Raw genomic sequence first — 57,671 nt, forward strand, 5'->3', positions numbered from 1 at the left:
GCGCGGGCTGTTCGCCGGGGACATACGGCGTCAGGCGGTGAACGATGTCGCTCCAATAGCGGCTCAATTGGGCCTCCGTGCAAGTTACTGACTGTGTGTGTGACGCTCGCCGCGCACCCTGCCCGTACGCGCGGGGCACGTCGCGCCTGTCCCGCTCAAGGATTGCGATGCAACTGCATCATCGCCCGCTCGAGTTCCCCTTTGACGACCTGCGGCATCACCGCAAGCGCGCGCTCGACGGACGCATCGATCACATCCTGTTCTTCCTTGCGCGGCGGCTTCAGCACGAAGTTCGCGACATCGGGTTTCGCGCCGGCGCGCGCGCTTTCCGGAATCAGGTCGCGCGGATGCCCGATGCCGATGCGCAGCCGCCAGTATTGCGGCGTCGTCAGATGGGCGGAGATGTCCTTCAACCCATTGTGACCGCCGCTGCCGCCGCCGAGCTTGAGCTTGACGGTGCCAGGCGGCAGGTCGAGTTCGTCGTGCGCGACGAGAATCTGGTCCGGCAGGATCTTGAAGAAGTGCGCGAGTGCGACGACCGATTGACCGGAGCGGTTCATATACGTTTGCGGTTCGAGCAGATGTACTTCTTCGCCGTGCAGCCGTGCCTTCGCATAGAAGCCGTGAAAGCGCCGTTCGTCGCGCAACGTCGCGCCCGCTTCGCGCGCGAGTTGATCGACCAGCCAGAAGCCGGCGTTGTGACGCGTCGCGGAATATTCAGCGCCCGGATTACCGAGCCCGACGATCAGCTTGATCATGTTGTCGAGGATAAACGGCTACACGTACACGCCGGCAGCCTTGGGTGAGCCCGCTTACGAAGCTGTAACACGAACCGTCAACATCGCAGAAAAACGTGCGAAAAAAAACCCGCCGGGGCGAACCTCGGCGGGTCACGTCGTCCGTTCCATTGAAACGGATCGAGAGGATAGCTCGCGGAATGCGGCTCAGGTGGTGGCCTGACTAGCTGGCCACCTCAACTGGCCACATCAGCCGACCAACTCAGGCCGCCGGCGTGGCTTCGCCTTCGCCAGCCGCCGCCGGGGTTCCGGCCGCTTCGTCCGCAACCGCGCCAGCCGGAATCGTCGCAGACGCGATCACCGGGTTTTCCGATTCGACGTGCGCGGTCAGCGCTACGCCTGCCGGCAGCACGATGTCCTTCGCGTGCATCGTTTGACCCGCTTCGATCTTCGCCAGATCGACTTCGAGGAACTCCGGCAGCGCGCCCGGCAGACACTCGATTTCGATTTCGTTCAGAACGTGCGAGATCACTGCGCTCGACAGCTTCACGGCCGGATTGGATTCCTGGTTCATGAAGTGCAGCGGCACCTTCGTATGCAGCTTCTTGTTCGGGTCGACACGCTGGAAGTCCACGTGCAGCACGATCTGACGGAACGGGTGGTACTGCACGTCGCGCAGCAACACGGGTTGCGACTTGCCGGCCACCTCGAGGTCGAGAATCGACGAGTGGAACACTTCCTTCTTCAGCGCGTGCCACAGCGCGTTGTGATCGAGTTCGATCAGTTGCGGTTCGCTGCTTGCGCCATAAACGATACCCGGGGTCTTGCCCGAGTTGCGCAGGCGGCGGCTCGCACCCGTACCTTGCTGACTACGCTCGAAAGCGATGACTTTCATTTGCTTCTCCAATACCACTGCCCGCGACCAGGCAGTAAAAAGGACCTCATTGACGAGGCCCCAGACTCGACGGCATGAACCTTCGTTCGTTCATGCCGATTGTGCGAAGCGGCCGCGCTTTCAAACGCGCGGCCACTTCGCAAATTCGGTTCAGCTTTCCGCGAACAGCGACATCACCGAGTCGCCGCGGCGGATACGCGAGAACGTTTCGGCGAGCAGACCCGCGCTCGACAGCGAACGGATCTTCGCGCATGAGCGCGCTTCGTCGCCGAGCGGGATGGTGTCGGTGACGACCAGTTCGTCGAGCGCCGAAGCGGCAATACGCTCGCCCGCGCCGCCCGACAGCACCGGGTGCGTCGCATACGCGAACACCTTCTTCGCGCCGCGTTCCTTCAGTACCTGCGCGGCTTTGCACAGCGTGCCGGCCGTATCGACCATGTCGTCCATGATCACGCAGGTGCGGCCTTCGACTTCACCGATGATGTTCATCACTTCCGCGATGTTCGCCTTCGGACGGCGCTTGTCGATAATCGCGAGATCGCAGTTCAGCTGTTTCGCGAGCGCCCGTGCGCGCACCACACCGCCGACGTCCGGCGACACGACGAGCAGGTCCTCGTGATTCTGCTTGCGCAGATCGCCGAGCAGCACCGGCGTCGCGTAAATGTTGTCGACCGGAATGTCGAAGAAGCCCTGAATCTGGTCAGCGTGCAGATCCATCGTGATGATCCGCTCGACGCCGGCAATTTCCAGCATGTTCGCAACGACTTTCGCGGAGATCGCGACGCGTGCCGAACGCGGGCGCCGATCCTGGCGCGCATAGCCGAAATACGGAATCGCAGCGGTGATCCGGCCGGCGGAAGCGCGCTTCAACGCATCGACCATGATCATCAGTTCCATCAGATTGTCGTTCGCCGGCGCGCAGGTGGACTGCAGGACGAACACATCCTTGCCTCGCACGTTCTCCTGAATCTCGACCTGGATTTCGCCGTCCGAAAAACGGCTGACCATTGCTTTGCCGAGGGGAATACCGAGAATCTTGACGACTTCCTGTGCAAGCGCCGGATTCGCGTTGCCAGTAAAAACCATCAGGCCGTCATGGCTGCTCATCGTGCACCTGCTTCAGGCTGTGGGAGGCGAGGAACTGCGAGAATTTTTGGCAGGGGAGGAAGGACTCGAACCCTCGCATGCCGGAATCAAAATCCGGTGCCTTAACCAACTTGGCGACTCCCCTACGCTAACCTTGAACACCGCCGGATGCCGTAGGAACATCCGACGTTGCGAAACTCATGACGCGAAGCCGAAGAGGGGATGCGTATCCAGGCTTGCCGTTACTGCGCTGTTCCATCCGGCTGGCAACGCGGCTTGTGCCGCCTGTGCTTCACCGATACTGCGGAATGCTGCGAAAACGCTTGCGCCCGACCCGGTCATCCGCGCTGGCGCGATGCTGTCCGAAATGGTTTCGAACCACCGCAACACTTGCGCAACTTCCGCGTATTTTCCCACGACAACTTGCTGCATGTCATTGCGACCGAATCCATCCGGCCACGCTGCGCTGCGGCTGCGCTGTGTAAGAAAGTCCGTAATTGTGAGGGGTTCGGAATCCCTTGTCAACGATTTTTCAGAGAAAACCGCAGCGGTCGGGACATGCACTTCCGGCTTCACCACAAGGAAATAACGCGGCGGCAATTCTACCGTCTGCAGCGCTTCTCCGACACCTTCCGCGAACGCATTTTTGCCGAACACAAAGAACGGCACGTCCGCGCCGAGGCGCAGTGCGAGGGTCTGCAATTCGGCGCGCGGCAGATTCAGCTTCCACAGCCGGTTCAGCGCGAGCAGCGTGGTCGCCGCGTCGGAGCTGCCGCCGCCCAGACCCGCGCCCATCGGCAGACGTTTGTCGATCTCGATGTCGACGCCTTGCGCGATGCCGGTGTGCTCCTTGAGCAGCTTTGCCGCGCGCACGCTCAGGTCGTGATCGGCGGGCACGTCCGGCACGTCGGTGAGGCGCTCGATGCGGCCGTCCGCCCGACGCGTGAAGTGCAGACGGTCGCCCCAATCGAGCAGCTGGAAAACCGTCTGCAGCGAGTGGTAACCATCCGGCCGGCGGCCGGTGATGTGCAGGAAAAGATTGAGCTTCGCCGGAGCGAGGCAATCGCGCAGCGAATCGTTCGTGTCGGTCATGAGTCCGGAGTGTGAGGCGTGCCGTTCGGGTTGACGCGTATTTTATTGGTCAATCACGAGTTTGATGCTGAGCGGCGGCTCTTCGCGGGTCAAATTCACGCGCTTGACGCCGCTGGCCGGCGCCTCAGCGTACGCGAGATAGTCGATCGTCCAGCCGTCCTGGTCGATCTGCTTCGGCCGGGACGGCTCTTGCGGATCGGCAACCGTCCGTGCTTTCGACGTCGGCGCGACCGACGGCTGCAGCCAGTAGCGCAGCCCTTCGACCGGCAACGCAAAGCCGAGCGCGTTCTGCATCAGCGTCGACACGTTGTCGGCCGTGAGCGGCTGACGATTGGGCAATTCGAGCGTTGCCGAAGCCGGCGACGACGTGACGATCGCCATCGTCTGGCCAAGCGGATTGCGCATCTGCACCGTGACCGTGTCGCCGGTTTCGCGCCAGTCGAAGTTGCCGTACGCATTCTGCTCGCGGCCGTACGAGTCCGTGTACTGCACTGCGAAGCGGCCATGATAGGCGCGTGCGGTTTGTGCCGTGACGGCGGTGGCCGCGTTCGATGTCGACGGCCCCTGCGGTTTCACGCTCGCGCAACCTGCGAGCGTGACGAGCGCTGCCGTTGCCAAAGCCGGAAGCACGAGCGACGCACCGCGCGGCGCCCGGATGAGGTGGAAAAAACGGATGAGATGTCGATGAAAAGGCGCGAAAAAATGCATCAGAGGTCGTTCACCTGGAAGCGTTTGAGCGTCTTGAGCAGCGTATCGTTATCCGGCTCGAGCTTGCGGGCTTCGCGCCACGCGGCGCGTGCCTGTTCCTCGTCGCCGCTCTTCCACAGCACTTCGCCCAGGTGGGCGCCGATCTCCGCATTCGGCTGCAGATCGTAAGCCTTGCGCAGGATCTTGATCGCATCCGACGTGTCGCCGAGCCGATACTTGACCCAGCCGACGCTATCCATGATGAACGCGTCGTTAGGCGCGAGCGCCGATGCCTTTTCGACCAGCTTGTCCGCTTCCTGCAGCCGCTGATTACGATCTGCAAGCGAATAGCCCAGCGCGTTGTATGCCTGCGCGTTATCCGGCTGCGTGCGCATCAGCCTGCGCAGTTGCGCTTCCATCACGTCGTAGTGGCCGGTCTTCTCGGCGGCCATTGCATAGTCGTACGTGAGATCGGGGTCGTCGGGGAAATCGGCCACGGCCTGCTGCAGCCGCGCTTCGGCTTCCGGGTAGCGCTTCGCGTCGAACAGGATCGCGGCGTCGGTGCGAGCGAGCAGCGCCTGGTCGCGCGGGTCTATCGCATGGATGCCGGCCAGCACCTTGCGTGCTTCATCCGGCTTGCCCTGCTTTTCGAACAATTGCGCGCGCGTGACCTGTGCGGGGATGTATTGCTGGCTCGTCGGCGGAATCTTGTCGAGATAGCCGGCGGCCGCTGCTTCGTTTTTCTGCTCGAGCGAGAGTTGCGCGAGATAGATGTATGCCTGACCCGGATCGGCGCCTTGCGTCTTTTCGGCCTGTTGCGCGTACTGCGTCAGATACGTCTGCGCTTCGGGGAAGTTTTTCTGCTGGATCTTGATCAACGCGAGCGCGATGAGCGGCGTGAGGTCAGACGCGTTGTCCTTGTGCATGACTTCGAACTGCTTTTGCGCGTCGTCGAGACGGTCGCTCGCGAGATACATCTGTGCGAGTGCAAGGCGCGCGTCATGCGACTTGGGATTCTGCTGTACGTATTTTTCGAGCGACGCGATGCCTTCCTGACGCTCTTCCGGGCCCATCTGCGCGAGCGTCAGCGCGGCCGGCAAGTAGTCGGGCTTCAGTGCGAGCGCCTGTTCGAGCGACTTGCGCGCGCCGGGGGGATCGTCGGCGAGCAGTTGCTGGCGGGCGATCGCGAGCTGAGCCTCGGGCCGGTTCATGTCATTCTTCAGCAGGTCCTGAAGCACATGCAGGCCGCCCACGCGATTCGGTCCACGCGAGATCAACAGCTGTAGTGAAAGAATGCCGCTGCCGCGATTTTCCGGTTTGATTTTCGCAAGCTCGCTCGCAAGCAGCGGCGCCGCTTCGTCGGGCTTGCCGGACAGCACGAGCAGCGATGCGTCGAGCTGGGCGGCGCGCTCGGAGCCGGGCGCGTATTGCTGCCACAGCTGGGCGGCCGCGAGCGCGTCGGTCGGGCTTTGCGCGGCAAGTGCGATCTCGGTTGCGCGCTGCGCCATCCGCGGATCGTGCGTATCGCGCGCGAGCGACAGGTAGGTCTGGTAAGCGGGCGCCGGCTGATTGCGCTGCAACGCAACTTCAGCGGCTAGCACCTGGAACACGATCTGACTCGACAGCGGTACATCCGGAAGATTTTTTTGCTCATCCGCGTCCGGGCTGAATGCATCCTGCACCGAAACCGAATTGTCATCTGTATCGGGCGACGGGTCTTGCGCATGCGCGGGCAACGCGGCCAGGGTCCAGACAGCCAGCGCGGCGGCAGCGCAAAGCCGACGCGCGAACGCCCCGCGCGGCATCGGGTTCGCGTCGCCGTAGGGCTCACGGCCGGCCTTGGCCGGACGCTTCAGAAGCAGCTTTACGAAGGACAGGTTCATGGAAATCCGTTCAATGTTTCGGTCGATTGTAACGCGCTCGCTACAATACGCGCACAACCAACGATGCAAGTTGCAGACCCGTTAGATATGCCAGAGTTGCCAGAAGTTGAAGTCACCCGCCGTGGGATCGAGCCTTATGTGGCCGGGCGCCGCATCGAGCGGGTCGAGGTGCGCACGCCAGCGTTGCGCTGGCCGATTCCGGCCGAACTGCCGCGCGTGCTGCGCGGCCGGCTCGTGAAGAGCGTCGAGCGGCGCGGCAAGTATTTGCTGTTCGGGATGGACGAGGGCTGGTTCATCGTGCACCTCGGCATGACGGGCACATTGCGTGTGCTGCGCAATATGCCGCATCCGCCTGCGGCTGCGAAGCACGACCATGTCGACTGGATCTTCGACGAGTTCATCTTGCGGTTCCGCGATCCGCGCCGCTTCGGCGCGGTGCTCTGGCATGCGCGCGCGGACGGCGATGTGTACGACCATCCGCTGCTCGCCGGACTCGGCATCGAGCCGTTCGCGCCGGCCTTCTCGGGCGCGCTCTTGCACCGCAAGACACGCGGACGGACCGTGTCGGTGAAGCAGGCGCTGCTCGCCGGTGAGATCGTGGTCGGGGTGGGCAACATTTACGCTTCTGAAAGCCTTTTTCGCGCAGGCATCCGGCCGACCACGCAGGCCGGCCGTGTCTCGCTCGTGCGTTATGAGCTCCTCGCGGATGCCGTGCGCGTGACGCTTGCCGCCGCGATCGAAAAAGGCGGCAGCACATTGCGCGACTTCGTCGGCAGCGATGGTGAAAGCGGCTACTTCCAACTCGATTATTTCGTCTATGATCGCGCGGGGCTGCCGTGCCGCGTATGCGGAACGCCGATCAGGCAGATCGTGCAAGGGCAGCGTTCCACTTACTATTGTCCGACCTGCCAGCGCTGACTGTTCAGTTACCCCATGACCGTTGCGTCCACGATACCCGTTTTGAGCGATTTCTCTGTGCGTTTGATCGCATGGCAGCGCCAGCATGGCCGCCATGACCTGCCGTGGCAGAACACGCGCGACCCTTACCGCATCTGGCTGTCCGAGATCATGCTGCAGCAGACGCAGGTGTCGACGGTCATCCCGTACTACGCGCGCTTTCTCGCGCGTTTTCCGGACGTGGCATCGCTCGCGGCGGCGCCAGCCGACGACGTGATGGCGCTGTGGGCCGGGCTCGGCTACTACTCGCGCGCACGCAATCTGCACCGCTGCGCGCAGGTGGTCGTCGAGCAGCATGACGGCGCGTTTCCCGAGTCGGTCGAAGCGCTGGCGGAGTTGCCGGGCATCGGGCGGTCGACCGCGGCTGCAGTCGCATCGTTCGCTTTCGGCGCGCGCGCGACGATTCTTGACGGCAATGTAAAGCGCGTGCTCGCGCGCGTGTTCGGCGTCGAAGGCTTTCCAGGCGACAAGCGCGTTGAGAACGCGATGTGGGTGCTCGCGGAATCGCTGCTGCCGTCGAATGCGGCGAACGACGAAGTCAGCGCGTATACGCAGGGCTTGATGGATCTCGGCGCGACGCTATGCGTGCGCGGCAAACCCGATTGCATGCGCTGCCCGTTCGCGACGGATTGCGTCGCGAACGTGACCGGCCGCCAGCGCGAACTGCCGGCCGCGCGACCGAAGAAGGCGGTGCCGACGCGCCGCACGTGGATGCTGGTGCTGCGCGACGGCGATGCGGTGATGCTGGAGAAGCGCCCGCCGTCGGGTATCTGGGGCGGCTTGTGGAGCCTGCCGGAGGCGGCGGACGAAGCGGCGCTCTCGGCACGCGCGCGCGCGCTCGGCGCACATGAAGCGGTGTCTCCGCTCGCGCCGTTCACGCATACGTTCACGCACTTCCGGCTCGACATCGAGCCGCGTGTCGTCGAGTTGAATCGCGTGGCGGGTGCGAAGGTCGCGCTTGCGGATGGCGAAACCGCGTGGGTTTCACTGCGCGATATCGACGCGTACGGTGTGCCCGCGCCGGTGCGCAAGCTGCTCGATGGTTTGCAGGGTTCGCTGCTGTAGTGATGTGAATGCGCGAACACAAGTGCGAACACAAGCGTGAATGCGAGCGAGCGGTTGTTTTGCCCGCGCGCTGTCGTTGTCGCTGAAAGCTGAAGCAATAGCTAACGCTATAGCAACTGATGCTGCTGCATATAGTGATGCACGACATCGATGCGCGCACCGGCATCGAGCAGCTCCATCAGCTTTTGCCGCGCACGCAGCGCAATAGGCAGGACTTCCGATAATCGGTTCGATACCCACGTCGGGTCGTCGAGACGAAACGGTTCATTGAACGGCAGACTGTCCGGATCGCGCTCGCGAATGCTTGCGATAATCCGTTCGAGCACCTCCGCGCAGGCGCCGAACTTCGCGAGGTGAGTCGGCCCTTCGAGCGGCACATCTTCACCGAGCGGCTCGGCCATGCCGACCAGCAAGCCGTTCTGTTCGACGCGATGCGACAGCAGCCTGAAGCGCCGCGTGCCGCGTGCGCGAATCAGCAGCATGCCGAATTCGTCGACATCGCATTGATCGATTTCCGCGAGACATCCCACCGGCTCCGGCACCGACTGCTCATCGGGCTTCGCGACCTCACCGCCGCTTTTCAGCAGGCACACGCCGAACGGCGTCTTGTCCCGCAGACAGCCTCGCGCCATGTCGAGATAGCGCGCTTCGAAGATCTTGAGGGGCAGCAGCCCATCGGGAAACAGCACCGTATGCAGCGGAAAAAGCGGCACATCGGCAAGCACAGACGATGTAGAGGACATGGCGCAACGCTTCGGTTAAGACCGCGCACGCGCGGCCGGCTAAGCCACCAGCTTCGACGATTGATCGACGTCGATTGGTGCGTCTCGATGCCGCACGATTACGTTCGCTTGACCCTTCAGACGCGCGGCAAGCGTCTCTGCGATGAATACCGAGCGGTGCTGACCGCCGGTACAGCCGATGGCAACCGTCATATAGCTGCGATTGTCGTCGCGGAAGTGCGGCAGCCACTTGATGAGAAACGCCTCGATGTCGTCGATCATTTGATGCACGACGGGCAGCGCGTCGAGAAAATCGATGACGGGTTGATCGAGGCCGGTGAGCGGTCGCAACAGATGATCGTAATACGGGTTCGGCAGCGTGCGGACATCGAAGACGAAATCGGCATCGAGCGGCACGCCGCGCTTGAAGCCGAACGACTCGAACATCAGCGCGAGGCCGGTGTGTTCCTGTTCGATGAAACGTTTGACCCACGCGCGCAGCTTATTTGCGCGCAGATTGCTGGTGTCGATCTGGTGGCCGAATTCGGCGAGGCCGGCGACGAGTTCGCGTTCGCGCTCGATCGCTTCGGCAAGCGAGGTCAGCAGGCCGACGTCCGCGTCGTGCGCGGTCGACCCGGACAGCGGATGGCGCCGGCGTGTTTCCGAAAAGCGCTGGATCAGCGATTGCGTGCTCGCATTCAGAAACAGCACGCGTACATCGTGTTCGCGCGATAAGTCGCGAATCATCTCGGGCATCTCGTCGAGCGACGCGCTCGAACGGGCGTCGATTGCGACCGCGAGGCGGTCGTGGCCGTCGGCGGTGAGGTAGCTGGCGAGTTCGGGCAAAAAACGCGGCGGCAGGTTGTCGACGCAGTAGTAGCCAGCGTCTTCGAGCGCGTTCAACGCAACAGACTTGCCGGAGCCGGAGATGCCGGTGATCAGGACGATGCGCATGGGGAGGAAAGGTCGGTTGGTTTCATCATAGCATCAGGTGTTACCGCCCGCGCCCGCTTGCCCACGCGGTTACATCAAATGAGCTTGCCTGGGAACTGGCTGTCGGGGTCCTGCATCGCGAGGCGCTGGCGGTCCATGAAATCGCGCAGCGTGTCGATGCCGCGCAGCTGCAGGATCGTGTTGCGCACCGCGGCTTCGACCAGCACCGCGAGGTTGCGGCCGGCCGCCACCTGAATGGTCACCTTGCTGATCGGCAATCCGAGCACGTCGACGGTCTGGCTTTCGAGCGGTAGACGCTGGAATTCGCCGTCCGGGCGGCGCACCAGCTGGACGATCAGCTTCAGCTTCATTTTGCGGCGCACGGCTGTTTCACCGAAGATCGTCTTGATATCGAGCAGACCGAGGCCGCGCACTTCGAGCAGGTTCTGCAGCAAAGGCGGGCAGCGCCCTTCGACGAAATCCGGGCCGAGGCGCACGAAATCGACAGCGTCGTCGGCCACGAGGCCGTGGCCGCGGCTGATCAGCTCGAGGCCCAGTTCGCTCTTGCCGAGGCCCGAGTCGCCGGTGAGCAGCACGCCCATGCCGAGGATGTCGAGGAACACGCCATGCAGCGTGGCGCGCGGCGCGAGGATGCGCGACATATAGAGCCGCAGGCTGTCGATCACCGCCGCCGGCGACATCGGTGTGGTGAAGAGCGGCGTCGACGAGCGCGTGCAGCGCAGCACCAGTTCGGGCGGTGCGGCCACGCCGCCCGCCACGACGAGGAACGGCGGTTCGAGCGCGATCAGCTCGGCCATATGGCGCGAGCGGTCATCGTCGGATTGGCGCTGGTAATAGTTGGTTTCGGCTTCGCCGAGCACCTGGATCCGGTTCGGGTGAATCAGGTTCAAGTGGCCCACGAGGTCCGCACTGGACGTTGCGGTGGCAACCGTTTCCGCCGAGAAGCCGCGTTCCCAGCCTTCATGCCCGGTCAGCCAGCTGAGTTTCAGCGTGGCGGCATTGTCGTCAAAAATACTTTGGGCGTTGATGCTGGACGTATCCATGTGTCCATGACTCCGGTGTGCGCCGCTTGTACGTTAGTCGTCGCGACGCGCGCGCCGCGGGTTTGGCCCGGCGCGGGCCCCTTTATGATTGCGATTCCGCCGTTGCGTTTTCCGCTTGCCTTTATCTGGCCATTCGGTCCGTCGGCCCGGCGGATGCGGGCTTCGTCGATACCGCGGTAACCGGCGCACCCCCGCGATTCTTGTCGCGAACGGTCACCGCCGGGTGGTGACCGACCCGTCCGACCCGCGCGACCCGCGCGACCGGGTTGCCGGCCGCGGCGCCATCCGGGCGACGCCCCCGGTCGCGCATTGTGCCGCTATTCCGGTATCTGTCAAGGTTGCCACTGAGTGAGCAGGCGATGCAACGCTTCGCGATTTTCTTCCGTGTGCAGGCGCTCGCGGGTTTCGCGGTCGGACAGCAACTGGGCGATCTCCGACAGAATTTCGAGGTGCTGCTGGGTCGCCTGTTCCGGGACCAGCAGGAAGATCAGGAGCGATACCGGCTGGCCATCGGGCGACTCGAACGGAATCGCGTCCGCGAGACGCACGAATGCGGCGAGCGGCTGCTTCAGGCCTTTGATCCGGCCATGCGGGATAGCGACGCCTTCGCCGAGCCCAGTCGAGCCGAGACGCTCGCGGGCGAACAGATTGTCGGTGACGATGCTGCGGGCGATGCCGTTCTGGTTTTCGAAGATCAGGCCCGCTTGCTCGAATACGCGCTTCTTGCTGGTAACGGAAAGGCCGACGACGACGTTCTCGAGCGGAAGATATTTGGCTAAACGATTCATGTTGACAGGCGCGTTGATCGCCTGGGTTCTCCTCGCTGTGGCGTTTGAATAGCGTTCCATGCTCGGCAGTTGCTCACGGCGATGCGCAGTTGAGCCCAAAAAGCAGGACTCGGGCTGATTGACCCCGAAAGTGACCAAAACATTATAGAACAGCGTTGCAGCGGATGGTGCGCCGCGCCATGGTGGCCGGTTTCGCATCCGGAGCATGCACGTGCCTTCTCGAGCGAAAAATCGCGACGATTGGCGTATAGCGTTCGTCAAACGAAAAAACCGCCCTGAAAAGGGCGGTTTCGCGCGGGGGACTGGTGTGTGCCTATTGCGGCGGAATCTCCGCCTGGGACGGCACCGGTTGATATTTGATCGCTTCGTGCTGATGGCCTTGCAGGCGATCCTTGTGACGAATGACTTGCCTGTCAAGCTTGTCGATCATCAGGTCGATGGCCGCGTACAGGTCGCCGTCGCAGCTCTCGACAAAAATATCCTTGCCCTTCAGATGCAGGTTGATTTCAACCTTTTGCCTCTTTTCCTTTTCCTTGTGATTGTCGACCGAGAGGACCACACTGCCGTCGATCACCTGATCGAAGTGTCTTAGCACTCTATCCAGTTTGGTGATCACGTATTCTCGCAATGCCGGCGTAACTTCGAGATGGTGTCCACTGATCTTCAGATTCATAGTGCTTCTCCAAGCGAATGGCCGCCAGGATCCGCATGGATGCGTCAGCGCCGGTCGATCCGCCGGCCCGCCTTGCCGTCCCCCGGTAACAGCGCTGCAGGTCGTATCGGCCAGCCTGCTCCGCCAACCCGCGGTGCGGCCGGAAATTACCCGCCGCAGGAAGCAGCGAGCTACAGAGACTTGCGCAGATTGACTGCCGGAATTTTCAACGCTTCGCGGTATTTCGCTACGGTGCGCCGTGCGACTACGAAACCTTGTTCGGCCAGCAGTTCGGCAATGCGGCTGTCTGAAAGAGGAGATTTGGTGTCTTCTGCTCCTATCAGTTGCTTGATGAGCGCGCGAATGGCCGTGGAAGAGGCCGCGCCCCCGGTGTCGGTCGATACGTGCGATCCGAAGAAGTACTTAAATTCAAGCGTCCCGAACGGGGTGAGCATGTACTTCCCGGTTGTTACACGCGAGACCGTCGACTCGTGTAGACCCAGCGTATCAGCAATTTCCCGCAAAACCAAGGGGCGCATGGCAATTTCACCATGGGCAAAAAAATTCTTTTGACGCTCGACAATGGCCTGCGCAACGCGCAGGATCGTTTCGAATCGTTGCTGGATATTCTTGATCAGCCAGCGTGCTTCCTGCAATTGCTGGCGCAGCGATCCGCTGCCCGGGTCGCCGCGGTTGTTGCGCAGAATATTCGCGTACAGATGGTTGATGCGCAGCTTCGGCACCACTTCCGGATTCAGCTCGGCCTGCCAGCCCTGTGCCGTTTTGCGCACCATGATGTCCGGCACCACGTAGTCCGCTTCGGCCTTGCCGTAAGCGGCGCCTGGAAAGGGCTCGAGCGAGCGGATCAGCATATGCGCGTCGCGTAGGTCGTCGTCGCTCGCTTTCAGGTGTTTGCGCAGCCGCGTGAAGTCGCGTGCGGCAAGCAGTTCCAGATGGTGCGCGACGATATCGAGCGCAAGCGTGCGCGTGGGCGACGGTTCGAGCCGGCACAGCTGCAGTCTCAGGCATTCAGATGCGGAGCGTGCGCCGACACCGGCGGGATCGAAGCTGTGCAGCAACGCGAGCGCGGCATTCAGTTCGTCGAGATCGACCTCGAGCTCGTCGGGCAGATCGGCCATCACTTCTTCGAGCGTGGCGGTCAGGTAACCGTCTTCGTCGAGCGTTTCGATCAGGAATGTGATGAGCGCGCGATCGCGCGGACTTGCCTGCGTGACGCGCAATTGCGCGGTCAGGTGATCGCGCAGCGTCGTGGTGGATTCGTGGATTTGCAACGGCGGAAGGTCGTCGTCGTCAGATGCGTTCCCGGACCTGCCATAGTCGTCCAGATTCCACTGGTTCGCGTCCGTTGCGCTATCGGATGAGAGGCCGTTGTACTCGTCGACGCCCTGCGGCTCGCTGTTCTCCGAGCTTTCGCCCGATGCGGAAGAAGACGTGGTCGACGACGGCACGTTGGCCATCTGCTCCGGCGCATTGTTGGGGGACGTCTGCGCGATCACCGTGCCGTCCGCCGCGACGCGCAGCGGACTCGCGATCCAGTCGTCCTCGGTTTCGAGCAGCGGATTCTGCGCGATTGCCGTCGATACCTCCTGCTGGAGCTCAAGCGTAGACAGCTGCAACAGCCGGATGGACTGCTGCAGTTGGGGTGTCAGCGCAAGATGCTGCGACAGGCGAAGTTGGAGGCTGGCTTTCATGGCAATGTGAGATTCATTGTAGAGAGTTTGCCACGACCGCGAAACCTCGCGCCCCCGCATAAACGCGGGGGATCGAGATTTTTTTCGATGCGCATACGCGCATTCGACGCGAACCTTGAAGCCTATCTCGTCAAAATTACTGAAGCCACTGCCCGCGCGCTCGCGAACGGTACAACCTCGCAGGTCCGCGCGTTTCTTCGCTGGCTGGGGCTCGCAGCGGCAGGGGCGTTACATGCGGAAGTGTTCGCCCAGATAGACGCGGCGCACGCTCTCGTTTTCGATAATGTCGCCGGGCGCGCCGGCGGCGAGCACGCTGCCGTCGCTGATGATGTACGCGTGGTCGCAGATGCCGAGCGTTTCGCGCACGTTGTGGTCGGTGATCAGCACGCCGATGTTGCGCTGCTTCAGGAACTTGACGATCTTCTGGATTTCCAGCACCGCGATCGGATCGACGCCCGCAAACGGTTCGTCGAGCAGAATGAAGCTCGGATTGGTGGCGAGCGCACGCGCGATTTCGACGCGGCGCCGCTCGCCGCCTGACAGCGACAATGCGGGGTTCTCGCGCAGATGAGCAATCTGCAACTCGTCGAGCAACGCTTCGGTGCGTTGTGCAATCGCATCCTTCGACAGACGCCGGCCGTCTTCTCCGTACTGCAGTTCAAGCACCGCGCGGATGTTCTGTTCGACGGAGAGCTTGCGAAAAACCGATGCTTCCTGCGGCAGATACGACAGCCCGAGCGAGGCGCGCTTGTGAATCGGCAGCAGGCTGATCGAATTGCCGTCCAGATCGATTTCGCCGGCATCGAGCGGCACGAGGCCGACGATCATATAGAACGATGTCGTCTTGCCGGCGCCGTTCGGACCGAGCAGGCCGACCACTTCACCGCTCTTCACGTCGAGCGAGACGTCCTTGACGACCGTGCGCGAGCCGTAGCGCTTCTTCAGGTTGCGCACGGCAAGCGAACTGCTGGTGCCTGCCGGTTTGCGATGGGGGAGGGCAGGGGCGCTCACGGTTTCGTGGTTCCTTGTCCTTGGCTGTCGGTGGCAGACGGGGTGGACGGGTTGGCCGATGGGCTCGACGACGGGTTGGCGGACGGGGTGGCCGATGAAGCGGCAGACGGTCTTGCTGGACGGCCGCCCGCGGCGGGCGTCGGATTCGCGTTCTGACCTTGGAACTGCGTGGTCGGCTGCAGCGCGGCCGACGGGCCGCTTGCCGGCTGCGCGCCGCCGTTGCGCGGCGCGAGCATCGCGCGCACGCGGCCGGTCGGGTTACCGGGGCCGGCGACATCGGGGCCGGCTTTCGCCGTGTAGAAATCGTTCTGGCCGTCGTACGTAATCACGCTGCCGTGCACTTCGTCCATTATCGTGGACAGCCCTTGCAGGCGGCGCACCGTGGCGCGCGTGGTCAGCGTGGTGAGGTCCTGCTTGCCGTCGTAGTCGATGCGCTCGGCATCGCCATCGATATATTCGTCGAGGCCTTCACGCTTCTGGCGGAAATACGCGAGGTTCTTGCCGGTCGACGTGCCGGTCGCGTACTGATAGCCCTGCGGATCCTGCGTCACTTCGACACGATCGGCCTTGATCACGATCGTGCCTTTGGTCGCGACGACATGGCCGGTAAAGATATTGACCTGTTTCAGGTCGTCGTACGTCATATTGTCCGCTTCGATATTGAGCGGTTTGTCCTTGTCGGCGCGGTCCGCGTGCGCGAGCGGAGCGAAGCCCGCGAGCGGCAAGGCTGCGAGCAGCGCCGCCAGCTGGATGGCGAGCGGGGTGGCCCGCGCGGCGCGGCGCGTCGACGGCCGTGCGCGCTGCACGCGCAACACGTGCAGCATGCGCAGGCAGCCGGTCAGAAAACGGGGGAACGATTCGCTCATGCAGTCACGCTGGAAATGAAACACCCGGATCACCTGGAGATGCTGCCGGACGCGTCCGATGCGGCGATTGCGCCGCGCACGTTGCCGAACAGCTGCATGACCCGGGTCACATTGTTGTAATTCATGCCGTCGGCCGTCATGATCGAAAGGCCGCGCTGAAGTTTAACCGGCTTTTCGGTCTCGATCACATCGTCGTTCACCAGCACCCGAAAATGCTGCGAATCTGCTTGCATCTGCGGATCGCCGTCGCCGGCGGCGCGCAGGATGCGCGCGTGATCGTACAGATCGACGATCGACGCGTCGCCGTTGACCGTGCCCCATTCACCGGTCGCGGTGACGATCGGCTTGCCTGGCTGGAACGCGCGGATCGCGGGCATTGTCAGGTCGCTGGTTTCGGTGTCTTCGTAATGAATCAGTTTCTGCGCGGTGAGCCGGTATTGCGTCGTGCCGGACTGATCGAGCTCGGAAACCGAAAAATTATCGGCGAAGTAGTCCGGCGTGTGCGACTTCGGGCGGACCACGTCTTCGTTCTCGCGCGGCTTGGTCGCCTGCAGCAGCCAGTACGTGACGCCCGCGAGCAGCGCCATCACGAGCACCGGAATCAGCGAAGTCCAGCGAAACCTGTTCATCCGTTCGATCCGCTCATAAGCCGCACGCGGCGCGCAGCAGGTCGTCGTAGCGATTCTGCGCGCGCAGCAGCGTATCGCAGACTTCGCGTACCGCGCCGTGGCCGCCGCGCGCTTCGCTGACCCAGTGCGCGCGCGCGATCACTTCCGGATGCGAATTCGCCGGCGCCGCGGCGAAGCCGACCTGCAGCATCACTGCGAGGTCGGGCCAGTCGTCGCCCATGTAACCGCAGTCCTCGGCTTTCCTGCCGGTCTGGTTCAGCAGGTCCGCGAACGCGACGCGCTTGTCCTTCACACCCTGGTAGATATGCGTGATCTGCAGATTCTTCGCGCGCTCGACCACGATGCCCGACTCGCGTCCGGTGATGATCGCCGTATCGATGCCGGCTTCGCGCAACAGCGTCGCGCCGTGGCCGTCCATCGAGTTGAACGACTTCATCCAGTCGCCTTCGGCGGTGAACATCAGGCCACCGTCGGTCAACACGCCGTCGACGTCGAAAATCATCAGCTTCACGCGACTCGCGCGTTCGGTTGCGGTAAGGGAAGCAGCCATCAGATCACCTTATTCGAGAACAGGTCGTGCATGTTGAGTGCGCCGACGAGGCGTCCGGCCTCGTCGACGACGAGCAGCTGATTGATGCGATGGCGCTCCATCAGTTCCACCGCTTCGACCGCGAGCCGTTCCGGGCCGATCGTGCGCGGATGCGGCGTCATCACCGTGCTGATCGGCAGATTGCGGAAGTCGCCGTCGCGTTCGAGCACGCGGCGCAGGTCGCCGTCGGTGAAAATGCCTTTTACGCGCGAGTCTTCATCGACGACCGCGGTCATGCCCATGCGCTTCGCGGTCAACTGGAACAGCGCATCGCGCACCGTCTCGTCGGGCTTGACGCTCGGCAGCTGGTCGCCGGTGCGCATCACGTCGTGCACATACGTGAGCAGGCGCCGGCCGAGCGCGCCGCCCGGATGCGAGCGCGCGAAGTCGTCCGGGCCGAAGCCGCGCTCTTCGAGCACCGCGACCGCGAGCGCGTCGCCCAGCGCAAGCGCGGCGGTGGTGCTGGCGGTCGGCGCGAGATTCATCGGGCAGGCCTCTTTCGTCACGCCTGAATTCAGATGCACGTCGGCGATCTTCGCGAGGCTCGAGTCGGGGCGGCCCGTCATCGCGATCAGCTTCGCGCCGAGACGCTTGATGAGCGGGAGAATCGCAAGCAGCTCTTCGGATTCCCCGGAATTCGACATCGCGATAAACACGTCGTCGGCGGTGATCATGCCGAGGTCGCCATGGCTGGCCTCGGCCGGGTGTACGAAGAACGCCGGCGTGCCGGTGCTCGCGAAGGTCGCCGCGAGCTTGCGCGCGATATGGCCGGATTTGCCGATGCCGGAAACCACGACGCGGCCGCGGCAGCTAAGAATGAAGTCGATCGCTTCGACGAACCCGTCGTCGAGCTGATCGCGCAGTGCGCGCACGGCGTCGGCCTCGATGTCGAGCACGTCGCGAGCCAGAGCAAGCGCCCGGTCGCCATTGATTTTCGCTATCATTCGCGGAGTATAACAAAGGCGTAGGTTCGCCGCGCCGCACGGAGGTTGTCCGGACGTTGCGTTCGCGGGCCTCTGAACCTTGCTGCGCGGCCGTTTGCGCGCAGCGGCCGCTGACGAACGAGGACCCGCCCGCTGATGATTTCCCCGCTCGAAATGACGCTCTTCCTGCTGCTGGCTTCAGTGGTGGGCGTCGTCGTATTCCGGTATCTGAATCTGCCGCCGATGCTCGGCTACCTGTCGGTCGGCATTCTGGTTGGGCCGCATGCGTTCGGCGTCGTGCCGGACTCGAAGGGCGCGCAGAATCTGGCCGAGTTCGGCGTCGTATTCCTGATGTTCTCGATCGGCCTCGAGTTCTCGCTCGCGAAGCTGCGCGCGATGCGCCGGCTGGTGTTCGGCATGGGCCTGCTGCAGGTGCTCGGCACGATCGGCGCGGCGCTGCTGCTCGGTGTCGCGCTCGAGCACTGGGTGCATCTGTCGTGGCAAGGCTGCATTGCGCTCGGCGGCGCACTCGCGATGTCGTCGACCGCGATCGTCAGCAAGATGCTGGCGGAGCGGCTCGAGATCGAGACCGAGCACGGCCGCAATATCTTCGGCGTGCTGCTGTTTCAGGACCTCGCGGTCGTGCCGCTGCTGATCGTGATCGCCGCGCTTGCCGGCGGCGACACCCACGACGTGATGGCGGCGCTCGGCCTTGCGTTCGTGAAGATCGTCATCGCGCTGGCGCTGCTGCTGATCGTCGGGCAGCGCTTCATGACGCGCTGGTTCAACGTGGTTGCGCGGCGGCGCTCGCAGGAGCTGTTCGTGCTGAACCTGCTGCTCGTCACGCTCGGCGCCGCGTTCGTGACCGACAGGTTCGGCCTGTCGCTCGCGCTCGGCGCATTTATCGCCGGGATGCTGATTGCCGAGACGCCGTACCGGCATCAGGTGGAAGAAGACATCAAGCCGTTTCGCGACGTGCTGCTCGGTCTCTTCTTCGTGACCACCGGCATGCTGCTGAACCCGATGGTGATCTGGCAGCATCCGCTTATCGTGCTCGGCTTTCTGCTCGGGCCGATCCTGCTGAAGGCGGCGATGGTGACGGCGCTCGCGCGCCTGTTCGGCGCGACGCCCGGGGTCGCGATGCGTACCGGCATCGGCCTCGCGCAAGCCGGTGAATTCGGCTTCGTGCTGTTGAACCTGATTCTCGACAAGCACCTCGTGGACGCGACGCTGCTGCAGGCCATTCTCGCGGGCATGCTGCTGTCGATGCTCGCGGCGCCGTTCCTGATCCAGAACGCGGACCGGATCGTGCTGCGGCTGTCGTCGACGGAATGGATGCAGCAGTCGTTGCAGATGACGCGCATCGCGACGCAAAGCCTGAAGCAGAGCGGGCACGTGATTATCTGCGGCTACGGCCGCTCCGGGCAGAACCTCGCGCGCATGCTCGAACACGAAGGGCTCTCGTATGTCGCGCTCGACCTCGATCCGGACCGCGTGACGGCGGCCGCGGCGGCCGGCGAACAGGTGGTGTTCGGCGATGCGGGGCGGCGCGAGTCGCTGCTCGCGGCCGGTATTCACCGCGCGCGCACGGTGGCGATCACCTACGCGAATACGCCGTCCGCGCTGCGCGTGCTGTACAACATCCACGAACTCGAACCGACGCTGCCGGTGATCGTGCGCACGGTCGACGACAGCGACCTCGAAAAGCTGCTCGCGGCCGGCGCGACCGAAGTGATTCCGGAGATCGTCGAGGGCAGCCTGATGCTCGCATCGCATACGCTCGTCGTGATGGGCGTGCCGATGCGGCGCGTGCTGCGGCGAGTCGAGGAACTGCGCGACGAGCGCTACAGCCTGCTGCGCGGCTACTTTCACGGCGCCGATGACGTCGACGATGACGACGGCCACGAACAGGTGCGGCTACAATCGGTGCCGGTCGACGAAAAGGCCGACGCGGTCGGCCGCACGCTCGCCGAACTGGGACTGTATGAACTGGGCGTCGAAGTGACCGCGATCCGCCGTCACGGCATTCGCGGCGTCGAACCGGACCCGTCGACGAAGCTGCGCGCAAGCGACATCGTCGTGCTGCGCGGTTTGCCCGAAGCGCTTGCTGAAGCGGAAGAGCGTTTGTCGAAACACCGGCGGGCGAGCGCGGCAACAGCCTGAGCGCATGCTGGAGCTGGAGCGTGCCGGCGCTGGCGTCGCACACCACCCGAAACCGCAACTGAACCTCATGCGACGGCACGACGAGCAGCGCCGCAGCCGCATTGAAGCTTTCTCGAGTTTGATCCGGATCGTCGACGATCCTTCTGGAGCCATCATGTCCAACGCGCCTGCGAGCGTGCCGCTCGATGCGGCCGAATTCATCAAAAGCCAGATCCGCACGGTGCCCGACTGGCCGGTGCCCGGCGTGCAGTTTCGCGATATCACGACGCTTTTGCAGCATCCGAAAACGCTGCGCGTGCTGATCGACCTGTTTGTGCAGCGCTATATCGATGCGAAGCTCGATTACGTGGCGGGGCTCGACGCGCGCGGCTTTATCATCGCGCCGATTCTCGCGTATGAACTGAACCTCGGCTTTATTCCGATTCGCAAGGCCGGCAAGCTGCCGTACAAGCGCGTCTCGGAGTCGTATGACCTCGAGTACGGCTCGGCCACCGTCGAGATTCACGAAGACGCATGCAAGCCCGGCGATCGCATCGTGATCGTCGACGACCTGATCGCGACCGGCGGCACGATGCTCGCCGGCAAAAAGCTGCTCGAGCGTCTTGGCGCCGTGGTGGTCGAAGGCGCGGCGATCATCGATCTGCCCGAACTCGGCGGCTCGTCGCGGCTGCGTTCGGCCGGCTTGCCGCTTTACACGGTGACCGGCTTCAGCGGCCATTGAGGTTGCAGCGTATTACCCCGTCACGTCCACGTCGAGCTAACGTAAGAGGTCCGCGCGATGCCCAACTTGCTGCTGTTTCTTGCCACCTCGGTCGCGATCACGTTCGCGCCCGGTCCTGACAATCTGCAGGTGCTCGCGCGCGGCATCTCGCAAGGCCGTGCGGCGGGTTTTGTCGCCGCGCTCGGTTTTGCCGCCGGCATCACGTTTCACACCACGCTCGCCGCGCTCGGTGTGGCCGCCGTGCTTCGCTCGTCGCCGGTTGCGTTTCAGGTCATCAAATTCGCGGGCGCCGCGTATCTGATCTGGATCGGCATCAAGGCGTTGCGCAGCAAGGGACTGTCGAGCGCGCACGCGCGGCCGCCGCAGCCGCTGCTGTCGATCTTCCGGCAAAGCGTGCTCGGCAACATGCTGAACCCGAAGGTGACGTTGTTCTTCATCGTGTTTCTGCCGCAGTTTGTCGATCCGCGCGGCGCGCAGAGCGTCACTGTGCAGATGCTCGAACTGGGTGCGCTGTTCATGCTGCAAACCGTCGCGGTGTTTTCGCTGTTCGGCGTGTGCGCGGGCATGATCGGCAACGCATTGAAGCGCCGCCCGCGCGTCGGCGTGTGGCTCGACCGCATCGCCGGCGCAACGTTTATCGCGATCGGTCTGCGCGTTGCTTTGCGCGATTGATGTGCGTTTGCTTGACGTTCAATTGTGTTGCTCGTGTATGAACGTAGCGTCTGCGTTCGAACGTCTCGCACGCCACGACATGGGTGACGCCGACCTCGCCGGAGCTTGAATGACATTGCCTTGTATTCACGCCGCGCGCCGCTTCGATGCGCGCGCGCATCGTTCGTTCTGCATCGACGGGCAGCAGGTCGGCTGGATTCGCGCGTCCGATGCGCCGTTGCTCGCGCGCTGGCCGGACGTGTTCGAGATCGACGCGCAGCGCGTCGCGCTCGCGGCGCGCCTCGCCACGCCCGACATGCGCAGCGCGGCGCTCGGCGCGGTGATCGACGCACTGGCCTCCGACGGCCGCATTCCGGGCTGGCGCGATGAAACCTACGCGATCCGCAACGCGTTCGACGCGCCGCCGCTTGCGTATATCGAACGCGCGGCGTCGCGCTTCTTCGGCACGATGACCTACGCGGTGCACCTGAACGGCGTCGTAGAATACGCGCACGGCGCGCCGCGCTTGTGGATCGCCCGCCGCAGCGATACGAAGGCGACTGATCCCGGCATGCTGGATAACGTCGTCGCGGGCGGCATCGGCTGGGGTTTCAGCATCGAAACGACGATTATCAAGGAGTGCTGGGAAGAAGCCGGCATTCCGGAAGAGATTGCGGCGCGCGCGACGCCGGGGCGCGCGGTGCATGTGCTGCAGTCGTTGCCCGAAGGCACGCAGGCCGAGCAGATTTTTATCTACGACCTCGTATTGCCGGAAGACTTCGTGCCGCGCAATCAGGACGGCGAAGTGGGCGAGCACCGGCTGGCAAGCATCGACGAAGTGGCGCGCTCGATCGAAGCGGGCGCGATGACGGTCGATGCCAGTCTCGCGACGCTCGACTGCATGCTGCGCCGGCAGTGGATCGATAAAGACGCGTGCGCGGGCATCGATGCGCTATTCGCGCCGCCTGCGCCGTAATCCGGTTTTATCGCCGATTGAACGAACAAGGTTTTGCAGAAGGGAGTCACCGAGGTCATGTCGACCGATCACAGCTTTATCCTCAAACTGTCGTGCGCCGATCGGCCCGGCATTGTCCACGCGGTCTCGGGCTTTCTGTTCGAGCGTGGCAGCAATATTCTCGACTCCGCGCAATTCGGCGACAGCCATACCGGCGAGTTCTTCATGCGTGTGCATTTCCAGCAGGTCGGCGGCGATCCGGGCCTCGATGCGCTGCGCACCGCATTTGCCGCGCTCGCCGAACAGTTCGGCATGCGCTGGGAGCTGCATGACGCGACGGTGAAGCCGCGCGTCGTGATCATGGTGTCGAAGATCGGGCACTGCCTGAACGATTTGCTGTTCCGCTATCGCACCGGGCAACTGAACATCGAGATTCCGGCGATCATTTCGAACCACAAGGATTTTTATCAGCTCGCCGCGAGCTACGACATTCCGTTTCATCATTTTCCGCTTGCCGCGGCGAAGGGCGACGCGAGAGCCGATGCGAAAGCGGCGCAGGAAGCGCGCGTGCTGGAGGTGATCGACGAGCATCGGGCCGATCTGGTCGTGCTCGCGCGCTATATGCAGATTCTGTCGCCGCAGTTGTGCGACCGGCTCGCGGGACGCGCGATCAATATTCACCACTCGTTCCTGCCGAGCTTCAAGGGCGCGAAGCCGTATTACCAGGCGTTCGATCGCGGCGTGAAGCTGATCGGCGCAACCGCGCACTATGTGACGACCGATCTCGACGAAGGGCCGATCATCGAGCAGGAAGTGGAGCGCGTCGACCACAGCATGGCGCCGGAGCAGTTGACGGCGATCGGCCGCGATGTCGAATGCGTGACGCTCGCGCGTGCGGTGAGGTGGCATGTCGAGCACCGGATCGTGCTGAACGGCAGCAAGACGGTGGTGTTCCGCTAGGCGGATAAGGACGAGGGTGCACACGCGGCGCAAATGCGCGCCGCTGCTGTCATTGCGGCCGCGGCCGCAATGACGACGACCATTGCTCGGGCGGGATGCGTGACCGTACGGACCGCTCTGCGTGGAGGGCTGCTTCGCTTTGCGCATCGCTGCGCTCAAACGGCCCTGCCGTCGCGTAACTATTGCGGCGACGCGATGTGTTCGACGCTTTCCGCGCGCTTCGCGCGTTCCGACGGCGGCGCATCCGTCAATGCGTCATCCGGCATGATCTGCGCGGCGCGTGTCTGGCGCCGCCGCGCTTCGAGTTTCTTCAGCCAGATCATCAGGCCTGTCACGCTGAGCACGGCCACCACGAGGCCCAGCCCGCTCACGGCGATTCTGCCGGCCAACCCCGCGATGCGTCCCGAGTGCAACGGGAATTGCGCCTGCATGAATATATCGCCGGCAGAGCCTTGGCCGGGAATCGACGCGGCCACCGGCTGGCCGGTTTGCGCATTCAGATAGAGCCACGCATTGCCGAGCGGCCCGTCGCCGTGATCCTTGCCGGCCGCGAAGAAGCCCACCCCGTAGGTATGCAATGCGGGCACGTAGAACAGTGCACCGGGTGGCGCGCTGATGTGCCTGTCGGACGCGATCTTGCGAGCGGCTTCGAGAATCTGCTCGCGCGTCAGGTCCGCCTTGCCCGGCTGCGGCGTGCCGACGAGTGTCGGATCGTCGAATGGCGTCGAGCCAAGCGGCGACAGCAACGACACGATCGGCCGTACGACTTCCTTGCCAAGGTTCATCGATACCGACGTCACCGCCATCATCAGCAACAGGCCCCAGATCCAGACGCCGCCGGAGCGATGCAAGTCGAAAGTGAGCGGATAGCCGCCGCGCTTCACGCGAAACGCAAACGACTTGCGCCATGCCTTGAGGTTCGGGAACGACAGCACAAGCGCGATCATGCTGTCGAAGATCCACACGATGCCGACGATCCCCATCAGCCACGTGCCGGTGTCGATGCCGTGCGTAAACGGCAGATGCAGCGTGTAGTGCAACTTGTAGACAAACGGAATCAGATTGAGCCGCGCGAGCGATACCGCGCCCCATTCGCGGCGGCCTTGAATTTCGCCGGTTGCCGGATCGAGCGCGAGCTGGTTGAAATCGAGCGTGTACGGCGCTTTCGTGTGCGGATCGGTGCCCGGACGCACAAACAGCTGCAGCGTGTGCCCGGGTTCGATCCCGAGCGGCATGTAGGTCACGTGCAGTCGCGGATCCGCCGCTTCGACGCGCCGCACGAGTTCCAGCGGACGCAGCGCCGGGCCGTCGGTGCGCGCGTAGAAAAACATCGGGTTCAGCGCGGCGTCGAGTTCGTGGTCCCACGCGATGATCGCGCCGGTCAGACCGGCGATAAACAGGAACAGCGCGATCGCAATGCCGAACCAGCGATGCAGGCGGACGAGGATGGGCCTCATGCACGACCCGGTGCGAGCGGCAACGGCAGCGGCAACGACAGCGTGAACGATACGGCGCGCGCCGCGAGCGAAACGGAAGACATAAGCGACACCGGCCTGCATAAATGCGAATTATTCGCATCTTAAGGATTGTAGGCTGATGCCGCAAGGGGCACGTGCGCGGCTGGGTATGAAAGACTTCTGAAATGACGTCGCGCTTCGTAGGGGGCGCAAAGCCTTGTCTGCTATGGCGTCGCGGCGGTGTGCGGCAAAACGTCGCGAATCGTTCCTTGCAAATGGCAAACGAAATCAGGCGTTATGGCGGCTGCGTTAAAAAAGGGGCTCGATTGATCAAAAAGGGCGCGACGAGGGGTGACGTTGCAACGGACGGGTATGTGCGGCGGAGGACAAGCGGCGGCGCTCAAACCAGCCGCAGATAGATCAGCTCGCGCTTGATGTACGCATAGAAGACCGGCGCGGCGATCACGCCGGGAATGCCGAAGCCGGCTTCCATCACGAGCATCGCAATCAGCAGCTCCCACGCGCGCGCCTCGATCTGGCCGCCGACAATGCGCGCGTTCAGGAAGTATTCGAGCTTGTGAATGACGATCAGGAACACGAGCGATGTCACCGCCGCCGGAAAGCTGACCGAGAGCGCGACCGCGACGATCAGCGTGTTCGAGATCAGATTGCCGATCACCGGCAGCAAGCCGACGATAAACGTGACGATCACAAGCGTCTTCGCGAGCGGCAGAGGCGCGTGAAAGAGCGGTAGCAACAGCAGCAGGAAAATGCCGGTGAACACGGTGTTGATCGTGGAGATCTTCACCTGCGCGAAGACGATGCGCCGGAATGCGTCGGAAAAGCGCGACAGGCGCTGGATGAACGCCGTCGACAGCGGCAGCCGCTGCACATGCTTTTGCGCGCCCACCGCAACGATCGCACCGATGATCATGCCGATCAGCACATGCGTGAAGCCGCGCGCGACCATCTTGCCGCTTTGCTGCAGCATGCCCGCGTGCGTGTGCATCATCACGGCGGCTTTTTCCTTCATCTGATCGGCATCGACCGGCAGGTTGTCCGCGATGAATTGCGGCACGCGGCCGCGCGCCTGGTCGATCAGCTGCATCGCCTGGTCGAGCAGCTTCTGCACGCTCGGCACGTCGTGCTCGAAGTGCTCGATGATGCCGATCGTGAAGCCGGCCAGCACGCCGACAATGACGATGGACAGCCACACGACCGACAGCCAGCGCGCCCAATGGCTCGACATGTGCCGCTCGATGCGCGGCGCGATGGTATGCACGAGCTGGAACACCAGCATGCCGGCGAGCAGCGCGCCGAGCAGCTTCAGCTCGAGCACCGCCCACATCGCCAGCAGCGCGACGATATAGCTGCCGATTTCCACCACCGACAGTTTCGGCAGGCTCATATCGCTCGTCAGCCTGACCGGGCGAGGGCGCAGATCCTGTACCGGCTTGTCGTCGGTCGCCTCGTTACGCTTGGCCATGGCCTTGTCCAGTCTCCAACCTTCGGGTTATGCGCTTTGTTTAGCGGCACGCGCTGCCTTGTTTGCTGCGCTACTCGCCGCCTTGCCGCTGGGGCTGGCTGATTCCGCCGGCTGTGCACCGCGCTCGAGCAGCGGCGCCAGATAGCGGCCGGTAAAACTTGCCTTCGACTGCGCGACCTGCTCGGGTGTGCCCTGCGCGATGATCTGGCCGCCTCCTGCTCCGCCTTCCGGACCGAGATCGATCAGCCAGTCGGCGGTTTTGATCACGTCGAGATTATGCTCGATGATCACCACCGTATTGCCCTGATCGCGAAGCCGGTGAATCACTTCGAGCAGGAGCGCGATGTCGTGGAAGTGTAGCCCGGTGGTCGGCTCGTCCAGAATATACAGAGTGCGACCGGTGTCACGCTTGCTCAGTTCCAGCGAAAGCTTCACGCGCTGCGCTTCGCCGCCGGACAGCGTGGTAGCCGACTGGCCGAGCCGGATATACCCGAGGCCCACGTCGAGCAGCGTCTTCAGCTTGCGCGCAACGACCGGCACGGCCTTGAAGAACTCGTGCGCATGTTCGACGGTCATGTCGAGCACTTCGCTGATGTTCTTGCCTTTGTACAGCACTTCCAGCGTTTCGCGGTTATAACGTTTGCCATGGCAGACGTCGCACGGCACATAGACGTCCGGCAGGAAGTGCATCTCGACCTTCAGCACGCCGTCGCCCTGGCACGCCTCGCAGCGGCCGCCCTTCACGTTGAACGAGAAACGGCCCGGATCGTAGCCGCGCTCCTTCGCGCCCGGCACGCCCGCGAACAGTTCGCGGATCGGCGTGAAGAGGCCTGTGTAGGTGGCCGGGTTCGAACGCGGCGTGCGGCCGATCGGCGATTGATCGACGTTGATCACCTTGTCGAAATGCTCGAGGCCTTCGATCGCTTCGAACGGCGCCGGCTCGGTCGAGGAGCCGTACAGATGATGCGCGACCGCCTGATACAGCGTGTCGTTGATCAGCGTCGATTTGCCGGAGCCGGACACGCCGGTGATGCAGGTGAGCAGGCCCACCGGCAGATCGAGCGTCACGTGTTTCAGGTTGTTGCCGTACGCCTCGATGATGCGCAGGTGCCGTTCGTCCGGCTGCTTGCGGTCTTGCGGATACTCGATGCGCTTCGTGCCGTTCAGATACTGGCCGGTGAGCGACGCCGGATCGGCCTGCACCTGCTCCGGCGTGCCTTCGGCGATGATCATGCCGCCATGCTCGCCGGCGCCCGGACCCATGTCGACGATATAGTCGGCCATCCGGATCATGTCTTCGTCGTGCTCGACGACCACCACCGAATTGCCGAGATCGCGCAGGTGCTTGAGCGTCGAGATGAGCCGGTCGTTGTCGCGCTGATGCAGGCCGATCGACGGTTCGTCGAGCACGTACATCACGCCGGTCAGGCCGGAGCCGATTTGCGACGCGAGCCGGATGCGCTGCGCTTCGCCGCCCGACAGCGTTTCCGCGCTGCGCTCGAGCGACAGATAGTCGAGCCCGACATTATTGAGGAACATCAGGCGCGCGACGATTTCCTTGATCACCTTGTCGGCGATATCGCGTTTCGCGCCTTCGAGACGCAGCGTCTGGAAATAGCCGAGCGTGTCGCGCAGCGGCCAGCCGCTGATTTCATAGATGCCGCGCGCGTCGGCGTCCGCGCCGATCCGCACGAAACGCGCTTCGCGCCGCAGACGCGTGCCTTCGCACGCGGGGCACGCCTGGTTGTTCTGATACTTGGCGAGCTCTTCGCGCACCGCGACCGAATCGGTTTCGCGGTAACGCCGCTCGAGATTCGGAATGATGCCTTCGAACACATGCTCGCGCACCGACGTGCGGCCGCGCTCATTGATATACGAGAACGGAATGGTCTGCTTGCCCGAACCATACAGCAGCACCTTGCGGATTTTCTCCGGCAGTTCTTCGAACGCGGTGTCGATGTCGAACTCGTAGAACGCCGCGAGGCTCTGCAGCATCTGGAAGTAAAACTGATTGCGCCGGTCCCAGCCTTTCACCGCGCCCGCGGCGAGCGATAGCGACGGATGCGCGACCACCCGCTTCGGATCGAAGAACGTAATCTGACCCAGGCCGTCGCATTCCGGACACGCGCCCATCGGATTGTTGAACGAGAAGAGGCGCGGCTCGAGCTCCTGCAGCGAGTACGAGCAGATCGGGCAGGCGAACTTCGAGCTGAACAGATGCTCGTGCCCGGTGTCCATTTCGAGCGCGATCGCGCGGCCGTCGGCGAGCCGCAGCGCCGTTTCGAACGATTCGGCCAGACGCTGCTTCATGTCCGGACGCACCTTCAGACGGTCGACGACGACGTCGATCGAATGCTTGTCGTTCTTCTTGAGCGCCGGCAGCGAGTCGACTTCGTAGATTTTCGCGACGCCTTCATTCGCGGTGCCGCCGCCCGAGCGCACGCGAAAGCGGATAAAGCCCTGCGCCTGCATCTCTTCGAACAGTTCCGCGTGCTCGCCCTTGCGGTTCGCGACGACCGGAGCGAGGATCATCAGCTTCGTGTCTTCGGGCAGCGCGAGCGCCGCGTCGACCATCTGCGACACGCTTTGCGACTCGAGCGGAATGCCGTGGTCCGGGCAGTACGGCGTGCCGACGCGCGCGAACAGCAGCCGCAGATAGTCGTGAATTTCGGTCACGGTGCCGACGGTCGAGCGCGGATTGTGCGACGTCGCCTTCTGCTCGATCGAAATGGCGGGCGACAGCCCTTCGATCAGGTCGACGTCCGGCTTTTCCATCAGCTGTAGAAATTGCCGCGCGTACGCCGACAGGCTTTCGACATAGCGCCGTTGCCCTTCCGCGTAGAGCGTGTCGAACGCGAGCGACGACTTGCCCGACCCCGACAGGCCTGTGATCACGATCAATTTGTGACGTGGCAGGTCGAGATTGACGTTTTTCAGGTTGTGGGTGCGTGCCCCACGGATACGGATTTGTTCCATGAACCTGCGGGAAGAAGGGAAACTAAACCTGCTACTATAACGACTTTTCCAGACCGCCGTTATGGCGACCTGATCGTGCCCGAAAGCTTGTGCAAGCCGGGTGTTGGCGGCGAAAAGCGGCGGCGAGAGCGGTGGTGCGACGCGCGGTCGGTTCTGGAGCACGCCTCACGGCGCGCGTGACAAAAAAGCGCAACAGGAAGCGGCGCGGTGCGGCAACCCCACGGGGCCAAGCTACGCGGTTGTGCCCGCACCCGCACGTTCATCCGAAAATCTCCGTCGATGTCCAATCTGTCTGCCACTTCCACACGCATGAGCGCGTCCGAGCTGCGCGCGACCATGGCGCTTGCGTCGATCTTCGCGCTGCGCATGCTCGGCCTCTTCATGATCATGCCGGTGTTCTCGATCTACGCGAAAACCATTCCCGGCGGCGACAACGTGTTTCTGGTCGGTATTGCGCTCGGCGCCTACGGCGTCACGCAGTCGCTTCTGTATATCTTTTACGGCTGGGTGTCGGACAAGATCGGCCGCAAGCCGGTCATCGCGACCGGCCTGCTGGTTTTCGCGCTCGGCAGCTTCGTGGCCGCGCTCGCGCACGACATGACGTGGATTATCGTCGGCCGGGTGATCCAGGGGATGGGCGCGGTGTCGTCGGCGGTGATCGCGTTTATCGCGGACCTCACCTCGGAGGAACATCGCACGAAGGCGATGGCGATAGTGGGCGGCAGCATCGGCGCGTCGTTCGCGGTCGCGATTGTCGGTGCGCCGGTCGTGTTCCACTGGGTCGGCATGAGCGGGCTGTTCGCGCTGATCGGCATTTTTTCGATTCTGGCGGTGGGCGTCGTGCTGTGGCTCGTGCCCGATGCGCCAAAGCCGGTGCACGTGCGCGCGCCGTTCGCGGAGGTGCTGCACAACGTCGAACTGCTGCGGCTGAATTTCGGCGTGCTGGTGCTGCACGCGACGCAGACCGCGCTCTTTCTCGTCGTGCCGCGCATTCTCGAGGCGGACGGCCTGCCGGTTCGCTCGCACTGGATGATCTACCTGCCGGTGATGGGGCTGTCGTTTGTGATGATGGTGCCCGCCATCATTGCGGCGGAGAAGCGCGGCAAGATGAAAACGGTGCTGGTCAGTGCGATTGTGCTTATCCTGATTGGCCAATTACTGTTGGGCGCCGCAGCGCATACCATAGCTATTGTCGCGGCGATCCTGTTCATCTATTTTCTGGGCTTCAATATTCTCGAGGCGTCGCAGCCGTCGATGGTGTCGAAGCTTGCGCCCGGCACACGCAAGGGCGCGGCAGTGGGCGTCTACAACACCACGCAGTCGATCGGGCTGGCGCTTGGCGGCGTGATGGGCGGCTGGCTGCTGAAAATGGACGGATCGAGCGCGGTGTTCTATGCGTGCTCGGGGCTGGTTTTGTGCTGGCTTATAATCGCCGCAAACATGAAACAGCCGCCGCGCAAGGCTTGACGCCGCCCCCTCGCAACGCGCTGTACGCAACGCGCTGTACGCAACAACAGACAGGAGAAATTTATGGCATCCGTGAACAAGGTCATTCTGGTTGGCAATCTCGGCGCCGATCCGGAAGTCCGTTACCTTCCGAGCGGCGACGCAGTGGCGAACATTCGCCTTGCCACGACCGACCGCTATAAGGACAAGGCCTCGGGCGAAATGAAGGAAATGACCGAGTGGCATCGCGTTTCCTTCTTTGGGCGGCTTGCCGAAATCGTGAACGAATATCTGAAGAAGGGTTCGTCGGTGTATATCGAAGGGCGCATTCGCACGCGTAAGTGGCAGGCGCAGGACGGCACCGACCGGTATTCGACGGAAATCGTCGCGGACCAGATGCAGATGCTAGGCGGACGCGGTGGTGCGGGCGGCGGTGGCGATGACGGCGGTTATAGCCGCGAACCGGCTGAACGCAGCAGCGGTGGGCGGGGTGCTGGTGGTGGTGCGGGCGGTGGTGGCGGCGGTGGCGCGCGCAGCGGTGGCGCGGCGAGCCGTCCGAGTGCGCCGGCGGGCGGCGGGTTTGATGAGATGGATGACGATATTCCGTTCTAGCGAGCATACCCACGAGAGGAAGGAAGATTTCTTCACTAACTCTTTGACGGGTATAGAAAAATTGTGATTTTGGGCGCTCCTTTTGGGGTGCCCTTTTTCATTGCGCGCATTGGCGCAATGAAGGCGGAAGATTTCCTGGTGTGAATCGCGTATACCTCGTTGCTCGCGAACGAGAATTTCCGCTCATCGAACTATCCGATCCGCCCGTAAAATCGCTGTATCTTCCGCGTAGGCTGCAGTGGAGTTTGCGGGAGACTGCCGCCTGGTCTGGGTCGCAGGCCGCTGCGATTGAAGCAGGTTCGACGCAACGAGCTAGCTGTCCGTATGCTGTCGAGGAGAGCCACATGTCATCCGATATTCGTCCCGTACCTTGGCCGTGGGCGAGCATGTTATGGCCATTGCAATTCGCTGAGTCCCTTTACGCCGCGCCGGAGCGCCTTCAGCAGTCGATACTCCCCTGGACGTTCGCGGGTCTGGTAGTCAACGAGTCGAACTCGAGCAATCCCGTCGCGGAGCGGGCTATCGTCAGCAAGGAGAGTTACGGCAAGCAGCTTGGCCGCATCTCTGACGCTCTCGATTCGCTCATCAAGCAGACCAACGTCAAGCGGGACGATGCTATCAACGCGTTCCTTGAAATCAAGGCTCACATTGACGACATCAAGCACAGTACAGAAACGACGCGGTTTGAAGCAGTATTGGTCGACTTGAAGAAGCTGAGAGAGAGAAACGAAGCCCTTTTCGAGGATCGCCTGAAGCGCGTCGCCGAACTTGGCAACAAGTAAGCAATTGTCATTGGGGTCTACGCAGCAGCCGGGGCATCGGCTGCATCGGCGAGTGCGCGCGCCACGCAGGGCACACGCGCTTCGCACGAACCGTATCCCGGCTCGATGTGTTTTCTTCCAGGTTCGAAAACATTGCCAATGCTGGCGGTTATGCACCGGTCGACGACCGTCGACGACGACGGAGGATTGACGATTAGGCACTGTCGACCCTGGAAGTCATTTGCTGATTTCCCGGAAGCCAATCGAGTTCCTCTATCGCCGACGACGGACAAAGCGCTTTATACCGGTCCGGCGAATTAGCGTCGTGACTTGCTCGCCTTGAAAGCCGCCTTTACGATCGCCTCCGCTTGCGGTCCGACTGACTTCCGCAAATCGTCGGCCGCCCGATCAATGGACGGCAGCAAGAGTTTCTGCAGTTCCGGAGTGATTTCGGCGATGTGTTCGTAGAATTCCGGACCAGGGCCGGGATAGGGAACCGGACCTTCCACGTAGTACTTTTGGAGGATCGGCCAGAGAATCCAGCACCACCACCAGGCGAAAATGTACTGCTGTCCCAACGTGATATTGCCGCCCGCTACTGAACTTTCATTGAAATTTGGCGAGTCCGAAGGATTCTGTACGGAAAGCGCATAGCCGAAAGCTTCTCCCGCTTCGATGGTGCCATTTCCATTGGAGTCCGGATTAAACGCAAGCGCCGCACCATATGGATCGTGACCAATCTCGGCAGCGATCCAGTCGCGAGCAAACGAATCCCAGTTCAGGTCCGGTGTCGCGTACGAACTCTTCGTGGCAATCGCCGCCGACGCAATGCTGGAATGATCGGCGGTACTGGCGGAAAGTATCGGTGCATTGAAGCCGCCGGAATTGCACTGCTCCATCATCACGATCAACGACCGATAGTGCGGAAGACTACCCAGTTCCGCACAGAAGTCGCTTGCCATATACGATCCCCAGTTCGGGTATTCGCACAGGAATGAGCCTGCCCCGAAATTATCGCCGTGATTGTTTGTGTGGATAAATAGCAGATCGCGAGGTTTGAGCTTGCTCTTCAGATCGCTGACCGCTGCTTGAAATCCCGACCTGTTGCCCTCTCCCGTTACCTTGATGCGGTACGCCGTGGTGTCCCCGGGCCATTTGCTGGCGGCACCGTCTTGCGTATTCAACGAGCCGTCGTAGTTGAGAACATAAATATGCTTTGAATTGAAACCATAGCGGTCAATCAGCATCCGATAACAGAACTCCAGGTCGTTCAGGTGTCGCATGTTCGACATGCCGGAATACAGGATGGCGTACCGCGTGCCGTCCGGATAGATCACCGGGCAACGCAGGATCGGGCGGATCCGGTAAACATTTGGATTGGGCTGCAGCCGGACCGGTTCATGAAACGCACGCAGCGTCTCCGGGGGCTTCTTCAGCCACGGGGGGAATCGGGCCTGAATCTCGCTGTGCTGCTCTGCCGTCTTTGGGTCATAAAGCAGGTATCGGCAGTCGTGGCCGAAGTTGGCCAACGGATCGTCATCAGCGAATACGAGGATGCTTGGACGGGTGACCTCGATGCGCTGAAATTCGGGTCCCAGTTTGTCTCCCGCCTCATGAATCTTCAGATCGAGATACAGGTTGGTGCCTTGTCGCTTCCGCCAACCCATGCTGAGGAACGCGTGCTCGCGAATTCGAGTGGTGATCTCGCTTTCCTTGATGCGTGCCATTTTTGCCTCCATCAAACCATTTACGACCTACTTGTCGGGAATAGGTAAGATGCCGTCGGGTATCCCGGGAGCCCGATACGCGATCTGCCAGTCCGTCGCACCGCGCTGGAAGGGCGGAAAGCGTGCCTCTCGCGACAGCGTGTCGCCGGTCTCCGGGTTCAGGAGCACGTAGCGGCACGCATGACCCCAGTTCGCTGCTGGATCACCATCGATAAATGCGAGATATGCATCCCACGGGACGTCAATCTCCAGATGGGGAAACGAAATCGTCGTTCCTTTCACAAACATCGTGCTGCACACATAGGCGACGCCGTGTGCTTGCTCGGATGTCGTCAGTTGCGAAATCAGAATATCTGTGAGCTGTCTATCGCTTTTTGGCATTTCAATTGCATCCTTTGGCGAGCGGTGCGAAATCTGCATGTGACAAGCGTTCTTTGAGGGCACCCTGACTATCACCCTATCGAACCGGATCAAGCAAATTTCCACTCAATACGTAACCACGAACTCGCGACTTGTCGTCTCACTTCTCTTGAAAGACGAGTTCAATATCGGTAATTTCAAGCGCTTCCCCTCCGCCAGATTCAAGCAGAACGGCTGGTGCGCGTGTGCGATGCCGCAGCAGATGTGGCGGCCGAGTCCAACGCCGGACGAAGCGCGCTATCCTTCGGTGAGGGATTTGCGCGGACCAGGGGACCGATCGAAGGACATGGACAGTGCCCGTGCCAGTATGGGCGCATAAAACCGGCGGGCAATTTGCCGAGCTCACAATGGCATTACTTCTAGTTTGATTACCTATGGAAGCGGGGCGGCCGTATCGCCGACATACGTCATTCCATTCGCTAGAGATGTCGCCAATTTACCGGCTCGCATTTGTTGCGTCCGGTCCGTCCGGCCCGCATGTTCGTGTCGATCTGCTCTAGAAATCCGGGAAAGAAACGAGAGTTCGCCCACCCGCCCGCGTAATCTCCCCCACCGCCGGATGCCTTGCCCGTCCATCGAGCGAAATCGCATAGAACTCATGCCGCACCTCATCGATCTGCCCTAGCGGCAACAACGCATGTTGCGCGCGCAACGATGCCGCGAGCACCGACGGCGCGACGATCGCCCCCCTGCCTTCACCCGCGAACGCAACCATCAACGCGCCGTCGTCGAATTCACCGACGATGGGCGGCGCGAGACCGTTCGATACGAGCCACGCGTCGAAGTGCGCCTTCAACTCGCTATCCGAACCGGGCAACAGCATCGGCATGCGTGCGAGGCACGCCGGAAAGGCGTCGCTATGCATTTCCATCAAAGCGGCTGTAGCGAACACCGCCATGCTCGTCGAGCCCAATTTGTCGCTGCGCGCGCGCATCGGGCTTGAATCGAGCAACGGCGCATCGCACAGCACCACATCGAGTCGATGTTCAGCCAGCTCGCCGACCAGCGCCGTCTGCCTGCCTTCGCGACACACCACGCGCAAGCCGGCATGCGCCGTCACGGCGGGCTCGAGCAACCGGCATGCGATCGTCTTGTGAATCGAGTCCGCAATGCCGACGCGCAGCACATCGGCGTTGCGGCGCGGCGCGCGCAACTCGCGTTCAAGTTCGGCGCCTAATGCGAAAATCTTCCCCGCGTATTCCGCGGCGAGGCGTCCGGCGTCAGTCAATTCGACGAGGCGCCCGCGCCGTCGCAGCAACGCGCAGCCGAACCGCTCTTCGAGCGTCTTGATCTGGCTGCTCACGGTCTGCGGCGTCAGATGCAGCCGTTGCGCCGCGCCCACGATGCCGCCGTGTTTTGCCGCCATCCACAGGTAATGCAGATGCTTGTAGTTCATACGATTCACCGTTTCTCGATGCCATGCGATCAACGTGCATCAGACGTGACCTCATTCGTCGCGTCCCCCTCAGGCAAAACGCATCGCATAACAAGCCGCGACTTAAGCCACTAAGCGCTTAAACGGCGGCTGAACAAGGCCTCGATGCGTCAATGTCACGCATCGTAGCGAGCGAGAATGAGCAGGAAATTAGACTCGCCGGGCAATCCCGCCAGCCCGTTGCCGGCTTGAGTCGAGCACGCTTGCGAGCCCGACAGGCTTTGGCTTTTTCTTCGTATCGCAAAGTTTTTTCGAATATTCGAATTGCCGCTCGCCTCATACATTGCCGTCATAGGTCGTCGCGCAACCCGCGCGGCCCTCCACTCAGGAGTTCACACTATGGCAAACGCAAACGGCAAACTGATCCTGATCGTCGACGGTTATTCGACCGGGCGCGAACTGGTTCGCGAACTGAACCGGCGCGGCACGATCTGCATTCATCTGCGCTCGACGCCCGAGATCCCGACGCTCGCAGCCGCGAGCTTCGATCCAGCGCCGTACGCCGTCGACCTCGGCTATCTCGGCACGGTTCAGGAAGCGCGCGGGCGCATTCCGTCCGTTCGCCTCGACGCGGTTGTCGCGGGCTCCGAGTGGGGCGTGACGTTTGCCGAATCGCTTGCGCACGCGCTCGGTTTACCGACCAACCGGCCCGAGACGCTGAGCGCGCGGCGCGACAAGTTCGACATGATTCAACAGTTGCACGCGCATCGATTGCATGCCGCGCAGCAGGCAAAGATCATCTCCGCGGTCGAGGCGCACGCCTGGGCGCGATGGCACGACCACTGGCCGGTGGTCGTCAAGCCGCTGCTGAGCGCGGGCTCGGACGGCGTCGTGATTTGCCGCGATCACGCGGACATTCACCGTGCCGTCCATGCGGCGCTGTTTCACGACAATCTGCTCGGCGGATTCAACGATAGCCTGTTGATCCAGTCGTATCTGGAAGGGCCGCAGTTCATCGTCAACACGGTCAGCCAGCGCGGCACCCATCACATCACCGATGCCTGGCATGTCGACTACCGCATCGTGCGCGGCGGCTCGATGGCGATGGATTCGATGACGCTGCTCGATCCCGACACACCGCAAAGCCACGCGCTATTCGACTACACGCGACGCGCGATCAGCGCGCTCGGCATCGAGAACAGCGCGGCGCACAGCGAGTTGCGGCTCACCGCGCAGGGGCCGGCGCTGATCGAGACCGGGGCGCGGCTGATGGGCGGAATGATGGATGCGCCATCGTATGCGGTAGCCGGTCTGCCGACGCAGGCCAGTCGTTTTGCAGATCTGCTTGCCGAGCCTCGCGAGCCGATCGGCCCGCGCACTTATGAGCGGCGGCGACATCTGGCGAAAGTGTTCTTCGTGTTTGGCGAGAGCGGCCGCGTGACGTCGACGCAAGGGCTGCGCAAACTCGCGACCCTGCCATCGTTTCACGCGCACTATCGGCCGCTTGCCGCGGGTGCGAAGGTTTGGCGCACCTCCGATTCGCTGTTCTGCGGTGGCGTCGTGTATCTGGTTCACGACGATTCGATGCAGATCCGCGCCGATATCGCGCAGTTTCGTGCGTGGGAAGCCGCGCAGTCCTTGTATGCGGTCGAGGCCGCCGCGCCAGCTGAAGCCGGAGCCGGAGCCGGCGTCGCATCGGGTGCGCATACGGCGGCTGCCGCCGGTCGTCCGCGCACGGCGGATGCGCTGCTTCTCGCCGCTCCCGGCAGTTCGACGTGAACTCCGCCCATGCGCTGTCGTTCCTTGCCGTGTTGATGCAGTCGACCGGCAAGGTGATGTACGGCACGTTTCTCGAAGCGGTCGCGCCCGCGCAATTTTTGTTGATCAGCTTCTGTGTGGTCGCGGGCGTGTTTCTGATCATTGCACGCGGCCGGATGCCGGGCGGCGCACGCGGGGCGATCGTGGCGGTCAATCTGTGGACCGCGGTAGCGTTTGTCTGCTTCTTCCATGCATTGAAACATTTGTCGCCGGCCGCGGTTGGGGCGATCGAGATCGGCGTCGCTGTGCTGGTGGCGGTGGTGCTGGCGTCGTGGCGAAGTCGAGGCCGGCCGCACGCGGCGAAGTGGTGCGTTTGTGCGGCGATTGTCGGTGGCTGCGCGTTGCTGGTGCCGGTTGAACTGGAACGGGCGGCGGTGACGTCGTGGCATACGGTGTTCGCGATTGCGGCCAGCGCGCTTGCAGGCGCCGCATCGACGCTGATGGTCGGAGCGTTTCGACGCCTCGCCGACAGCGGCTGGGGGCCGGCCGCGATTCTGGCGCACCGTTTTTATTTGACGATCGCGGTGGCCCTCGTTTGGGTCGCGATGGAAGGCGGCGTTGCGGTTCCCGCCGTGGACGACGCTTTGCCCGTTGTTGCGGTTGCGGTGATCGGCGTGATGTTGCCGCTTCTGCTGGTGCAGTTCGCGGTGCGCAAGACCGATGGTTTGACGCTGATAATCTGCATGGCTCTGCAGCCGGTGATGTCGTTCGCGCTATCGATGATGTCGCCGGTTTATGAGTGGCAGCCGGTGACGTTGATCGGAACATTGGTGGTGGCGGGTGCGTTGGGATTTGATGTGTGGGTTGAGCGGCGTGGGCGGGCGGTGGTTGCGGTGCGGGCGGCTCAGGTCGCGGTTTGAGGTCGAACGCCGTCGCGGCGCGGCTCATGGCCATCGAGCCAGATGCCGCGCGCACCGGAGATGATTCTCCCGGCCGCGACGCCCGTCCACACCCGGGAAACGCGCCGGAAATGCACGGGAGGCGCACGGGAAGCGCCGAGGAAAACGCCCGGCCTGATGCGCATCTCGCGCACTCCTTCACAGCGGCCAGTGCGCCACCACTCCACCTTGATCGGGACAGGCTGCGAACCTTCGTTCCAGGCGCATCACTCCACGCATTGGCCATCGGCGCTGACAAGCATTCGAGCAAGCGCAGACGTCTGTCAACTTTTCTGAAAGCTGTGTTTTGCCCATCACAGGCCCCGGATAATCGCGCTATCTGCAAATATTGCTCGCGCAGGGGAATGCAAAAGAGCGTGAGGCACAAGCGCCGAGCATGAAAACAACGACGGACCGACCTGAAGCACGTCGCGCCGGCAACGCGGACAAAGACCGACGCGTTGCACCGCACCTTCCCACCCTGCAGCAGTTCGAGCCGATCGATCCAGCGCGCCATGTCCCTTTTGTTTGGGGCGGCGGCGCCGGCATTCGATACATGATCAGATTTCCAACAGAACGACGTTGCAGCGATGGGACAGGGGAACGGGGATATGACGGATGCGAAGGCGGAGCATGCACGGTGCGGGGATCGTGCGCGGCAGCTTGTCTTGTGTTGCCTGATCGCGCTGTCGGGTATAAAACCGGCGCTGGCCGATACCGTGCGCGTTACGCCCGTGCAGCAGACGGGGATGGTCACGTACATCACATACGTTACGCAAGCGGGCGACACGCTATACGACATCGCGGTCCGCTACCTGCGCGACGCAGACAGTTGGCGCCCGCTCGGCCGGCTCAATCAGGTAACGGCGCCGCGCCGCCTGCCTGCGGGTATCCATTTGCGCATACCCGCTGCGTTGCTCAGACAGGATCTGCTCTCGGCGCATGTGGCTGCCGTGCACGGCAACACCGAACATGCATTTCGCAACGGACCGTTTACACCGGTGGTTGCCAGTACAACGATCGGAGAGGGCGACCGGATTCGCACAGGATCAGACGGCTTTGTGACATTGGAACTGGCCGACGGATCGCATATCGGCTTGCCGCCGCAAACGCTGCTCGAAGTCGGCTCGCTACGCCAGACCGCGCTGACCGGCGCAACGGACCGCGTCTTCAACCTGCATCACGGCGAGGTGGACAGCGAGGTCACGCACGCAGCGAAGCGGGACGACCGCTTCCAGATTCGCTCGCCGTCAGCCGTGGCCGGCGTGCGCGGAACCCGTTTCCGGGTCGACTACGATGCAGATCGACGAGCGACCAAAGTCGAAGTGCTCGACGGCGCGGTAGGTGTGGACCCGGCTCATCAGCCGCCTGCGGCGCCCGGCGTTGCGCTGCAGATGGCTTCGCAATTGCTGCGTGCCCAGTTCGGCAATGTGACGCGCGATGACCAGCCGTCGGGCGAGCCGGTCGAACTGCTGCCGGCGCCGACTTTGCGCGATCCCGCGAAGTTGCAGGATGGCAACGACATCGTCTTCAACCTGGAGCCGCAGGCCGGCGCGCACGGTTGGCGTGTGCAGATCGCACGCGATGCAGATTTTCTCGAGCGCATCCGCGATGCGCGCACGAACGGCACGCAAGCCCGCTTCGACGACTTGCCGGACGGCAGCTATTTCGTCGGCGTGTCGGCGTTCGACGACGCGGGACTGGAGGGGGACACGCGGATCTACGGTTTCGAGCGGCGGCGGTTCGATCTCAATGCGTCGGCGCTGGCGCGTGCCGGCACGCGAGATTATGAATTTCGCTGGTATGCATCGGCGCAGGGCGGTGAGACCCGTTTCCGCTTCGTGCTCGCGAATCACCCGGACTTGCACGACCCGCTCATCGACCAGACCGATACCGCCGCTAACCAGCTGTTCGTCAAGGATCTGCCGCGCGGCGTCTACTACTGGACGGTGATCGCCGAACGCTTTGTGCAAGGCCGGCTGTACCGGACGAGCAGTCCGGTTCGTTCGTTCACGCTCGCCTACTGAAGCAGACGCGGCAATGAGCCTCTCGATCCGAGCGCTAGTCCGGCGGCCTGCCGGCAACCGCTTCCTGGCCGAGTGGCTGGCGGTCGGCTGCGTCGGCATGATGATCGTCATGTCGGCAGCGCTTCTACACACCACGTCGAGCATCGATCGCCTTATCTACGACTCGCTGCTGAATCTGCGCGACCTGCCGGTTGCGCCGCAGATCGCCGTGATCGAGATCGATGACGCAAGCATTGCCGAACTCGGCCGCTGGCCGTGGCCGCGCAGCCTGCATGCGCAATTGCTGGATCAACTGGCGCGTGCGCATGCCGCCGCGGTCGCCTACGACGTGCTGTTTACCGAGCAGACGCAGGACGATGCGCAACTCGCGCGGGCAATGAGCGCGACGCCGACCTACCTGCCGATTTTGCTCAGCAGGACAGGTGATGCGGATGAGCGCACTGCGCTTTTGCCGGTGGAGCCGCTCGCCGCATCGGCCGCCGGGCTGGGTCACATCAATCTGGAGGTGGACGGCGACGGCATCGTCAGAAGCGTCGCACTGTTCGAGGCCGACGTTCAACGGCGTTGGCCGGAACTGGTGGTGCCGTTGTATCGCGCAATGCACGGCCGTTCGCAGCAGCATGCTGCACGAGGCATCCCCGATCCGATGTATGCCCCAAACAACGACGACCACGACGGCAGCACCGGCGAGAACGACGTTGAACAGCGTTTTCTGATTCCGTTCAGCCAGAATTCCGAAGCTTACGCAAAGTACTCTTTTGCAAGCGTGCTGGCCGGCCGCATACCGCAGTCGTTGCTGCGCGACCGGATCGTGCTGGTCGGTGCGACGGCGTCCGGCGTATTCGACCGCTTCGCGACGCCGGTCTCAGGCAAGCTCGGACCCATGCCGGGTGCCTACATTCATGCGAATGTGCTCGACGCGCTGCTGAATGGACGCGCAATCATGCCCGTGAGCGCGGGAGCGACGCTCGCTTTCGCGCTGGGGTTTCTCGCGTTGCTCCTCGCCGGCCTTCTGGTGTTGTCGCCGAGGCCCGCGCTGTTGCTGGCAGCGGGTCTATGCGCATGCGCGGGTTTGCTGAGCGCCGTTTCGCTTTATGCGGCGCGACTCTGGGTCGCGCCGATGCCCGCGGTTGCCGGCATGAGCGCGGTCTACGCATTGTGGAACTGGCGGCGTCTGGAAATGACGCTCGCATACCTGCACGGCGAACTGCAACGCCTTTCACTGGAGCCCGACCTGTTGCCCGGCGCGCGCGGCATGCCGGCCGAGTTTGGCGGCGATGCACTGGCGCGCCATATGACATTGATGGCACAGGCCACGCAACGTGTTCGCGATATGAGGCAGTTTATCTGGGACTGCCTCGACAGCGTGCCCGAACCGATATGGGTGAGCGACGCGCAAGGCATCGTGCTGATCGCTAACCGGTCGGCTGCCGCGTACTGTGCGCACCGTGGCCAGCTCAAAGCGCAGGGGCGAGCGCTGCGCGACGTGCTGGGCGATCTCGTTTTTGTCAGAGTGACGCGTTCCGGGGAAACGGCCGACGACACGTCGTTACGCGCCAGATGGCCTGCGGTACTGGACGTCCGGTCGTCGCCCGAAAACGAAACCCATCTGCTCGAACAGGGCATCGAGGTGCGGGGCGCGAAGGACGGGGATTATCTGCTTCGCTATGCAAAGTGTTTTAACGTGGGCGGTGCGCTGACGGGCTGGATCGCGGGGCTCGTGGACGTGACCGACCTGCGCACAGCGGAACGCCAGCAGGAGGATGCGCTAAGAGTGCTGTCGCACGACATGCGCTCGCCTCAGGCTTCGATTCTGGCGCTCGTGCAGATGGAGCGGTCCCGGTTGCAGTTGCCGCGCCTGCAGCAAATGTTCGAAAGGATCGAGCGCTACGCGCGCCGCACGCTGACGCTAGCCGACAATTTCGTGCAACTCGCGCGCGCCGAGTCACGCGTGTGCGAGCTCTTACCGGTCAGCTTCGCGGAGCTTGTGATGGCCGCGAGCGACGAGATATTGCCGCAAGCGTTTGCGCGTCATATCCGCTTGCGCACGATTCTGGACGACGACGACGGTGGCGAAGGTCACTGGATCAGCGCGGAGCGTTCGATGCTGCTGCGCGCGTTGGTGAATATCCTGAACAACGCCGTCAAATACAGCCCTCCGCATACCGAGATTGTCTGCTCGCTTGCTCGCGAGTCCGGCGGACGCGTCAGGTGCGCGGTGCGCGATCAGGGTTACGGCATCCCGATCGAAAAACAGGCGATGCTTTTCGAGCGGTTCCAGCGTTTTCATGAACTGCAGTTGCCGGAAACCGAGGGAACGGGCCTGGGAATGGCATTCGTCAAAACGGTGATCACGCGCCATAACGGTTACGTCACCGTGGTCAGCGCGCCAGGTCAAGGCACAACGGTCACCGTTTCGTTGCCTGCGCTCGATTCCCATCGCAATGCCAAACCGGACCCATCTGGACAGAGAGAGTGAAAACCGTGAAACCCGTTACTTATGCAGCGCTTTTTGCCACGTTGCTTGCCGGATGCGCCGGGATGAAAGCCGATGTGCATGTATCGACGCAGCCCGCCGCGGCCTTCACGGCGTCGACCTATGAACTGGACCGGCCGGAGCATCTGATGCAGGACTCGCGGCGAGCAGATGACGAACGTGCGTTGCGTCGCGAACTGGATGCGCGGGGCTTCACCGACGGGCAGAGCGGGCATGCGCGATATATCGTATCGATGTCATATGACACACGTCCCGCCTCGATTTTGCTTCGATCCGGCGAAACAGGCGAAACAGGCGGGATTGGCGCGACGGCAACGAGCACAGCAGGAACGCAATCAGGCTGGTGTGCGGCGACGCGCTATCGCCATTCGCTGACGCTTCGCTTCTTCGATCGCGACAGCGGCATGGAAGCCTATAGCGTGACCGCGCTTGCATGGGATTGCCATGCCGATACGGTGTCGGCATGGCCCTACCTGGTAGAAAGTGCGCTGGGCAAGCTGCCCTATGCGGACGCGTCCGACTGGCAGGTCACCTTTGGACGCTCGCAAAATAGCGGCGATATGCCCCGCATCAGCTCGACGAAACGCGTCGAGCGTGTTGACGCGCAGTGAATGAAGGGCGGGTCGGTATCTGTGGTGCAGGTAAACGCGAGGTCCGCGCAAGTTTCACGGCGCATGTTCGGCGTCGCCCGCGTCGTCGGGGACGCGTTCAGCGGATAAGTGTGCGATGGCCGCTTTCAGGCTGATCTGCACATGCTCCCACGCGGGATTCGAAAAGTCCGGCTTGTCCGCTGCCCACGCGCGTGCTAGTGAAAAGACCCGCAGCACCGTCTGGCCACAGCGTGTGGCGCGATCGTCGGGTGCCGTGTGCGACGAGTGCGGTTGCGTCTGCAACCGAGTCCGCAGTTGCGTTTGCAGTTGCGTGCGCAGTTGGGCAGATAGCCAGGGCATGTCGTGCTCGCAGGCGTCGGCGTACGCTTCCACTGCCGATAGTGCATGACGGTCGCTTGAAAGGTCGAACTCGATGCGCTGGACGCAACCGGGAGGCGATTCGCCAGACTCCTGAAAATCAAATGGAATGGACATGGTTTTCGATTTGAATAACATGATTCGCCGTCGCAATTGCCAAAGCCTGAATGGGCAAAAACTGTCCGACGCACTTTAACGGAAAGAGCCGGCTTGCGGACACAGCAAACCCCGTTGTTGACAAAGGTTGACGCGGAGGCGCACGTACTTCCGTCTGGCAGCGCGGACGAAAACAGCTCGCACGGCAACACGATCGCACCAAAGTTTTTCTGTCACGATGCCGATATAGCATCGAGCGTGCGTTCTTCCGCTGACATGCTTTCCGGATTTTCAGGTTATGAACGAGTCCACCGCACAACGCAGTTCCCTTCGCATCGCGCGGTCTCCGCACGATTCGGTGCTGGCCGTTCTCACGCTGCTGCTGATCATCGGTTTCGTGACCACGTCTTTGGCGAGCTATTTTGCGTCGCGCAATGCGATTCGCCAGAGCATCATCGACACCGAATTGCCGCTCACGTCGGACAACGCGTATTCCGAGATCCAGCGCGATCTGATCCAGCCAATCGTCATCTCGACGATGATGGCGCACGACACCTTTCTGCGCGACTGGGTGCTAAGCGGAGAAGGGGATGTCCGGCAAGTGACGAACTACTTGCACGAGATCGGCCGGCAATACGGCACGGTGACCGCCTTTTTCATTTCGGACCGGACGCACCGCTATTACCAGACGAACGGCGTGCTGAAGACCGTTAGCACGGCGAGCGCCCACGACAAATGGTATTTCAGCATGCGCACGCTTGCCGAACCCTATACGGTGGAGGTGGACGCGGATGAGGCAAATCGGGGCGAACTGACTGTTTTTATCAATAGCCGTGTCTTCGACTATGAAGGCGCGTTAATCGGTGTGACTGGCGTCGGCATCAACGTGAAATCGATACGCGAGTTGATCGACACATACAAGCGGCGCTTTGACCGTAACGTTTATTTTGTCGGCGAAGACGGCCGCATCGTGCTTACCGGGTCCGCGGGCGGACCGTTAGGCGAGCATGCGGGCGACCGGCTTGCTAACAACACCGAGTTTGGGCATCTGTTCGCGGGCAGACGCCACACTCTGTCCGATAATTTCGAGTATCGCGCGAACGGCAGCAGCCACTTCGCCAACGTTCGGTATATCCCTGAACTGCGCTGGTACCTGGTGGTCGACAAGAGCGAAAGCGGCCCGCTTGCCGGCGTGCGCCAGGCGTTATACATGAATCTGCTCGTCTGCGGGCTGACCATCGTCGTTGCACTGTTTCTGATGACGCTGGTGCTGCGCCGCTATCGCAAGCAGATCCGCGTCGCCGAGAACGAGCGCTATGGCGCATTGTCGTCGCTCGCGCACGATATCCGGTCGCCGCATTCGTCGATTCTTGCGCTGATCGATCTGCAACGCGGCGCGACGAAGCGGCTGCCGGAGCCGGAGTTTTTCAGCCGGATCGAGAGCTACACGCGTCGTGCGTCCGAGCTTGCGGACGACTTCGTGCAGCTCGCGCGCGCCGAAACGCAGCGCTACTCGCTTGAACGCACCAACATCGGCGATGTGTTGCTGGAGGCGATGGATGAGATCGCGCCGCGCGCACAGCGCAAGCAGATTGCGGTGACGTTTGCGGCATCGGACGATATCTGTTTCGCACTCGCCGATCGCACCTTGCTGATGCGCACACTGATCAATCTGCTCGATAACGCGATCAAGTACAGTCCGGCAGGCAGCCGGGTCGATTGCGCGGTGAAACGCCTCGGAGCCCGTGTCGAATGCGCGGTGCGCGATTACGGCTACGGTATCGCGCCGGAAGCACAGTTGCGTCTTTTCCAGCGATTCGCGCGCTTTCGGGTTGAAGGGCAACCAGAGGAAGAGGGCGTCGGCCTCGGGCTCGTGTTCGTGAAGACCGTCGTTGCGCGGCACGGCGGGAGCGTTCGGGTCGACAGCGCGCCCGGCCGCGGCACGACGATGGAAATCGCGTTGCCCGCGGCCTGACGCCCGGGCGGCCACGATGGCCGGAAGCCGACCATCGTGGCCGCCGGTCGTTACCCGGAAACCCAATGTTCGAGGCGGTAGCCGTGTGTGTAGATCGTGCGCAGGCGCACGCCGTGCTCGAGTCCGAGCGAAAGCTTTTGCCTGACGCGATAGACGTAGGTATCGATGCTGCGCGATGCCTTCGCGAGGTCGCGTCCCCAGATCAGCTTGACGAGCAGGTCGCGCGGCATGATCTGCCCGATGTTGCGAAAGAGTACGGCGGCGATGTCGAATTCGCGCGGTGTCAACGTAACCGGGGTTCCGCATACGGTTACCGACCGCTTGTCGAGGTCGATCACATAATTGCCAATTTCGATGCGCGACTGTTCTGATACGGGCGGATACGCGCGCCGCAGCAACGCGGTGATGCGCGCGCTCAGTTCGAGTTCGCGCCACGGCTTGACCATGTAGTCGTCGGCGCCCGCATTCAACGCGTGCACGATTTCCTCTTCCAGGCTGGAACTCGTGAGAAAAAGAATGGGCAAGTCCGGCCCAAGGCGGGTTCTCGCCCAGTTGAGCACCTCGAGACCGGAAATGTCGGGAACGTGCCAGTCCAGCATCAGCAGATCCACTTTATCGGTTTCGAGAAAACGGATCAGCTTGCGCCCTTCGCTGAACGTTTGAACCTCGTGCCCCGCGGCGACGAGCAGCGCCTCGATCTGGCGCGCCTGGTCAAGGTCATCCTCGAGCGATGCCACCCTCACATTTACCTCGCCTGTTTGTTCGACTGCCTTATTGTCTGATAAAGCACCCGTTCGTCATATTCACCGAATGTCAACATTTCTCGACGAACGCGCGATGCACGCGTGTTGCACCCGTGCCAGCCAGATTTGTTCACAACTGCATTTCTGATTACATGGTTAGATAGCCGGCGAAAAACCCGGGGCCGGAGAGCAGCGCGACATCGACACACCACGCGATGCACGCATCGTTTCGGCGCTTAAGACAAGAAAGCATGCGCATCCGATTCAGCGCGCATGCATCGCCTGCGGTTACGTTCCGCAGCGTGGATCAGACCATGTACCCAAGCTTCCCCCAAACCGTGACATCGACAGCGGGGTCTGTCGAAACGGTAGACGACTTGTGGCCGGACGCCATTGCGAGCGAGACATTTGCGCGTGCCGCGTTGCGCCTCATGACGGAACTGTTCGACCTGCCCGCAGCCGTCATGCATATTACGAGCGGCGACCCTGGCTGGTATGAATACTGTGTGACAGAGCGCGCGCTTGGCAGCGCGTTTCTGCGGACGGTGTTTGATGAGTCTCCTTCGACGCGCAGGTTCGGCGAACGTCCGGTGTTCATCAACGACAGCGACGGCATCTGGCAAGCGCCGGCGGGCGTGCTGCCGGGCGCCGAGCGATGGATCCGTTTTTGCGCATGTGTGCCCCTTCGCATGTCCGGCGATGCGATGACCGGCTATCTGTGGCTGTTCGACAGCCGTTTGCGGGTGGACATCGAAGCGCTCGAAAACACGCGCCTGGCGGATGCGGCGACGTTGCTGGTCGCGCGCTTCCAGGCGCTGGATGCGTTCCGCTATCGCGACCGCCTGACCTTGCTGGGCAATCGGACCCAGTTCGTGCGCGACGTACGCGCCCGCATGCAGGGGCGCGATGCGTCGAACGGCGGCACTCACGCGGTCGTCGTGGACATCGGTTCATTGCCGATGGTGAGCCGCATGGTCGTCGCGTTAGGCCTCAGCAAGGTCGAGCACTCGATACAGTCGATGACGGCGCGGCTGACCGCGGCACTGCCGCCGGAAATCCGTCTCTACAAGATCGGTCACGCGCGTTTCGGCTTCCTGCACGCCGGCGGAATCGACATGGCGCGCAGGCTCGCGTTGCGCTGCACGACATGTTTCGAGCAGCCACTGGCGCTGCGCGATGAATTTCCGATCGCGCTGAGCGCGCACGCCGGCATTGTGAATATCGACGACGCCGGGTCGGCCGAGGATGTGGTGGCGGCATTGTTCGCCGTCTCGGAGCAGGCCCGTGCAGCGGGCAAAGCATGGCTGATGTACGACCGCAGCATCGTCGCCGCGCAGCAGCGGGCTTTCACGATCGTCAATTCGATGCGCGCGGCGTTGTGCTCGCCGGACCAGTTGCGTCTCGTCTATCAGCCGCGCGAGCGGTTGAGCGACGGCGCGTGGGTGGCGGCCGAAGCGTTGATTCGCTGGCGTCATCCGCAACTCGGCGATCTTTCGCCGAGCGAGATTCTGCCGCTGATCGAAGCGACCTCGTTGATGTCGATGCTGACCGACTGGGTGATCGACGCAGCCGCGCGCCAGCTCGCTCAATGGCATCGCATGGTGCCGAACTTCCAGATGTCGATCAACATCTCTCCGTCGGATTTCGGCAAGACAGCCTTTGTCGACGCGTTGTGCGCAGCGCTTGCGCGCCATGGCGCGAAGGGTGCCGGCATGGAGGTCGAGATTACCGAAACCGCGGTTGCGGCGGACCCGGAACACGCACAACGCATGCTTCAGCGCTTGAAGCAGGTCGGCATCTCCGTTGCGATCGACGATTTCGGTGTTGGGTACAGCAGTCTTTCGCGCTGGCAGACCTTTTCGTTCGGTATGTTGAAGGTCGACGGCGCGTTGACCCGCGATGCGGCCGAGAACGAGCGAGCCGAGGCAATCTTTCAGTGGGTGGTTGCGCTTGCCAAAAAGCTCGGTCAGAAAGTGGTTGCTGAAGGTATCGAAACAGAAGCGCAGCGGCTAGCAGCAGCCCGTTGGGGATGCGATGAGGCGCAAGGCTTCCTCATTTCGCGGCCGCTCGAAGCGTCTGTGCTGACGGCGCGGCTTGCCGCCGCCACGCATCGCTCGATGGACGGCTTGCCGGTCATGCGAAGCACGAGTCAAAGCCGCAGCGAGCGGCACGCTACGAGTGGCTTTGCAGACTTCATTCTGCTTGGACTGGCCCGCTTGCGCCATGCGATCGCTGCCTGCGTACGCTCGCGCTAAACAGTCGCAGCAGCAGTCTATTCCCGCCACACGCTGTCAACCTTTGTCACAGCCGTCAAAATAAGTAAAGGGTTGTGCTCAAATAGTAACCAGACTGAACGGAACGGCACGGCACGCACAGAATGAAGTGTCGCTTCCTCACGGTCGCTAAATCTCATTTATTTAGGATACTGAAATGAAACATAAAATGTCGATGGGTTTGATCTGCGCCGTCGCGGCCGGATCGATGGCGTTCCCGTTCGCGGCGAATGCGGCCGACGGCACGATTACCTTTAACGGCAGCATCACCGCACAGACCTGCACGGTGAGCGCGGCGAGCGCCAATCTGACGGTGACGCTGCCGACCGTTTCGGTCGGCTCGTTGACCCAGACCGGACAAACCGCCGGCAATACGCCGTTCAGCATTTCGCTGACGGGCTGCGCGCCCGCATCGGGCACGGTGCATACGTTCTTCGAGGCCGGTTCGACGACGTCGGCGGACGGTCATCTGAGCCTTACGGGGGGCGCGGGATCGGCCGGCAATGTGAAGATCGACTTGCGCAATTCGGACGGTTCGGAAATCGTCGCGGGCGCCGCTGACGCTTCGCAGAATTCACTGCCCGTGAATATCGCAGCCGACGGCACGGCCACGCTCAACTACACGGCTCAGTACGTCGCGACGGGCGCCGCCACGGCGGGTACGGCGAACTCGACCGTACAGTTCACGATGGTTTATCAATAAGCGGTGCAGTGCGGGGCGGGGTGCGGCGGGGCATCGACATGCTCCGCCGCCGTACAGGCAAATCTGTCGGAACGGTCATCATGTTTATCAAGCAGGCGTTCAAGGCCGCCATCGGTTTATCGCTGGGTCTTCTCCTCATGGCCGGTTCGTCCGGCGCGCGCGCAGGGGTCGTCATCTCGGCCACTCGTGTCATTTATGACGAGAAGGAACCCGAAGTAACGGTGAAGCTGACGAACGAAGGTTCCGTGCCGGCGCTGGTGCAGACATGGATCGACCATGGAGAGACCCGGCAGGCGCCTTCGGAGATCGACGTGCCGTTCGTCGTCACGCCGCCGATTTCGCGCATCGATCCCGCGAAGGGACAAACGCTGCGTATCGCCTACACCGGCGAGCCCTTGCCGCAAGACAAGGAGTCGGTGTTCTGGCTGAACGTGCTCGAGGTGCCGCCCAGGCCCAGCGCCGATGAAGCGGGCGCGAACAAGCTGCAACTCGCGTTTCACTCGCGCATCAAGCTGTTCTTTCGGCCACCGGATCTGAAGGGCGCATCGCGGGAGGCGCCTGCCGCCGTGACATGGCGTTTCGTCGACGCAGGCGGCAAGACGGCTGTCGAAGCCTACAACCCGAGCGCGTATCACGTGTCGTTCATCCAGGTGGACGTGACTGTGAACAACCGGTCTGCGACGTGCGAGGACGGCGGCATGGTCGGTCCCGGCGAGCGCCGGCTGTTTCCGGTGTCGGGCTGGAAGTCCGCGTCGGGCGCCGCGCAGGTGCACTACACGTCGCTCAACGATCTGGGCGGAAGTGAAGGCGGTGTCGCGCCGCTGCAGGCGGCCAGCCCAGGCGTATCTCCTTAACGTCGATCCAATCGTTGCCGAAGAAGCCTTGGCGTGCCGCCGGAGTGTTCCGGCCGGCACTGGCCACACGCGACCCTATTCATCGTCGAACAAGAATGAGACACCCCACCCCCAAGCATTTGCGATTGCGACCGTGCTGTGCTGTCGCGCTATCGCTGTGCGCGGCAACCTGTGCGGACGCGAGTGCGCCGGCGGGTGACGTGCAGGTGGGGGTGGTCCAGTTCAACGACCAGTTCTTCCAGCGACCAGGTGCGCCGAAAGTGGATGTGAGCCGCTTCGAGAAAGGCAATCCGTCTTTGCCGGGCACGTATCGGGTCGACCTGTACGTGAATCAGACATGGACCGGGCGCGTGCAGGTGACGCTCAGGCAGATCGGCGCCGATCCCGCGAACGTCGCGCCGTGTTTCGATCGCGAACTGCTGGAACAGGTAGGCGTGGATCTCGGCAAGCTTTCGGCACAGGCGACGGCGAGCCTGACGGCGCAGCAGGCGGATGCGAATGCATGCCTGATTTTCGCGGATCTCGTCGACGGCGGGCACGCTCATTTCGACAACGGCGAGCAACGCCTCGACGTCGAGTTACCGCAAGCGGCGATGCTGCGCCAGGTGCGCGGCTACGTCGACCCCCGCTATTGGGACGACGGCGTGCCGGCCGCGATGCTGCAATACAACGCCAACGTCTACCGGTTCGACTCGGGCAACCTCGCTTCGACGCGCGGCTATATCGGCCTGCTCGGCGGCGCGAATGTCGGGGCCTGGCGCTTGCGCCACAACGGCAACCTGACGACCGACACGGTCGGCGGCACGCATTACCAGAGTGTGCAGACGAGCCTCGAGCGCGCGATTGTGCCGCTGAAAAGCCGTCTTACGATAGGCGATGCGTTTACCGACGGTGCGCTGTTCGATAGCGTCGGCTTTCGCGGCGTACGGCTCGCGACCGACGATCAGATGTATCCGGAGTCGCAGCGCGGATATGCGCCGGTCGTGCGGGGTATCGCGAACAGCAATGCGCAAGTGCAGATCCGCCAGAACGGCAACATCATTTATACGGGCAATGTGCCGGCGGGGCCGTTCGAAATCTCCGATCTTTATCCGACCGGCTATGGCGGCGATCTGGAAGTTATCGTGACGGAGGCGGACGGCAGCGTGCACGTGTCACGCGTGCCCTATGCATCGGCGGTGAATGCGGTGCGTGCGGGCATCACGCGCTTTGGCGTGACGGCGGGCGAATACCGCGATCCCACCGTTCCGGACAAACCGTTGCTCGTGCAAGGAACGGTGCAGCACGGCTTCAGCAACCTGGTGACCGGTTACGCGGGCGTTACCCTTGCGCGAGGCTATCTGGCCGCTGTAACCGGGATGGCGCTGAACACACGCTTCGGCGCATTCGGCTTCGACATCACGCAGGCGGATACGCGTCTCGCGAACGGACAGTCCCGCAACGGGCAAAGCGTGCGGATTGCCTACAGCAAGCTGATCGACCCGACCGGCACGAACGTCAGCGTGGCCGCCTATCGCTATTCGAGCAGCGGCTATCTCGGGTTGCAGGATGCGATGCAGTTGCGTTCGTTGCAGGAGCGCGGGCAGGGCGATTCCCTCATGAGCGGCATTCCGCGTGGCCTGCTGCAGATCACGATCAACCAGAATCTGCCGGCCGGATTCGGCTCGTTCTATTTGACCGGCTCGTCTCAGGACTACTGGGACCGCGGCCGGCGCGATACGCAATTTCAGGCCGGTTATACCAACAACTTACGCCGCATCAACTACAGCATCTCACTGTCGCGGCAACTGGATCTGACGCTCGGCCGCTGGGACAACCGCGTGATGCTGACCGTGGGCATCCCGTTGGGCTTCGGCTCGCACGCGCCGTATCTGAGTTCGAGCGTGCAGCGGGACTCGCGTGACACAACGGATGCGCAGGCTTCGCTGACCGGCGCGCTCGGTGTCGACAACGCGGCGACCTATGGCGTCAATGTCGGGTATGACGCGGCGGGCGGCACTTCAGCGGCGACCAATGTCGGCGGCAACGCAACCTACGTCGCGCCGGTAGCGACGTTGACCGGCAGCGCGTCGAAGGGCACCGGTTATACGCAATACGGCGCCGGCATGTCGGGCGGCGTGGTCGCATATGGCGGTGGCGTCGCGTTTGCCCCGAGCATGGGCGACACGGTGGCGATCGTCGAAGCGAAGGGCGCCTCGGGTGCGCGCATCACGAACTCGAGCGGACTGCGCGTCGACCCCTGGGGACACGCAATCGTCTCGAATCTGCAGCCGTTCGAGAACAACGAGATCGACATCGATCCGAAGGGACTGCCGATGAGCGTCGAACTGAAATCGAGCACCGAGCGCGTCGCACCGACGCAAGGAGCGATCGTGCGCCTGACATTCGAAACGGAAGGAGGCGGTCGGTCGGTGCTGATGAGGGCGTCGTTTGCCGACGGGCGACCGCTGCCGTTCGGTGCGCAGGTCAGCGATGCGAGCGGGGCGAGCGTGGGCACGGTCGCGCAGGCGGGCCGGATCGTGTTGCGCGGGTTGCGGACGGACAGCGGTGAGCTGCGCGTGAAATGGGGTGATGCGGCCGATCAGCAGTGCAGGCTGCCGTACGCGTTGCCGCCCGCGGCAGGCGGTAAAACGAACTGGACGGCGGTCGATGCGGCTTGCAGCACAAATTGAGCGGACGTCTTGCGGGCTGCGTCGCCGTGACGGCGATACGAGATTCATCCGGACAGTCCTGTGTCAGCAAAGGGGGGGAGCGCAATGCTCGCGTTTGAAAAAGCAGTCCGGTCAATCCGCTTGCGGTGGCTGATCTGTGCGGCAGGCGTGTGGTTGCTGTTGTCCATGCCGCAGCATGTGTGGGCGCAGACGGTTAATCAGGCCAGTTGCACGGGAGCCGCGCAAACGGTGGTCATTCCGATGCCGGCGTCACTGAACATGCCGAACAATGCGCCTGTCGGCACGCTCCTGACCAATGTCGTGACAACGCCGGCAACCAGCTATTTTCAATGCAGCGCGCCGGTCGGCTCCGGTGCGGGCGCCGGTGTGGGTGTCATGGCGGTGGGGTTGACCAAGGCTTTATCAGCAGGCATTCCGTTGATCGTCAACGTGAACGGTACTCTGCTCTCGGTCTTTGCGACGAACGTGGCGGGCGTGGGTATCGCGGTGGGCGTGAGGATAGTGCTTCCCTGCGCAGTGACCACGTTTCAGGATCTTGGCCAAACTCTCAACGCACCATTTCCGAGCCCGTGGTTCGGACAATTCTGTTTGATGAGTTCGGCGACGATGGCCACCGGAGTCCAGGTCGAAGCCGCGCTCGTCAAGACCGGCACGGCTTCAGCGGGAACGGTGAGCGCCGGCATCATTCTGCAGGCGGCGTCGTTTATCGGCACCAGCACAGCGGGGCAAGTCGCGATGCAAACCGGCTCCAACGCACCGGGGTTGATTTCATTCAGTCTGTCTCCCGTGAAAGCGCCGGTGCGCTCATGTACGACGCCGGACGTCACCGTGACGATGGGACAGTACAGAACGGCACAGTTCAAAGGCGTCGGATCGGTAACGCCGGGTGTCGCATTCAATCTGGCGCTCACCAACTGTTCTGCCGGAATAAGCCAGATTCAATATCAGTTATCGGCGCCCGCCGGCGCACGCATTGCGGCGCAAGGCGTGATCAACCTGTCGAGCGATTCGTCGGCGCGCGGCATCGGACTGCAAATCGTGGATGGCGGCGGCGTACCGCTCAAGCTCGACAACGTCTATAGCGTGAGCGGCGTCAACGGCACAGCGAGCTCGTATCTGGTGCCCTTCAAGGCGGCGTACTACCAGACGGACGCGTCCGTTACCGCCGGAACCGCGAACGCCAACCTGACCTTCACGATTACCTATCCGTAACGAGGTCCCTTCAAAGCATGCGGTTGTGAACATTTCTGAGAAACGCGGTTTCGGGGTTTACCGGGCGCGACCGCATCGGGCACTATGCTCGCATTGATCCAACATTAAGTTGGAATCCGAAATAAATAAACTATCTGAATCAAACCGGACCAATGACGCCCGCTGGAAAACTGATCGCAGCGCTCGTTGCAGTTTCGCAGACGGGCACATACCACGCGATTGCGCTCATCGCAGGCGTCGCAATACTGGCTATGTCGGGCCACGCATCGGCAGCCGATTGTTCCGGGGCGGCGCAGAACATCGTGATTAACGCGCCGGCGGTCATCAACGTCCCAGCGAATGCGCCGGTGGGCACGTTGCTGACCTCGCTTATTACCGTGCCGGCGACGAACTTCTATACCTGTACGCCGGTGTCGGGGCAGTCCAACGTGACGGGCGTGGCATTCGAGGCAGCGGGACTGACGAAGGCTGGCTTTACTGTGTCGCCGGGCGGCACGCTCCCGGTGCTGACGGTTTTCAATACCAGCGTGCCGGGTATCGGCATTGCCATTGCGGTGAGACCGTCGAACGGCAATTGCGGCGCCGGCCCCTATGTGGACCTTGGCGGCACGACCGCGACCGCCGCGATCCCGAGCCCCTGGGTCGGCTCGACCTGCGGAAGCACAGGCACGGCGACCAACGGCGGGCAAGCGCAAGTCGTACTGGTAAAAACGATGGCGGGCGCAGTGGCGGTGGGGACCATCAGCGGCGTGCTTTTTCAGGCAGCGTCGGTGATCCAGCAATCCGGCAAGGATGTCGTGCAGACGGGCGCAGGGGCGCCGGGTTTGATCACGTTCAGTATCAGCCCCGTGTCGGACGTGCCGCCGTCATGCACCACACCCAACGTGGTCGTGCCGATGACGACCTACTCGGTGAGCGCATTCAAGGGAGTCGGTTCGACCACGCCTCCCGTCAGCTTCAACCTCGCGATCAACAATTGCTCGGCGGGCTTGACGAGCATCGTTTACCAGTTCTCCGCACCGGGCGGCATCGCAAACGCGGCAGCCGGCGTCATTGCGCTCACCACCGATTCGACGGCTAAACAGATCGGCCTGCAGGTCACCGATGGGAATGGCGTGCCGCTCAAGTACGACGGCACCACGTATTCGGTGACAGGTGTCACGAGCTCGCCCGGATCTTACGTGGTGCCGTTGAAAGCGGCGTATTTCCAGATCGGTTCGCCGATCGTGGCCGGCAACGCAAACGCCAATCTCGTGTTCTCGATGACTTATCAATAACAGCAGTCGCAGTCGCTTGTTTTATTGGAACCGTGCGCTTCGCACAGCGCAGGTTCGCAAGAATTAGCCCCGCAAAACGGGACTATGTACGCAGTGCCCTTAACTCAATCAACAAGGAGTCTAAAAATGCAACAACTCACCGCACAAGAAATCGACATGGTGTCGGGCGGCGCGAACATCCTGTCGTCGCTCGCCGGCGCGGTTGAAGGCGCAGCACTCGGCGCAGTGGCCGGCATGTGGGACGGCACGCAGATCGCCGGCCAGTCGGCCGGTCTGCTGGCTCCGGTCGGCGCGCTGGTCGGCCTGTTCGCAGGTCTCGGCATCGGCACGACGTACGGTGCGGCCTATGGCGCAGTGACCGGCCCGGCGAACATCCAGTCGCTGGCGAATACGTTTGCGCAGACCGCGCTCACGCAACCGATCATCGCCGGGCATCTGCTCTGATCCTTTGATCGTCCTCTAGCAGCCGCGGCCGGCGCCCGCTTCGCCGGCCGCTCGAGCGACGTCCCGCACGGACGTCGCTCGCCCGTCTACTACGAAAATGAATCTGTTCCGTCATGAGGTGCTCGACGCCAAGGCCACGAAGTGGATGGGCAATATCGTGCTCGTCCGTCCTGTTTCGTTCCGGCTGTACACGGCGATCGCGGCTGTCGCGGCATGCGCGGTCATTGCGTTTCTGTACTTCGGCACCTATACGCGGCGCACCACGGTCAACGGTCAACTGCTGCCCGACGCGGGGCTGATCAAGATCTACGCGCCGCAGCCCGGTATCGTTGTCGAAAAGCATGTGAAGGAAGGCGAACTCGTCACCAGGGGGCAGTTGATCTACGTGCTGTCGAGCGACCGGCAAAGCGCGCCCGGGCTTTCGGCGCAGTCCGAGATCAGTGCGCAGGTGCGCTCGCGCGTCGTCGCGCTGGAAGAAGAACGGCAAAAAACGGAAGCCTTGCAACAAGGCGAGCGCAATACCGCCTATACGAAGGTCACGAGCCTCACCGGGCAGTTGCGTGAACTCGATGCGCAGATCGCCAGCCAGACGGAGCGCACCGATCTCGCGCGAGATGCGCTGACGCGTTACGAGGCGCTCGCGTCTCAGGACTACATTTCGAAAGATCAGGTGCAACAGAAGCGAGCCGACCTGATCGATCAGCAGATGAAGCAGCAAAACCTCGAGCGCGACCGCGCCGGCACGCTTCAGGCGCTAACCGAAAGCAAAAACGATTCGAGTGGTCTGGCGCTCAAGCAGATGAACCAACTGTCGGAACTGGAACGCACGCTATCGAGCACGCGCGAAGAGCTGGCGGAAAGCGAAGTGAAACGCCAGATACTCATTACCGCGCCGCAAGCCGGCATCGCGACCGGGGTGCTTGCCGAAGTGGGGCAAGCGGTGAACAGCTCACGTCCATTACTGAGCATTGTTCCGGCCGGCGCGCGCCTTGACGCGCAGCTCTACGCGTCGAGTGGCGCGATAGGGTTTATTCGCGCGGGCAACCCGGTGCTTTTGCGTTACCAGGCTTATCCGTATCAGAAATTCGGCGAGTACGGCGGCCGCGTCGCGGCGGTCGCGCATACCGCGCTGCCGTCTTCCGACCTTCTTGCGCCCAGTGCGCCGGCATCCGGGCCGGACAGCGCTTACTACCTGATCACGGTCCGGCTCGACCGGCAAGCGGTGCATGCGTA

50 protein-coding genes, 1 tRNA gene and 1 pseudogene (2 of these 52 cut by a window edge) are annotated in these 57,671 nt (G+C 62.7%); 24 read left to right on the forward strand and 28 right to left on the reverse strand.

Annotated features, from left to right (window positions below):
• From hisC to HV675_RS08600, 8 genes are all read right to left on the reverse strand, one after another.
• On the reverse strand, positions 1–67 hold the 5' end (the start) of the coding sequence (hisC, locus tag HV675_RS08565) for a histidinol-phosphate transaminase (RefSeq protein ID WP_175110457.1). It extends 1,004 nt beyond the left edge of the window; only the first 67 of its 1,071 coding nucleotides appear in the window; the start codon lies at positions 65–67; its stop codon lies off the left edge, out of view.
• Positions 68–155: 88 nt separating this feature from the next.
• Entirely contained in the window at positions 156–758 is a 603-nt protein-coding gene (gene pth, locus HV675_RS08570; RefSeq protein ID WP_175110458.1) for an aminoacyl-tRNA hydrolase, read from the reverse strand.
• A 241-nt stretch (positions 759–999) separates the two neighbouring features.
• Positions 1,000–1,632 (reverse strand): 50S ribosomal protein L25/general stress protein Ctc, encoded by a 633-nt coding sequence (locus tag HV675_RS08575; RefSeq protein ID WP_175110459.1) that lies wholly within the window; start codon positions 1,630–1,632, stop codon positions 1,000–1,002.
• A gap of 150 nt (positions 1,633–1,782) precedes the next feature.
• Positions 1,783–2,739, reverse strand: coding sequence for a ribose-phosphate pyrophosphokinase (locus tag HV675_RS08580; protein WP_175110460.1), 957 nt, complete (start codon positions 2,737–2,739; stop codon positions 1,783–1,785).
• A gap of 47 nt (positions 2,740–2,786) precedes the next feature.
• A tRNA-Gln gene (locus HV675_RS08585) sits at positions 2,787–2,863 on the reverse strand.
• A 53-nt stretch (positions 2,864–2,916) separates the two neighbouring features.
• The gene (gene ispE / locus HV675_RS08590) at positions 2,917–3,810 is read right to left on the reverse strand and encodes a 4-(cytidine 5'-diphospho)-2-C-methyl-D-erythritol kinase (protein WP_175110461.1); all 894 of its coding nucleotides are present in this window, start codon (positions 3,808–3,810) and stop codon (positions 2,917–2,919) included.
• 42 nt (positions 3,811–3,852) lie between these two features.
• Positions 3,853–4,518 (reverse strand): lipoprotein insertase outer membrane protein LolB, encoded by a 666-nt coding sequence (gene lolB / locus HV675_RS08595; RefSeq protein ID WP_175110462.1) that lies wholly within the window; start codon positions 4,516–4,518, stop codon positions 3,853–3,855.
• Entirely contained in the window at positions 4,518–6,380 is a 1,863-nt protein-coding gene (locus tag HV675_RS08600) for a tetratricopeptide repeat protein (protein WP_175110463.1), read from the reverse strand. Before HV675_RS08600 ends, lolB begins: the two co-directional genes overlap by 1 nt.
• Before the next feature lie 87 nt (positions 6,381–6,467).
• On the opposite strand from HV675_RS08600, the gene mutM reads away from it, so the two are divergent.
• Positions 6,468–7,298, forward strand: coding sequence for a bifunctional DNA-formamidopyrimidine glycosylase/DNA-(apurinic or apyrimidinic site) lyase (mutM, locus tag HV675_RS08605; RefSeq protein ID WP_175110464.1), 831 nt, complete (start codon positions 6,468–6,470; stop codon positions 7,296–7,298).
• Between the two features lie 15 nt (positions 7,299–7,313).
• Positions 7,314–8,402, forward strand: a complete 1,089-nt coding sequence (mutY, locus tag HV675_RS08610; protein ID WP_175110465.1) for an A/G-specific adenine glycosylase — start codon at positions 7,314–7,316, stop codon at positions 8,400–8,402.
• Between the two features lie 107 nt (positions 8,403–8,509).
• Here mutY and HV675_RS08615 read toward each other — a convergent pair whose 3' ends face one another.
• The 11 genes and pseudogenes from HV675_RS08615 to kdsD form a co-directional block, all read right to left on the reverse strand.
• The gene (locus HV675_RS08615) at positions 8,510–9,145 is read right to left on the reverse strand and encodes an LON peptidase substrate-binding domain-containing protein (RefSeq protein WP_175110466.1); all 636 of its coding nucleotides are present in this window, start codon (positions 9,143–9,145) and stop codon (positions 8,510–8,512) included.
• Between the two features lie 39 nt (positions 9,146–9,184).
• Entirely contained in the window at positions 9,185–10,078 is an 894-nt protein-coding gene (gene rapZ, locus HV675_RS08620) for an RNase adapter RapZ (protein WP_175110467.1), read from the reverse strand.
• 74 nt (positions 10,079–10,152) lie between these two features.
• Complete coding sequence (gene hprK, locus HV675_RS08625) at positions 10,153–11,121, reverse strand: HPr(Ser) kinase/phosphatase (protein ID WP_175110468.1); 969 nt, start codon at positions 11,119–11,121, stop codon at positions 10,153–10,155.
• Positions 11,122–11,453: 332 nt separating this feature from the next.
• Positions 11,454–11,969 (reverse strand): PTS sugar transporter subunit IIA, encoded by a 516-nt coding sequence (locus HV675_RS08630; RefSeq protein WP_175110534.1) that lies wholly within the window; start codon positions 11,967–11,969, stop codon positions 11,454–11,456.
• Positions 11,970–12,222: 253 nt separating this feature from the next.
• A complete protein-coding gene (gene hpf / locus HV675_RS08635) occupies positions 12,223–12,582 on the reverse strand; it encodes a ribosome hibernation-promoting factor, HPF/YfiA family (protein ID WP_175110469.1) in 360 nt (119 codons plus the stop codon).
• Positions 12,583–12,752: 170 nt separating this feature from the next.
• Positions 12,753–14,273 (reverse strand): RNA polymerase factor sigma-54, encoded by a 1,521-nt coding sequence (locus HV675_RS08640; protein WP_175110470.1) that lies wholly within the window; start codon positions 14,271–14,273, stop codon positions 12,753–12,755.
• 228 nt (positions 14,274–14,501) lie between these two features.
• On the reverse strand, positions 14,502–15,284 hold the full coding sequence (gene lptB, locus HV675_RS08645; protein ID WP_175110471.1) for an LPS export ABC transporter ATP-binding protein: 783 nt from the start codon (positions 15,282–15,284) through the stop codon (positions 14,502–14,504).
• Between the two features lie 155 nt (positions 15,285–15,439).
• Positions 15,440–16,108: pseudogene (gene lptA, locus HV675_RS08650) on the reverse strand (lipopolysaccharide transport periplasmic protein LptA); the annotation flags it as partial.
• 71 nt (positions 16,109–16,179) lie between these two features.
• Positions 16,180–16,779, reverse strand: coding sequence for an LPS export ABC transporter periplasmic protein LptC (gene lptC / locus HV675_RS08655; protein WP_175110472.1), 600 nt, complete (start codon positions 16,777–16,779; stop codon positions 16,180–16,182).
• A gap of 13 nt (positions 16,780–16,792) precedes the next feature.
• Complete coding sequence (locus HV675_RS08660) at positions 16,793–17,329, reverse strand: KdsC family phosphatase (protein ID WP_175110473.1); 537 nt, start codon at positions 17,327–17,329, stop codon at positions 16,793–16,795.
• Positions 17,329–18,312 carry an arabinose 5-phosphate isomerase KdsD gene (gene kdsD / locus HV675_RS08665; protein ID WP_175110474.1) on the reverse strand — a complete coding sequence of 328 codons (984 nt, stop codon included), beginning with the start codon at positions 18,310–18,312 and terminating at the stop codon, positions 17,329–17,331. The genes HV675_RS08660 and kdsD overlap by 1 nt, the downstream gene beginning before the upstream one ends.
• Positions 18,313–18,447: 135 nt before the next feature.
• Between kdsD and HV675_RS08670 the strand changes: the two genes are divergently transcribed.
• From HV675_RS08670 to purU, 5 genes are all read left to right on the forward strand, one after another.
• A complete protein-coding gene (locus HV675_RS08670; protein WP_175110475.1) occupies positions 18,448–20,454 on the forward strand; it encodes a monovalent cation:proton antiporter family protein in 2,007 nt (668 codons plus the stop codon).
• 154 nt (positions 20,455–20,608) lie between these two features.
• Positions 20,609–21,175 (forward strand): adenine phosphoribosyltransferase, encoded by a 567-nt coding sequence (locus HV675_RS08675; RefSeq protein WP_175110476.1) that lies wholly within the window; start codon positions 20,609–20,611, stop codon positions 21,173–21,175.
• A gap of 57 nt (positions 21,176–21,232) precedes the next feature.
• Positions 21,233–21,847 carry a LysE family translocator gene (locus tag HV675_RS08680; protein WP_175110477.1) on the forward strand — a complete coding sequence of 205 codons (615 nt, stop codon included), beginning with the start codon at positions 21,233–21,235 and terminating at the stop codon, positions 21,845–21,847.
• A 109-nt stretch (positions 21,848–21,956) separates the two neighbouring features.
• Positions 21,957–22,802 carry an NUDIX hydrolase gene (locus HV675_RS08685; protein WP_175110478.1) on the forward strand — a complete coding sequence of 282 codons (846 nt, stop codon included), beginning with the start codon at positions 21,957–21,959 and terminating at the stop codon, positions 22,800–22,802.
• A gap of 57 nt (positions 22,803–22,859) precedes the next feature.
• Positions 22,860–23,741, forward strand: a complete 882-nt coding sequence (gene purU / locus HV675_RS08690) for a formyltetrahydrofolate deformylase (RefSeq protein ID WP_175110479.1) — start codon at positions 22,860–22,862, stop codon at positions 23,739–23,741.
• A 179-nt stretch (positions 23,742–23,920) separates the two neighbouring features.
• Here purU and HV675_RS08695 read toward each other — a convergent pair whose 3' ends face one another.
• The 3 genes from HV675_RS08695 to uvrA all read right to left on the reverse strand — a co-directional run bounded on the left by HV675_RS08695 (position 23,921) and on the right by uvrA (position 29,660).
• Positions 23,921–25,198, reverse strand: a complete 1,278-nt coding sequence (locus tag HV675_RS08695; RefSeq protein WP_175110480.1) for a PepSY-associated TM helix domain-containing protein — start codon at positions 25,196–25,198, stop codon at positions 23,921–23,923.
• A gap of 400 nt (positions 25,199–25,598) precedes the next feature.
• Positions 25,599–26,684 carry an AI-2E family transporter gene (locus tag HV675_RS08700; protein ID WP_175110481.1) on the reverse strand — a complete coding sequence of 362 codons (1,086 nt, stop codon included), beginning with the start codon at positions 26,682–26,684 and terminating at the stop codon, positions 25,599–25,601.
• Between the two features lie 27 nt (positions 26,685–26,711).
• The gene (gene uvrA / locus HV675_RS08705) at positions 26,712–29,660 is read right to left on the reverse strand and encodes an excinuclease ABC subunit UvrA (RefSeq protein ID WP_175110482.1); all 2,949 of its coding nucleotides are present in this window, start codon (positions 29,658–29,660) and stop codon (positions 26,712–26,714) included.
• A 279-nt stretch (positions 29,661–29,939) separates the two neighbouring features.
• On the opposite strand from uvrA, the gene HV675_RS08710 reads away from it, so the two are divergent.
• From HV675_RS08710 to HV675_RS08720, 3 genes are all read left to right on the forward strand, one after another.
• Positions 29,940–31,127: an MFS transporter gene (locus tag HV675_RS08710; protein WP_175110483.1), complete on the forward strand. Its 1,188-nt coding sequence runs from the start codon at positions 29,940–29,942 to the stop codon at positions 31,125–31,127.
• 63 nt (positions 31,128–31,190) lie between these two features.
• A complete protein-coding gene (locus tag HV675_RS08715) occupies positions 31,191–31,718 on the forward strand; it encodes a single-stranded DNA-binding protein (RefSeq protein WP_175110484.1) in 528 nt (175 codons plus the stop codon).
• A 344-nt stretch (positions 31,719–32,062) separates the two neighbouring features.
• Positions 32,063–32,500, forward strand: coding sequence for a hypothetical protein (locus HV675_RS08720; protein WP_175110485.1), 438 nt, complete (start codon positions 32,063–32,065; stop codon positions 32,498–32,500).
• A 296-nt stretch (positions 32,501–32,796) separates the two neighbouring features.
• On the opposite strand, the gene HV675_RS08725 is transcribed toward HV675_RS08720, so the two are convergent.
• The 4 genes from HV675_RS08725 to HV675_RS08740 all read right to left on the reverse strand — a co-directional run bounded on the left by HV675_RS08725 (position 32,797) and on the right by HV675_RS08740 (position 36,354).
• Positions 32,797–34,206: a C13 family peptidase gene (locus HV675_RS08725; RefSeq protein WP_175110486.1), complete on the reverse strand. Its 1,410-nt coding sequence runs from the start codon at positions 34,204–34,206 to the stop codon at positions 32,797–32,799.
• A 27-nt stretch (positions 34,207–34,233) separates the two neighbouring features.
• On the reverse strand, positions 34,234–34,626 hold the full coding sequence (locus HV675_RS08730; RefSeq protein WP_175110487.1) for a hypothetical protein: 393 nt from the start codon (positions 34,624–34,626) through the stop codon (positions 34,234–34,236).
• A 496-nt stretch (positions 34,627–35,122) separates the two neighbouring features.
• Complete coding sequence (nhaR, locus tag HV675_RS08735; protein WP_175110488.1) at positions 35,123–36,022, reverse strand: transcriptional activator NhaR; 900 nt, start codon at positions 36,020–36,022, stop codon at positions 35,123–35,125.
• 155 nt (positions 36,023–36,177) lie between these two features.
• Positions 36,178–36,354 (reverse strand): hypothetical protein, encoded by a 177-nt coding sequence (locus HV675_RS08740; protein ID WP_175110489.1) that lies wholly within the window; start codon positions 36,352–36,354, stop codon positions 36,178–36,180.
• A gap of 46 nt (positions 36,355–36,400) precedes the next feature.
• On the opposite strand from HV675_RS08740, the gene HV675_RS08745 reads away from it, so the two are divergent.
• The 5 genes from HV675_RS08745 (at position 36,401) to HV675_RS08765 (ending at position 43,832) form a co-directional block, all read left to right on the forward strand.
• Positions 36,401–37,780 carry an ATP-grasp domain-containing protein gene (locus HV675_RS08745; RefSeq protein ID WP_175110490.1) on the forward strand — a complete coding sequence of 460 codons (1,380 nt, stop codon included), beginning with the start codon at positions 36,401–36,403 and terminating at the stop codon, positions 37,778–37,780.
• Positions 37,777–38,679, forward strand: coding sequence for a hypothetical protein (locus tag HV675_RS08750; protein ID WP_175110491.1), 903 nt, complete (start codon positions 37,777–37,779; stop codon positions 38,677–38,679). The genes HV675_RS08745 and HV675_RS08750 overlap by 4 nt, the downstream gene beginning before the upstream one ends.
• Positions 38,680–39,308: 629 nt before the next feature.
• Complete coding sequence (locus HV675_RS08755) at positions 39,309–40,724, forward strand: FecR family protein (protein ID WP_175110492.1); 1,416 nt, start codon at positions 39,309–39,311, stop codon at positions 40,722–40,724.
• A 13-nt stretch (positions 40,725–40,737) separates the two neighbouring features.
• Positions 40,738–43,203 (forward strand): CHASE2 domain-containing protein, encoded by a 2,466-nt coding sequence (locus HV675_RS08760; RefSeq protein ID WP_175110493.1) that lies wholly within the window; start codon positions 40,738–40,740, stop codon positions 43,201–43,203.
• Between the two features lie 146 nt (positions 43,204–43,349).
• Positions 43,350–43,832 (forward strand): DUF4136 domain-containing protein, encoded by a 483-nt coding sequence (locus HV675_RS08765; RefSeq protein ID WP_175110494.1) that lies wholly within the window; start codon positions 43,350–43,352, stop codon positions 43,830–43,832.
• 54 nt (positions 43,833–43,886) lie between these two features.
• Here HV675_RS08765 and HV675_RS08770 read toward each other — a convergent pair whose 3' ends face one another.
• Entirely contained in the window at positions 43,887–44,306 is a 420-nt protein-coding gene (locus HV675_RS08770; protein ID WP_175110495.1) for a hypothetical protein, read from the reverse strand.
• 277 nt (positions 44,307–44,583) lie between these two features.
• On the opposite strand from HV675_RS08770, the gene HV675_RS08775 reads away from it, so the two are divergent.
• The gene (locus tag HV675_RS08775) at positions 44,584–46,260 is read left to right on the forward strand and encodes a sensor histidine kinase (protein WP_175110496.1); all 1,677 of its coding nucleotides are present in this window, start codon (positions 44,584–44,586) and stop codon (positions 46,258–46,260) included.
• A 50-nt stretch (positions 46,261–46,310) separates the two neighbouring features.
• On the opposite strand, the gene HV675_RS08780 is transcribed toward HV675_RS08775, so the two are convergent.
• Positions 46,311–47,003, reverse strand: coding sequence for a response regulator transcription factor (locus tag HV675_RS08780; protein ID WP_175110497.1), 693 nt, complete (start codon positions 47,001–47,003; stop codon positions 46,311–46,313).
• 431 nt (positions 47,004–47,434) lie between these two features.
• Between HV675_RS08780 and HV675_RS08785 the strand changes: the two genes are divergently transcribed.
• The 8 genes from HV675_RS08785 to HV675_RS08820 form a co-directional block, all read left to right on the forward strand.
• On the forward strand, positions 47,435–49,258 hold the full coding sequence (locus HV675_RS08785; protein WP_175110498.1) for a bifunctional diguanylate cyclase/phosphodiesterase: 1,824 nt from the start codon (positions 47,435–47,437) through the stop codon (positions 49,256–49,258).
• A gap of 175 nt (positions 49,259–49,433) precedes the next feature.
• Positions 49,434–49,979, forward strand: coding sequence for a fimbrial protein (locus tag HV675_RS08790; protein ID WP_175110499.1), 546 nt, complete (start codon positions 49,434–49,436; stop codon positions 49,977–49,979).
• Positions 49,980–50,059: 80 nt separating this feature from the next.
• Complete coding sequence (locus tag HV675_RS08795) at positions 50,060–50,833, forward strand: fimbria/pilus periplasmic chaperone (RefSeq protein ID WP_175110500.1); 774 nt, start codon at positions 50,060–50,062, stop codon at positions 50,831–50,833.
• Between the two features lie 95 nt (positions 50,834–50,928).
• Entirely contained in the window at positions 50,929–53,505 is a 2,577-nt protein-coding gene (locus HV675_RS08800) for a fimbria/pilus outer membrane usher protein (protein WP_175110501.1), read from the forward strand.
• Between the two features lie 240 nt (positions 53,506–53,745).
• Positions 53,746–54,717, forward strand: coding sequence for a fimbrial protein (locus HV675_RS08805; RefSeq protein WP_175110502.1), 972 nt, complete (start codon positions 53,746–53,748; stop codon positions 54,715–54,717).
• 302 nt (positions 54,718–55,019) lie between these two features.
• Positions 55,020–55,994 carry a fimbrial protein gene (locus HV675_RS08810; protein ID WP_175110503.1) on the forward strand — a complete coding sequence of 325 codons (975 nt, stop codon included), beginning with the start codon at positions 55,020–55,022 and terminating at the stop codon, positions 55,992–55,994.
• A gap of 126 nt (positions 55,995–56,120) precedes the next feature.
• Positions 56,121–56,438, forward strand: coding sequence for a hypothetical protein (locus tag HV675_RS08815; RefSeq protein WP_175110504.1), 318 nt, complete (start codon positions 56,121–56,123; stop codon positions 56,436–56,438).
• A 97-nt stretch (positions 56,439–56,535) separates the two neighbouring features.
• Positions 56,536–57,671 carry the 5' portion of an HlyD family secretion protein gene (locus tag HV675_RS08820; RefSeq protein WP_175110505.1) on the forward strand. The gene runs 124 nt beyond the window's last position, so the window shows 1,136 of its 1,260 coding nt (coding positions 1–1,136); the start codon lies at positions 56,536–56,538; its stop codon lies off the right edge, out of view.

The sequence above is a fragment of the Paraburkholderia solisilvae genome, from assembly GCF_902859875.1.
GTDB classification, from domain to species: domain Bacteria; phylum Pseudomonadota; class Gammaproteobacteria; order Burkholderiales; family Burkholderiaceae; genus Paraburkholderia; species Paraburkholderia solisilvae.

What these genes read in the sequence shown, in the direction of transcription:
- pth (WP_175110458.1), bottom strand. Translation starts at nt 758, where the DNA reads ATGATCAAGCTGATCGTCGGGCTCGGTAATCCGGGCGCTGAATATTCC.
- HV675_RS08575 (WP_175110459.1), bottom strand. Translation starts at nt 1,632, where the DNA reads ATGAAAGTCATCGCTTTCGAGCGTAGTCAGCAAGGTACGGGTGCGAGC.
- HV675_RS08580 (WP_175110460.1), bottom strand. Translation starts at nt 2,739, where the DNA reads ATGAGCAGCCATGACGGCCTGATGGTTTTTACTGGCAACGCGAATCCG.
- ispE (WP_175110461.1), bottom strand. Translation starts at nt 3,810, where the DNA reads ATGACCGACACGAACGATTCGCTGCGCGATTGCCTCGCTCCGGCGAAG.
- lolB (WP_175110462.1), bottom strand. Translation starts at nt 4,518, where the DNA reads ATGCATTTTTTCGCGCCTTTTCATCGACATCTCATCCGTTTTTTCCAC.
- HV675_RS08600 (WP_175110463.1), bottom strand. Translation starts at nt 6,380, where the DNA reads ATGAACCTGTCCTTCGTAAAGCTGCTTCTGAAGCGTCCGGCCAAGGCC.
- mutM (WP_175110464.1), top strand. Translation starts at nt 6,468, where the DNA reads ATGCCAGAGTTGCCAGAAGTTGAAGTCACCCGCCGTGGGATCGAGCCT.
- mutY (WP_175110465.1), top strand. Translation starts at nt 7,314, where the DNA reads ATGACCGTTGCGTCCACGATACCCGTTTTGAGCGATTTCTCTGTGCGT.
- HV675_RS08615 (WP_175110466.1), bottom strand. Translation starts at nt 9,145, where the DNA reads ATGTCCTCTACATCGTCTGTGCTTGCCGATGTGCCGCTTTTTCCGCTG.
- rapZ (WP_175110467.1), bottom strand. Translation starts at nt 10,078, where the DNA reads ATGCGCATCGTCCTGATCACCGGCATCTCCGGCTCCGGCAAGTCTGTT.
- hprK (WP_175110468.1), bottom strand. Translation starts at nt 11,121, where the DNA reads ATGGATACGTCCAGCATCAACGCCCAAAGTATTTTTGACGACAATGCC.
- HV675_RS08630 (WP_175110534.1), bottom strand. Translation starts at nt 11,969, where the DNA reads ATGGAACGCTATTCAAACGCCACAGCGAGGAGAACCCAGGCGATCAAC.
- hpf (WP_175110469.1), bottom strand. Translation starts at nt 12,582, where the DNA reads ATGAATCTGAAGATCAGTGGACACCATCTCGAAGTTACGCCGGCATTG.
- HV675_RS08640 (WP_175110470.1), bottom strand. Translation starts at nt 14,273, where the DNA reads ATGAAAGCCAGCCTCCAACTTCGCCTGTCGCAGCATCTTGCGCTGACA.
- lptC (WP_175110472.1), bottom strand. Translation starts at nt 16,779, where the DNA reads ATGAACAGGTTTCGCTGGACTTCGCTGATTCCGGTGCTCGTGATGGCG.
- HV675_RS08660 (WP_175110473.1), bottom strand. Translation starts at nt 17,329, where the DNA reads ATGGCTGCTTCCCTTACCGCAACCGAACGCGCGAGTCGCGTGAAGCTG.
- kdsD (WP_175110474.1), bottom strand. Translation starts at nt 18,312, where the DNA reads ATGATAGCGAAAATCAATGGCGACCGGGCGCTTGCTCTGGCTCGCGAC.
- HV675_RS08670 (WP_175110475.1), top strand. Translation starts at nt 18,448, where the DNA reads ATGATTTCCCCGCTCGAAATGACGCTCTTCCTGCTGCTGGCTTCAGTG.
- HV675_RS08675 (WP_175110476.1), top strand. Translation starts at nt 20,609, where the DNA reads ATGTCCAACGCGCCTGCGAGCGTGCCGCTCGATGCGGCCGAATTCATC.
- HV675_RS08680 (WP_175110477.1), top strand. Translation starts at nt 21,233, where the DNA reads ATGCCCAACTTGCTGCTGTTTCTTGCCACCTCGGTCGCGATCACGTTC.
- HV675_RS08685 (WP_175110478.1), top strand. Translation starts at nt 21,957, where the DNA reads ATGACATTGCCTTGTATTCACGCCGCGCGCCGCTTCGATGCGCGCGCG.
- purU (WP_175110479.1), top strand. Translation starts at nt 22,860, where the DNA reads ATGTCGACCGATCACAGCTTTATCCTCAAACTGTCGTGCGCCGATCGG.
- HV675_RS08695 (WP_175110480.1), bottom strand. Translation starts at nt 25,198, where the DNA reads ATGAGGCCCATCCTCGTCCGCCTGCATCGCTGGTTCGGCATTGCGATC.
- HV675_RS08700 (WP_175110481.1), bottom strand. Translation starts at nt 26,684, where the DNA reads ATGGCCAAGCGTAACGAGGCGACCGACGACAAGCCGGTACAGGATCTG.
- uvrA (WP_175110482.1), bottom strand. Translation starts at nt 29,660, where the DNA reads ATGGAACAAATCCGTATCCGTGGGGCACGCACCCACAACCTGAAAAAC.
- HV675_RS08710 (WP_175110483.1), top strand. Translation starts at nt 29,940, where the DNA reads ATGTCCAATCTGTCTGCCACTTCCACACGCATGAGCGCGTCCGAGCTG.
- HV675_RS08715 (WP_175110484.1), top strand. Translation starts at nt 31,191, where the DNA reads ATGGCATCCGTGAACAAGGTCATTCTGGTTGGCAATCTCGGCGCCGAT.
- HV675_RS08720 (WP_175110485.1), top strand. Translation starts at nt 32,063, where the DNA reads ATGTCATCCGATATTCGTCCCGTACCTTGGCCGTGGGCGAGCATGTTA.
- HV675_RS08725 (WP_175110486.1), bottom strand. Translation starts at nt 34,206, where the DNA reads ATGGCACGCATCAAGGAAAGCGAGATCACCACTCGAATTCGCGAGCAC.
- HV675_RS08730 (WP_175110487.1), bottom strand. Translation starts at nt 34,626, where the DNA reads ATGCAGATTTCGCACCGCTCGCCAAAGGATGCAATTGAAATGCCAAAA.
- nhaR (WP_175110488.1), bottom strand. Translation starts at nt 36,022, where the DNA reads ATGAACTACAAGCATCTGCATTACCTGTGGATGGCGGCAAAACACGGC.
- HV675_RS08740 (WP_175110489.1), bottom strand. Translation starts at nt 36,354, where the DNA reads ATGACGGCAATGTATGAGGCGAGCGGCAATTCGAATATTCGAAAAAAC.
- HV675_RS08745 (WP_175110490.1), top strand. Translation starts at nt 36,401, where the DNA reads ATGGCAAACGCAAACGGCAAACTGATCCTGATCGTCGACGGTTATTCG.
- HV675_RS08755 (WP_175110492.1), top strand. Translation starts at nt 39,309, where the DNA reads ATGACGGATGCGAAGGCGGAGCATGCACGGTGCGGGGATCGTGCGCGG.
- HV675_RS08760 (WP_175110493.1), top strand. Translation starts at nt 40,738, where the DNA reads ATGAGCCTCTCGATCCGAGCGCTAGTCCGGCGGCCTGCCGGCAACCGC.
- HV675_RS08765 (WP_175110494.1), top strand. Translation starts at nt 43,350, where the DNA reads ATGCAGGACTCGCGGCGAGCAGATGACGAACGTGCGTTGCGTCGCGAA.
- HV675_RS08770 (WP_175110495.1), bottom strand. Translation starts at nt 44,306, where the DNA reads ATGTCCATTCCATTTGATTTTCAGGAGTCTGGCGAATCGCCTCCCGGT.
- HV675_RS08775 (WP_175110496.1), top strand. Translation starts at nt 44,584, where the DNA reads ATGAACGAGTCCACCGCACAACGCAGTTCCCTTCGCATCGCGCGGTCT.
- HV675_RS08785 (WP_175110498.1), top strand. Translation starts at nt 47,435, where the DNA reads ATGACGGAACTGTTCGACCTGCCCGCAGCCGTCATGCATATTACGAGC.
- HV675_RS08790 (WP_175110499.1), top strand. Translation starts at nt 49,434, where the DNA reads ATGAAACATAAAATGTCGATGGGTTTGATCTGCGCCGTCGCGGCCGGA.
- HV675_RS08795 (WP_175110500.1), top strand. Translation starts at nt 50,060, where the DNA reads ATGTTTATCAAGCAGGCGTTCAAGGCCGCCATCGGTTTATCGCTGGGT.
- HV675_RS08800 (WP_175110501.1), top strand. Translation starts at nt 50,929, where the DNA reads ATGAGACACCCCACCCCCAAGCATTTGCGATTGCGACCGTGCTGTGCT.
- HV675_RS08805 (WP_175110502.1), top strand. Translation starts at nt 53,746, where the DNA reads ATGCCGGCGTCACTGAACATGCCGAACAATGCGCCTGTCGGCACGCTC.
- HV675_RS08815 (WP_175110504.1), top strand. Translation starts at nt 56,121, where the DNA reads ATGCAACAACTCACCGCACAAGAAATCGACATGGTGTCGGGCGGCGCG.